44 protein-coding genes and 1 riboswitch (1 of these 45 running past the window's edge) are annotated in these 46,710 nt (G+C 68.6%); of the genes, 16 read left to right on the top strand and 28 right to left on the bottom strand.

Annotated elements, in window-relative coordinates; translation table 11 throughout:
• The 6 genes from C8D78_RS14570 to fabF form a co-directional block, all read left to right on the top strand.
• Nucleotides 1–1,506 (top strand): transketolase-like TK C-terminal-containing protein (locus tag C8D78_RS14570; RefSeq protein ID WP_425266708.1); only part of this gene is annotated, 1,506 nt, incomplete at its 5' end.
• Nucleotides 1,507–1,782: 276 nt separating this feature from the next.
• Nucleotides 1,783–3,027, top strand: a complete 1,245-nt coding sequence (locus C8D78_RS14565) for a PucR family transcriptional regulator (RefSeq protein WP_120954581.1) — start codon at nucleotides 1,783–1,785, stop codon at nucleotides 3,025–3,027.
• A gap of 87 nt (nucleotides 3,028–3,114) precedes the next feature.
• On the top strand, nucleotides 3,115–4,044 hold the full coding sequence (locus tag C8D78_RS14560; RefSeq protein ID WP_120954580.1) for an ACP S-malonyltransferase: 930 nt from the start codon (nucleotides 3,115–3,117) through the stop codon (nucleotides 4,042–4,044).
• A complete protein-coding gene (locus C8D78_RS14555) occupies nucleotides 4,041–5,102 on the top strand; it encodes a beta-ketoacyl-ACP synthase III (protein WP_120954579.1) in 1,062 nt (353 codons plus the stop codon). Before C8D78_RS14560 ends, C8D78_RS14555 begins: the two co-directional genes overlap by 4 nt.
• 193 nt (nucleotides 5,103–5,295) lie before the next feature.
• Nucleotides 5,296–5,541 carry an acyl carrier protein gene (locus tag C8D78_RS14550; RefSeq protein ID WP_120954578.1) on the top strand — a complete coding sequence of 82 codons (246 nt, stop codon included), beginning with the start codon at nucleotides 5,296–5,298 and terminating at the stop codon, nucleotides 5,539–5,541.
• 174 nt (nucleotides 5,542–5,715) lie between these two features.
• Nucleotides 5,716–6,951, top strand: coding sequence for a beta-ketoacyl-ACP synthase II (gene fabF, locus C8D78_RS14545; protein WP_120954577.1), 1,236 nt, complete (start codon nucleotides 5,716–5,718; stop codon nucleotides 6,949–6,951).
• A gap of 131 nt (nucleotides 6,952–7,082) precedes the next feature.
• Here the strand turns inward: fabF and C8D78_RS14540 are convergent, their stop codons facing one another.
• From C8D78_RS14540 to C8D78_RS14520, 5 genes are all read right to left on the bottom strand, one after another.
• On the bottom strand, nucleotides 7,083–7,586 hold the full coding sequence (locus C8D78_RS14540) for a DUF3145 domain-containing protein (RefSeq protein ID WP_026266435.1): 504 nt from the start codon (nucleotides 7,584–7,586) through the stop codon (nucleotides 7,083–7,085).
• A 289-nt stretch (nucleotides 7,587–7,875) separates the two neighbouring features.
• On the bottom strand, nucleotides 7,876–8,832 hold the full coding sequence (locus C8D78_RS14535; RefSeq protein WP_120954576.1) for a tyrosine recombinase XerC: 957 nt from the start codon (nucleotides 8,830–8,832) through the stop codon (nucleotides 7,876–7,878).
• Nucleotides 8,833–8,904: 72 nt separating this feature from the next.
• Nucleotides 8,905–10,092: a DNA-processing protein DprA gene (gene dprA / locus C8D78_RS14530; protein WP_120954575.1), complete on the bottom strand. Its 1,188-nt coding sequence runs from the start codon at nucleotides 10,090–10,092 to the stop codon at nucleotides 8,905–8,907.
• Between the two features lie 56 nt (nucleotides 10,093–10,148).
• Nucleotides 10,149–11,696 carry a YifB family Mg chelatase-like AAA ATPase gene (locus C8D78_RS14525; protein WP_120954574.1) on the bottom strand — a complete coding sequence of 516 codons (1,548 nt, stop codon included), beginning with the start codon at nucleotides 11,694–11,696 and terminating at the stop codon, nucleotides 10,149–10,151.
• Complete coding sequence (locus C8D78_RS14520) at nucleotides 11,697–12,053, bottom strand: YraN family protein (protein WP_120954573.1); 357 nt, start codon at nucleotides 12,051–12,053, stop codon at nucleotides 11,697–11,699. It lies immediately after the preceding gene.
• A gap of 141 nt (nucleotides 12,054–12,194) precedes the next feature.
• Between C8D78_RS14520 and C8D78_RS14515 the strand changes: the two genes are divergently transcribed.
• The gene (locus C8D78_RS14515) at nucleotides 12,195–12,617 is read left to right on the top strand and encodes an HAD domain-containing protein (RefSeq protein WP_120954572.1); all 423 of its coding nucleotides are present in this window, start codon (nucleotides 12,195–12,197) and stop codon (nucleotides 12,615–12,617) included.
• A 43-nt stretch (nucleotides 12,618–12,660) separates the two neighbouring features.
• Here the strand turns inward: C8D78_RS14515 and C8D78_RS14510 are convergent, their stop codons facing one another.
• From C8D78_RS14510 to C8D78_RS14455, 12 genes are all read right to left on the bottom strand, one after another.
• Complete coding sequence (locus tag C8D78_RS14510) at nucleotides 12,661–12,987, bottom strand: DUF2469 domain-containing protein (RefSeq protein ID WP_120954571.1); 327 nt, start codon at nucleotides 12,985–12,987, stop codon at nucleotides 12,661–12,663.
• A 135-nt stretch (nucleotides 12,988–13,122) separates the two neighbouring features.
• Nucleotides 13,123–13,788 carry a ribonuclease HII gene (locus C8D78_RS14505; protein ID WP_120954570.1) on the bottom strand — a complete coding sequence of 222 codons (666 nt, stop codon included), beginning with the start codon at nucleotides 13,786–13,788 and terminating at the stop codon, nucleotides 13,123–13,125.
• Between the two features lie 10 nt (nucleotides 13,789–13,798).
• Nucleotides 13,799–14,860 (bottom strand): signal peptidase I, encoded by a 1,062-nt coding sequence (lepB, locus tag C8D78_RS19980; RefSeq protein WP_244208415.1) that lies wholly within the window; start codon nucleotides 14,858–14,860, stop codon nucleotides 13,799–13,801.
• Complete coding sequence (gene lepB / locus C8D78_RS14495) at nucleotides 14,861–15,535, bottom strand: signal peptidase I (RefSeq protein WP_120954569.1); 675 nt, start codon at nucleotides 15,533–15,535, stop codon at nucleotides 14,861–14,863.
• A 129-nt stretch (nucleotides 15,536–15,664) separates the two neighbouring features.
• On the bottom strand, nucleotides 15,665–16,024 hold the full coding sequence (rplS, locus tag C8D78_RS14490; protein ID WP_120954568.1) for a 50S ribosomal protein L19: 360 nt from the start codon (nucleotides 16,022–16,024) through the stop codon (nucleotides 15,665–15,667).
• 236 nt (nucleotides 16,025–16,260) lie between these two features.
• Complete coding sequence (gene trmD / locus C8D78_RS14485) at nucleotides 16,261–17,055, bottom strand: tRNA (guanosine(37)-N1)-methyltransferase TrmD (protein ID WP_120954567.1); 795 nt, start codon at nucleotides 17,053–17,055, stop codon at nucleotides 16,261–16,263.
• Entirely contained in the window at nucleotides 17,056–17,634 is a 579-nt protein-coding gene (rimM, locus tag C8D78_RS14480) for a ribosome maturation factor RimM (protein WP_120954566.1), read from the bottom strand.
• 111 nt (nucleotides 17,635–17,745) lie between these two features.
• Nucleotides 17,746–17,988 (bottom strand): RNA-binding protein, encoded by a 243-nt coding sequence (locus C8D78_RS14475; protein WP_018773450.1) that lies wholly within the window; start codon nucleotides 17,986–17,988, stop codon nucleotides 17,746–17,748.
• A gap of 1 nt (nucleotide 17,989) precedes the next feature.
• Complete coding sequence (rpsP, locus tag C8D78_RS14470) at nucleotides 17,990–18,415, bottom strand: 30S ribosomal protein S16 (protein WP_026266438.1); 426 nt, start codon at nucleotides 18,413–18,415, stop codon at nucleotides 17,990–17,992.
• 218 nt (nucleotides 18,416–18,633) lie between these two features.
• Nucleotides 18,634–19,071 carry a hypothetical protein gene (locus C8D78_RS14465; RefSeq protein WP_120954565.1) on the bottom strand — a complete coding sequence of 146 codons (438 nt, stop codon included), beginning with the start codon at nucleotides 19,069–19,071 and terminating at the stop codon, nucleotides 18,634–18,636.
• A gap of 177 nt (nucleotides 19,072–19,248) precedes the next feature.
• Nucleotides 19,249–20,124, bottom strand: coding sequence for a VOC family protein (locus C8D78_RS14460; RefSeq protein WP_120954564.1), 876 nt, complete (start codon nucleotides 20,122–20,124; stop codon nucleotides 19,249–19,251).
• Nucleotides 20,125–20,204: 80 nt separating this feature from the next.
• The gene (locus tag C8D78_RS14455; protein ID WP_120954563.1) at nucleotides 20,205–21,287 is read right to left on the bottom strand and encodes an amidohydrolase family protein; all 1,083 of its coding nucleotides are present in this window, start codon (nucleotides 21,285–21,287) and stop codon (nucleotides 20,205–20,207) included.
• Between the two features lie 78 nt (nucleotides 21,288–21,365).
• Nucleotides 21,366–21,473, top strand: a riboswitch (TPP riboswitch).
• On the opposite strand from C8D78_RS14455, the gene thiC reads away from it, so the two are divergent.
• Nucleotides 21,469–23,319: a phosphomethylpyrimidine synthase ThiC gene (thiC, locus tag C8D78_RS14450; RefSeq protein ID WP_120954562.1), complete on the top strand. Its 1,851-nt coding sequence runs from the start codon at nucleotides 21,469–21,471 to the stop codon at nucleotides 23,317–23,319. (Overlaps the previous riboswitch by 5 nt.)
• 9 nt (nucleotides 23,320–23,328) lie before the next feature.
• On the opposite strand, the gene C8D78_RS14445 is transcribed toward thiC, so the two are convergent.
• Complete coding sequence (locus tag C8D78_RS14445) at nucleotides 23,329–24,063, bottom strand: alpha/beta fold hydrolase (protein ID WP_120954561.1); 735 nt, start codon at nucleotides 24,061–24,063, stop codon at nucleotides 23,329–23,331.
• A gap of 70 nt (nucleotides 24,064–24,133) precedes the next feature.
• On the bottom strand, nucleotides 24,134–25,717 hold the full coding sequence (gene ffh, locus C8D78_RS14440) for a signal recognition particle protein (RefSeq protein WP_120954560.1): 1,584 nt from the start codon (nucleotides 25,715–25,717) through the stop codon (nucleotides 24,134–24,136).
• Nucleotides 25,718–25,869: 152 nt separating this feature from the next.
• Between ffh and C8D78_RS14435 the strand changes: the two genes are divergently transcribed.
• On the top strand, nucleotides 25,870–27,258 hold the full coding sequence (locus tag C8D78_RS14435) for a glucose-6-phosphate dehydrogenase (protein WP_120954559.1): 1,389 nt from the start codon (nucleotides 25,870–25,872) through the stop codon (nucleotides 27,256–27,258).
• Nucleotides 27,259–27,468: 210 nt separating this feature from the next.
• Here the strand turns inward: C8D78_RS14435 and C8D78_RS14430 are convergent, their stop codons facing one another.
• Nucleotides 27,469–27,807, bottom strand: a complete 339-nt coding sequence (locus C8D78_RS14430) for a P-II family nitrogen regulator (RefSeq protein WP_028276847.1) — start codon at nucleotides 27,805–27,807, stop codon at nucleotides 27,469–27,471.
• A complete protein-coding gene (locus tag C8D78_RS14425) occupies nucleotides 27,804–29,171 on the bottom strand; it encodes an ammonium transporter (protein ID WP_120954558.1) in 1,368 nt (455 codons plus the stop codon). Before C8D78_RS14425 ends, C8D78_RS14430 begins: the two co-directional genes overlap by 4 nt.
• A 249-nt stretch (nucleotides 29,172–29,420) precedes the next feature.
• Between C8D78_RS14425 and C8D78_RS14420 the strand changes: the two genes are divergently transcribed.
• Both C8D78_RS14420 and C8D78_RS14415 read left to right on the top strand, forming a co-directional pair.
• Complete coding sequence (locus tag C8D78_RS14420; RefSeq protein ID WP_120954557.1) at nucleotides 29,421–30,662, top strand: MFS transporter; 1,242 nt, start codon at nucleotides 29,421–29,423, stop codon at nucleotides 30,660–30,662.
• Between the two features lie 150 nt (nucleotides 30,663–30,812).
• On the top strand, nucleotides 30,813–32,414 hold the full coding sequence (locus C8D78_RS14415) for a hypothetical protein (protein WP_120954556.1): 1,602 nt from the start codon (nucleotides 30,813–30,815) through the stop codon (nucleotides 32,412–32,414).
• 83 nt (nucleotides 32,415–32,497) lie between these two features.
• On the opposite strand, the gene ftsY is transcribed toward C8D78_RS14415, so the two are convergent.
• Entirely contained in the window at nucleotides 32,498–33,706 is a 1,209-nt protein-coding gene (gene ftsY / locus C8D78_RS14410) for a signal recognition particle-docking protein FtsY (RefSeq protein ID WP_120954555.1), read from the bottom strand.
• A 69-nt stretch (nucleotides 33,707–33,775) separates the two neighbouring features.
• Nucleotides 33,776–37,429, bottom strand: coding sequence for a chromosome segregation protein SMC (smc, locus tag C8D78_RS14405; RefSeq protein ID WP_208641964.1), 3,654 nt, complete (start codon nucleotides 37,427–37,429; stop codon nucleotides 33,776–33,778).
• A 273-nt stretch (nucleotides 37,430–37,702) separates the two neighbouring features.
• Between smc and C8D78_RS14400 the strand changes: the two genes are divergently transcribed.
• The 3 genes from C8D78_RS14400 to C8D78_RS14390 are packed head-to-tail and all read left to right on the top strand — an operon-like array spanning nucleotide 37,703 to nucleotide 42,392.
• Nucleotides 37,703–38,725, top strand: a complete 1,023-nt coding sequence (locus C8D78_RS14400; RefSeq protein ID WP_120954554.1) for a 3-oxoacyl-ACP synthase III — start codon at nucleotides 37,703–37,705, stop codon at nucleotides 38,723–38,725.
• Nucleotides 38,719–41,406 carry an alpha/beta fold hydrolase gene (locus C8D78_RS14395; RefSeq protein ID WP_120954553.1) on the top strand — a complete coding sequence of 896 codons (2,688 nt, stop codon included), beginning with the start codon at nucleotides 38,719–38,721 and terminating at the stop codon, nucleotides 41,404–41,406. The genes C8D78_RS14400 and C8D78_RS14395 overlap by 7 nt, the downstream gene beginning before the upstream one ends.
• Complete coding sequence (locus tag C8D78_RS14390) at nucleotides 41,403–42,392, top strand: NAD-dependent epimerase/dehydratase family protein (protein WP_120954596.1); 990 nt, start codon at nucleotides 41,403–41,405, stop codon at nucleotides 42,390–42,392. Before C8D78_RS14395 ends, C8D78_RS14390 begins: the two co-directional genes overlap by 4 nt.
• Before the next feature lie 23 nt (nucleotides 42,393–42,415).
• Here C8D78_RS14390 and mutM read toward each other — a convergent pair whose 3' ends face one another.
• From mutM to coaD, 5 genes are all read right to left on the bottom strand, one after another.
• On the bottom strand, nucleotides 42,416–43,369 hold the full coding sequence (mutM, locus tag C8D78_RS14385) for a bifunctional DNA-formamidopyrimidine glycosylase/DNA-(apurinic or apyrimidinic site) lyase (protein WP_120954552.1): 954 nt from the start codon (nucleotides 43,367–43,369) through the stop codon (nucleotides 42,416–42,418).
• Between the two features lie 9 nt (nucleotides 43,370–43,378).
• Nucleotides 43,379–44,119 carry a ribonuclease III gene (gene rnc, locus C8D78_RS14380; RefSeq protein ID WP_120954551.1) on the bottom strand — a complete coding sequence of 247 codons (741 nt, stop codon included), beginning with the start codon at nucleotides 44,117–44,119 and terminating at the stop codon, nucleotides 43,379–43,381.
• Nucleotides 44,120–44,140: 21 nt separating this feature from the next.
• Complete coding sequence (gene rpmF, locus C8D78_RS14375) at nucleotides 44,141–44,344, bottom strand: 50S ribosomal protein L32 (protein ID WP_120954550.1); 204 nt, start codon at nucleotides 44,342–44,344, stop codon at nucleotides 44,141–44,143.
• A 36-nt stretch (nucleotides 44,345–44,380) separates the two neighbouring features.
• Entirely contained in the window at nucleotides 44,381–44,905 is a 525-nt protein-coding gene (locus C8D78_RS14370) for a YceD family protein (protein WP_120954549.1), read from the bottom strand.
• Between the two features lie 176 nt (nucleotides 44,906–45,081).
• The gene (gene coaD / locus C8D78_RS14365; RefSeq protein ID WP_120954548.1) at nucleotides 45,082–45,582 is read right to left on the bottom strand and encodes a pantetheine-phosphate adenylyltransferase; all 501 of its coding nucleotides are present in this window, start codon (nucleotides 45,580–45,582) and stop codon (nucleotides 45,082–45,084) included.
• A 183-nt stretch (nucleotides 45,583–45,765) separates the two neighbouring features.
• Between coaD and C8D78_RS14360 the strand changes: the two genes are divergently transcribed.
• Complete coding sequence (locus tag C8D78_RS14360) at nucleotides 45,766–46,599, top strand: SDR family NAD(P)-dependent oxidoreductase (protein WP_244208418.1); 834 nt, start codon at nucleotides 45,766–45,768, stop codon at nucleotides 46,597–46,599.
• Nucleotides 46,596–46,710: the 5' end (the start) of an aminotransferase class I/II-fold pyridoxal phosphate-dependent enzyme gene (locus tag C8D78_RS14355; RefSeq protein WP_120954547.1), read on the top strand. Its footprint extends 1,106 nt past the window's final position; 115 of the gene's 1,221 nt are visible here — the first part of the coding sequence; the start codon lies at nucleotides 46,596–46,598; the stop codon falls past the right edge of the window. The genes C8D78_RS14360 and C8D78_RS14355 overlap by 4 nt, the downstream gene beginning before the upstream one ends.

The following is a 46,710-nucleotide window of genomic DNA, read 5'->3' as shown; positions in this document are numbered from 1 at the left end:
CGCAACGCCACGCACCAGATGAAGAAGCTCACCCTCGCGGACCTGAAAGCCTTCCGCGACCACCTGCGCATCCCCATCACGGACGAACAGCTCGAGGCGGACCTCTACCGGCCGCCGTACTACCACCCCGGCATGGACTCCCCGGAGATCCAGTACCTCATGGGCCGCCGCAAGGAACTCGGCGGATTCGTCCCCGAGCGGCGCTCCAAGCACACCGAGGTCACCCTCCCGGAGGACAAGGTCTACGAAGTCGCCAACCGCGGCTCCGGCAAGCAGCAGGCCGCCACCACCATGGCATTCGTCCGCCTGCTCAAGGACCTCATGCGGGACAAGGAGTTCGGCAAGCGGATCGTGCCGATCATTCCGGATGAGGCACGCACCTTCGGCATGGACGCGTTCTTCCCGACGGCGAAGATCTACAACCCGAACGGCCAGAACTACCTCTCCGTCGACCGCGAGCTGGTCCTGGCGTACAAGGAGTCCATCTCCGGCCAGATCGTGCACGCCGGCATCAACGAGGCCGGCTCCGTCGCCGCGTTCACGGCCGCGGGCACGTCCTACGCCACGCACGGCGAACCGCTTATCCCGGTCTACGTCTTCTACTCGATGTTCGGCTTCCAGCGCACGGGCGACTCCTTCTGGGCCGCAGCGGACCAGATGACCCGCGGGTTCATCATCGGCGCCACCGCCGGCCGCACCACCCTGACGGGCGAAGGCCTGCAGCACGCTGACGGGCACTCCCCGATGCTGGCGGCGACCAACCCGGCCGTCGTCACGTACGACCCGGCATACGGCTATGAGATCGGCGTCATCATGCGCGACGGCCTCAACCGGATGTACGGCCCGGGCCCTGCCGACAACGACCCGTCGCGGAACGTGATGTACTACATCACGGTCTACAACGAGCCGATCGTGCAGCCGCCGGCACCGGCGGAACTCGACGTCGAGGGCATCGTCAAGGGCATCTACCTGCTCGCGCCGGCCAAGATTGACGGCCCGCGCACGCAGATCCTGGCCTCCGGCGTGTCCGTCCCCTGGGCCCTCGAAGCCCAGCGGATCCTCGCCGAGGACTGGGGTGTCTCCGCCGATGTCTGGTCCGTGACGTCCTGGACCGAACTGCGCCGCGACGCCATGGCCGCCGAGGAAGACGCTTTCCTCAACCCCGGCCAGCCCGCACGCGTGCCGTTCGTCACCGAACAGCTCGCCGGCGCCACCGGCCCGATCGTCGCCGTCACCGACTACATGAAGGCAGTGCCGGACCAGATCCGCCAGTTCCTCCCGAACGAGTTCGCCTCGCTGGGTGCGGACGGCTTCGGCTTCTCCGACACCCGCGCCGCTGCCCGCCGCTTCTTCAAGAACGACATCCACTCCGTGGTTGTCCGTTCCCTGCAGATGCTGGCCCGCCGCGGCGAGGTGGACGCCCAGGCTCCGGCCCAGGCGATCGAGAAGTACCGCCTGCACAACGTGAACGCCGGCACCACGGGCAACGCCGGCGGCGACTCCTAACCGGACGCTCCGGGGCCGCAGGGCCAGATAACCGCCACGCACCGCGTCCGACGGCGGCTCCCTCCGAAAGGTGGGGGCCGCCGTCGGACGTTTAACCGCCCTCTTCCCCCGCCCGGTTCGCTCCCCCTTTCCCTTTCTCTCCCTCGCCTTCTCCCTCCCCCTCTCCCTCCCCTTCTCCCTCGCTTTCTCCCTTCGGGGGTCCTGTGACGCAGGACAACGGCAGTTGTAGCCTTCGCACAAATGGAGCTTGGGCGGCGCGCCCCGTATGCTCGATGCATGGCAGAGCCGATCACCACTCCCGAAAAACGCAAGCCGGCCTCGAGGGCGATGACTCCAGAGAAAGCGGAGACGCTCAAGAAGCTCCGGGCAAGCGTGGGCCAGCTGTCGACGACGACACTGCGGCAGCTGGAGAAGTCACTGCCGTGGTACAGCCGGCTGAACTCGGACGAACGCTCCGCCCTGGGCATGGTGGCCCAGAACGGCATCGCGGCGTTCGTCACCTGGTACGAACGGCCCAGCTCGCCGTCGTGGATCCTCTCGGACGTCTTCGGGACCGCCCCCACCGAGCTGACCCGCTCCATCAGCCTCCAGAAGGCGCTCCAGCTCATCCGGATCGTGGTGGAGGTGGTGGAGGACCAGGTCCCGATCATCGCCCCGGAAGCGGACCAGTCGGCCCTCCGGGAAGCCGTGCTGCGCTACTCGCGGGAGGTCGCCTTCGCCGCCGCCGATGTCTACGCCCGGGCCGCGGAATCCCGCGGCTCCTGGGACACGCGCCTGGAAGCCCTGATTGTCGATGCCATCCTCCGCGGCGAGAACACGGACGCGCTGCGGTCCAGGATCGCGGCCCTGGGCTGGAAAGCGCAGGAGCGCTTCACCGTGATGGTCGGAAATTCCCCGTCCGAACCAAGCGCCAGCTACGTCAGCGAACTGCGCCGCACCGCCGGACGCTTCGCCGAGGACGCCCTCGTGGGGATCCAGGGCGACCGCCTCATCCTCATCCTCGGCGGCGTCCAGGACCGGGAGACCGCATACCTGAAGCTCAGCGAGCTCTTCGCCCCGGGACCGGTGGTCTACGGTCCCGAGGCGGGCTCCCTCCTAGAGGCCAGCGGCTCCGCCCAGTCCGCGTTTGCCGGCCTCACCGCGGCCCGCGCCTGGCCCTCCGCGCCGCGGCCGGTGGCCGCCGACGACCTGCTTCCGGAGCGTGTGATCTCCGGCGACGACGCTGCCCGCCGCTCCCTGGTCAAGAACATCTACCGCCCCCTGCTGGCCGCCTCCAACGGGCTCGTGGAGACCCTGGGCACCTACCTGGAACTGGGGCATTCGCTCGAGGCGACAGCCCGCGAACTCTTCGTCCATGCCAATACGGTGCGCTACCGGCTCAAGCGCGTCTGTGACGTCACCGGCTGGGACCCGCTCCTGCCGCGGGAGGCGTTCGTGCTCCAGACCGCCCTCGTGGTGGGCCGTCTATCGGCGCCGCCGAAGGCCCCCACGGAGCGTCAGCCTCCCCGCAACGGCTCCTAATCCGTTGTAGACTTCCTACAAACTGACCCAGTGAGCTTGGTGCATGCAAACACGAATGTTCACGCGGTAATTTGGAAAGCTGGTTACGTGCTTGCAATCGTCTGCCCTGGACAGGGCTCCCAGACCCCTGGTTTTCTAGCCCCTTGGCTGGAACTGCCACCCGTCGCAGGCCTCCTGGCCTCCCTCAGCGAAATAGCAGGCATCGACCTCACCGCCCATGGAACCACTTCTGATGAGGAAACCATCAAGGACACTGCCGTCGCGCAGCCCTTGATCGTCGCCGCCGGCCTGGTGGCCGCGAAGTCACTCTTCGACGTCGAGCTCAGCACGCTGCCGGTGATCCTGGCCGGCCACTCCGTCGGCGAAATCACCGCGGCCTCGCTGGCCGGCGTCCTGACGGAAACCGAAGCCATGACGTTTGTCCGCGAACGCGCCAACAGCATGGCCGCCGCGGCCGCCGCCACCCCGACCGGCATGAGTGCCGTCGTCGGCGGCGACCCTGCGGAGGTCCTGGCAGCCATTGAGGCATCCGGCGCCACCGCCGCCAACGTCAACGGCGCGGGCCAGACGGTGGCCGCCGGCACCGTCGAACAGCTCAAGTCCCTGGCCGAGAACCCGCCGGCCAAGGCCCGGGTCATTCCGCTGAAGGTTGCCGGTGCGTTCCACACCACGCACATGGCGCCCGCCGCTGCGGCCCTCCAGGCCCTGCGCCCGTCGCTGCATCCCCGGAACCCGCAGGTTCCGCTGCTGTCCAACTTCGACGGCGCGGCAGTCGAGGACGGCGCCGCCGTCGTCGACAGCCTGATTGCCCAGGTCTCCCGCCCGGTCCGCTGGGACCGGTGCATGGAGACCATGGTGCAGCGCGGCGTGACCGGCGTGATCGAGCTGGCTCCCGCGGGGACGCTGGCCGGCCTCGCCAAGCGCGGCATGCCAGGCGTCAAGACCGTCACCGTCAAGACCCCGGACGACCTTTCCGCGGCCCTGGCCCTATTTGCAGAACTGGAGGGAGGGGCATGAGCGTTCCGACTCTGAAGCAGGCACCCGTGCAGGAAAATACCCGCATCATGGGTGTCGGAGCCTACCGGCCCAGCGTGATCGTGACCAATGACGATGTCTGCCAGTGGATCGATTCGTCCGATGAATGGATCCGCCAGCGCACGGGCATCGTGACCCGGCACCGCGCGCCCGCCGATGTCAGCGTGATCGACATGGCCGAAGGAGCCGCCCGCGAGGCGCTTCAGAAGGCCGGCATCGAGGCCTCTCAGCTCGGCGCCGTGATCGTTTCCACGGTCACCCACCCGTACGCCACGCCGTCCGCTGCGGCGAGCCTGGCCGACCGCCTCGGCGCGACGCCCGCTCCGGCCTTCGACATCTCCGCGGCCTGCGCCGGTTACTGCTACGGCATCGCCCAGGGCGACGCCCTGGTGCGCTCCGGTGCGGCCAAGTACGTTCTGGTGGTCGGGGCCGAAAAGCTCTCCGACGTCATCGACAACACGGAACGGACGATCTCCTTCCTGCTCGGCGACGGCGCGGGCGCCGTCGTCATCGGTCCCTCCGACACGCCGGGCATCGGCCCCTCGGTGTGGGGTTCGGACGGCAGCAAGTGGGACGCCATCGGCATGACCCACTCCATGCTGGACATCCGCGAACTTGCCCTGACCGGCAAGCGCGGCGGGGCTGTCAGCGACGAAGAAGCGGCAATGACCGACGCATCCCTGTGGCCGACCCTGCGCCAGGACGGCCAGACCGTCTTCCGCTGGGCCGTGTGGGAGATGGCCAAGGTGGCCCAGCAGGCGCTGGACGCCGCCGGCATCCAGGCTGAGGACCTCGCCGCCTTCATTCCGCACCAGGCCAACATGCGGATCATCGACGAGATGGCCAAGAAGCTTAAGCTTCCGGAGACCGTCAAGATTGCCCGTGACATCGCCGAAGCCGGCAATACGTCGGCGGCATCCATCCCCCTGGCCACCCACCGCCTGCTTGAGGAAAACCCCGAGCTCAGCGGCGGGCTGGCGCTGCAGATCGGCTTCGGAGCCGGTCTGGTCTTCGGCGCCCAGGTGATTGTGCTTCCTTAGGCAGCCACCCCGTTCACGAACTGAATACGTTCCGCCTGTTCGACCCTTGCACCGCATGTCCTGAGGTTCAGATCCTGCTGTGCAACACCACGCATTCCCGCACCAAGCCGAACCCTCGGTTTGAATCATTTCCGCCCACGACGGCCGGCATTCCACCGGCAGCCGAGGGCAACAACTAGAAAAGGAGCCATCAATGGCTAGCAACGAAGAAATCCTGGCCGGCCTGGCTGAAATCGTCAACGAGGAAACCGGCCTGGCCCCGGAGGCAGTCGAACTGGACAAGTCCTTCACCGAAGACCTGGACATCGACTCCATCTCCATGATGACCATCGTGGTCAACGCCGAAGAGAAGTTCGGCGTCCGCATCCCGGACGAAGAGGTCAAGAACCTCAAGACCGTCGGCGACGCCGTGGGCTTCATCGCCAACGCCCAGGCCTAGGTCTGATTTCCGCCGGCACCGGCGGACCCGCTGGCCGGTCCGGGCGCTGCAAAAGCGCCCGGACCGGAGCACCAGCACCATTAGCGCACCACCCCCGAGTTTTCCCCAACGCAGGCCCCGGTCATCCCGTTCGCGGTTCCGGACACGGCAGGCGCACCGACAGAGAGTGATCCCATGGCACGCAAAGTAGTCATTACCGGTCTGGGTGCCACCACACCCATCGGCGGCGATGTCCCCACGATGTGGAAGAACGCGCTCAAGGGCGTCTCCGGCGCGCACACGCTTGAGGACGACTGGGTGGCCAAGTACGAACTGCCTGTCCACTTCGCCGCACGCGCCATGACCCCGGCCCTCGAGGTCCTCAGCCGGGTCGAGGCCAAGCGCATGGACCCGTCCACCCAGTTCGCCGTGGTCGCCGCCCGCGAAGCGTGGGCCGACTCCGGCATCACCGAGATCGACCACGACCGTCTTGCCGTGGCCTTCGCCACCGGGATCGGCGGCGTCTGGACGCTCCTGGACGCGTGGGACACCCTGCGCGAAAAGGGCCCCCGCCGCGTTCTGCCGATGACCGTTCCCATGCTGATGCCCAACGGCCCGGCTGCGGCGGTAAGCCTTGACCTGGGCGCCCGCGCCGGCGCCCACACCCCCGTTTCCGCCTGCGCGTCCGGCACCGAGGCCGTTCACGTGGGCCTGGACCTGATCCGTGCCGGCAAGGCCGACGTCGTGGTCTGCGGCGGCGCCGAAGCCGCCATCCACCCGATGCCGATCGCCGCCTTCGCCTCCATGCAGGCGCTCTCGCGCCGCAACGACGATCCCGAGCACGCCTCACGCCCCTACGATCGTGACCGCGACGGCTTCGTCATGGGCGAAGGCGCCGGCGCCCTTGTCCTCGAAGCCGAGGAGCACGCCCTGGCCCGCGGCGCCCGGATCTACGCCGAGCTCGCCGGCACCTCGGTCACCGCCGACGCCTACCACATCACCGCCCCGGACCCCGAAGGCCTCGGCGCCACCCGCGCGCTGAAGGCTGCCATGTTCGACGGCCGCATCCAGCCCGAAGACATCGTCCACGTCAACGCGCACGCCACCTCCACCCCGGTCGGCGACAAGCCCGAGTACGCGGCCCTCAAGGCCGCCCTGGGCAAGCACGTGGACAGCGTCGCGGTCTCGGCCACCAAGTCCCAGATGGGGCACCTGCTGGGCGCCTCCGGTGCCGTCGAAGCCGTGCTGACTGTCATGGCCATCTACGACCGCAAGGCCCCGGTGACCATCAACCTGGAGAACCAGGATCCGGAAATCCCGCTGGACGTCGTCACGACGGCCCGCGACCTGCCCGCCGGCAGCATCGCCGCGCTGAGCAACTCGTTCGGCTTCGGCGGCCACAACGCCGTGATCGCGGTACGCAGCGTGTAGTTGCACCGCACCCGCACCAAAGAGCGATGGCGGCATGTGTTCCCTGGAACACATGCCGCCATCGCTCTTTTTCGTGCGTAGCTATGGAATTGCTGCTTGACCTGCTGGGGCGGGGTTGACCCGGCCGGGTCCTAGCCGACCTGGTGCAGCCAGCGCACGGGGGCGCCCTCGGCGGCGTGCCGGAACGGTTCGAGTTCCTCATCCCAGGCCTCACCCAAGGCAAGGGAGAGCTCGTGATAGACCGCCGAGGGGTCGCCCGCGCCGGACTCGTAGGCGTAACGGATGCGGTCCTCGGAGACCATGATGTTGCCGTGGACGTCGGTGGTGGCGTGGAAGATTCCAAGCTCCGGGGTGTGCGACCAGCGTCCGCCGTCGACCCCCTGGCTCGGCTCCTCGGTCACCTCATAGCGCAGGTGCGCCCAGCCGCGCAGGGCGGACGCCAATTGAGCCCCCGTGCCCGGGGTTCCGGTCCACGACAGCTCGGCCCGGAACATTCCGGGCGCGGCAGGCTGAGCAGTCCACTCCAAGTCTGTCCGCTTGTCCACGACAGACCCTATGGCCCACTCGACGTGGGGGCACAAGGCCGTCGGGGCAGAGTGAACAAACAACACACCGCGGGTCAGTGCAACAGACATTCCATCCTCCATAGCTGTAGGTACGTCTTCCCCAACGACCTGTGCCTGGATGTCTGTCTGTTGCGCGGATCCGAAATTGTGCCGGCGGTCCTGCCAATCTCCTAATTTACAACCGGTTTCCAAGCTGGACGTGAAGCATTCCAGCTTCAAGCTCAACTTGAAACTTCCCGGGCGTGAGTTTTATTCTGCCCTACGCCTCCTAATTACGCCAGTAGGATTCGGCGCGTCTTTCCCGGCGCGCCGCGCGGGTTTCCCGGGACCCTCCGGGAAGCGCCGGACGGGCCGATCCTCAGGCCCGAGGGTGCGCCTGCTGGTAGCTTTGCCGCAGCCGCTCCACGGACACGTGGGTGTAGAGCTGGGTGGTCGCGAGGCTGCTGTGGCCCAGGATCTCCTGCACGGCGCGCAGGTCCGCCCCGCCGTCGAGCAGATGCGTCGCCGCCGAGTGCCGCAGGGCGTGCGGCCCGGTGGCGGCGGTGTCCCCCAGCCGCTCCAGCATGTCCTTGACCACGCTGCGGACCTGGCGCTGGTCCACGCGCCCGCCGCGCGACCCCAGGAAGAGAGCCGGGCCGCTGGTCCCCGTGGCGAGGGCCGGGCGGCCCCGGCGGAGCCAGTCGTCGACGGCCAGGGCCGCCGGCAGTCCGTAGGGCACCGTGCGTTCCTTGTTGCCCTTGCCGAGCACGCGCAGGGTCCTGCGGTCCGGGTCGAGGTCGTCCACGTCCATGCCCGCCAGCTCGCCAACCCGGACACCGGTGGCATAGAGCAGCTCCACCATGGCCCGGTTTCGCAGGGCCAACGGTTCCCCCTCGGCTGAGGCAGTCTCCGCGTCCGCCACGAGCCGCCGGACCTGTTGCTGGTGCAGGACACCGGGCAGCGTCTTTTCCCGCTTCGGGGCCTTGAGCCGCAGGGCGGGATCGGCAGCGATCAGTTCCTCGCGGACGGCCCAGGCGGTGAAGGCCCGGGCGGTCGCGGCACGGCGTGCCAGGGTGGCCCGGGACTTCCCGGACTCGCTTTGGGCGCCAAGCCAGCGCCGCAGGGTTCCGAGCTCCAGCCCGGCAAGGTCCTGAACCCCCTCGGAGGCGGCGTGCGCCAGGAGGCTGCCGACGTCGGAGAGATAGGCCCGGACCGTGTGGGCGGACCGCCCGCGCTCGGCCTCCAGATAACGGCCGAAGCGTGCGGCTGCGTCCTCGAGCGACGCGGGGAGATTCTGGGTAGGCACCCTCCTACTCTGGCAGTATTCCGGCGGCATTCAAGGAGCCGGCCGGGCGAGCCGCCACTCACCGTTCGCCCGCGCCGCCCCGTCCCGGGGTCCGCGGTCACGTCAGTTCGACTTCCCGGAGCGTTTCCAGCCGCCGCCGCGGGTTTCGGCCAGCCCCAGCAGCCCCAGCCGGCCGAGCCCCGCGCGGACCGAATCCTGGCTCAGCCCGGCCACCGAGGCCAGTTTCTCGACGGAGCTGCCGGTCCGCAGCGGCAGGGCATCGAGCAGGATCAGGTCCTCGAGGGTGAGGCCGTCGTGCGCCTCCGTCCTGCCGGCCCTGTCCTCCGGCATCGACTCTCCGCTCGGGGAGGCGAGCTCGGCGATCTCCCCCGCATCCGTGACGCACACGGCCCCGCCTTCACGCAGTAGCCGGTGGCAGCCGGCGGAATTGGCGCTGTGGATTGATCCTGGCACGGCGCCCACGGCCCGGCCCAGGCTTTCGGCATGGTGGGCCGTGTTCAGGGCGCCGGAGCGCCACCTGGCCTCGACCACCACTGTGACCGACGCCAGTGCCGCGATAAGCCTGTTCCGCTGCAGGAACCGGTATCGCGTCGGCGCGGACCCGGGCGGGACCTCGGCCAGCACGGCTCCGTGGTCCGCCACCGCCCGCAGCAGGTCCTCATTGCCGGCCGGGTAGAAGCGGTCCACTCCCCCGGCCATGACGGCAATGGTGGGCACGCCGCCCGCACTTCCGGCCAGGGCCGCTCTGTGAGCGTGGGCGTCAATGCCGTAGGCGCCGCCGGAGACGATCGTGAAGCCGCGCTGGGCCAGCGAGTATGCGAGGTCACCCGTCACCGACGCCCCGTAGCTGGTGCTGTCCCGGGAACCCACCAAGGCGATCGCCCTGTCCGCCCGGGGCAGCTCCTGCTCTACGCCGCGCCACCACAGGCAAAGGGGTTCCTGCAGGCCGAGGTCCGCCAGCTGCCGCGGCCACAACTCATCCATGGGAATGATGATCCGTCCGCCGAGTCGCTGGATGGTGGCGAGATCCCGTTCCGGGGCCAAATCTGGAATGCGCGGGGCCCACCGCTTCAGCGCCTCGGCAAGCCCGGACCAGGCGCCGCCGGAGCCGCTGTCCGCCAGGATCCCGGTGATCTCCTGCTCCAGCTCCGGGCCGGCCCTGAGCCGGCCGCAGGCAACCCGCAGGGCATCCTGCGCTCCGACGGCCTGCACCAGGGCCAGGGCGGCCGCGTCCTGCGGCTCGAACAGCCGGGACAGGGCCGCCCGGGCAGTCCGTTCGTCATCGATCATGGTGGTTCCTTTCGTGGGGCTCGAGGTGCTGGCACGTGCCGGCGGGATCGATACGCTCACGGGGACGCCGCGGCGGCCTGGCGGAGGCCGAGGGCCTGCCCGACGTCGTCCGCGTCCGGCACGTCTCGCCCGGACAGGTCCGCCAGCGTCCACGACAAGCGCAGCACTCGGTCGTAGCCGCGGGCTGTCAGGACGCCGCGTTCCAGGGCGTAGTCCAGGATGCGGGTGGTGGCGGCATCCAGCCGCAGGACTCCGCGCAACAGCCGCCCCGGCACCTGTGCGTTCGTTTCCAGCCCGAACCCCAGCAGCCGGTCCAGCTGGCGGTTCCGGGCCGCACGGACCCGCTCAGCGATGCTGGCCGTTGCCTCCTCCGCAGCCGGCTGGCCGAAGCCGGCGAGCGAGACCCGCTCCACCTCCAGCTGGATGTCCACCCTGTCCAACAGGGGTCCGGACATCCGGGACTGGTACCGGCGGCGCATCGTGGGGGTGCAGACGCAGTCCACGCCCTTCCCGGTGGCCTTGCCGCAGGGACAGGGATTCGCCGCGAGGACCAGCTGGAACCGGGCCGGGTAGGCTGCGGACCCGGCCGAGCGGTGAATAACCAGCTCGCCGCTCTCCAGCGGCTGCCGCAGCGCGTCCAGGACGCCGCGGTCGTACTCCGGCGCCTCGTCCAGGAAGAGCACCCCGCGGTGGGCCCGGGACGCCGCCCCGGGCCGGGGAAGTCCGGACCCGCCGCCGATGATGGCCACTGCCGTCGCGGTGTGGTGCGGGTTCTCGTAGGGCGGCCGGCGCAGCAGCTGCACGGAGCCCGAGGGCAGCGCACACAGGGAGTGGATAGCGGTGACCTCCATGGCCTCGGTGTCGCCCAGGTCCGGTAGGAGGCCTGGCAGCCGCTCGGCCAGCATGGTCTTCCCCGCGCCCGGCGGGCCCGTGAGCAGGAGGTGGTGGGCACCGGCGGCCGCCACTTCCAAGGCCCGGCGCGCCGGGCCCTGGCCGGAGACATCGCACATGTCCGGCGCCAGCGCGGAGCCGGCGCCCGTCTCCGGGCAGCCGGCGTCGTCGGCCTCGGGTTCGAAGTCGAGGGCCAGGTCCTGCGGGTCCGCGCCGCAGTCGAAGGCGAGGCGGGCCAGCGTGGTGTAGCCCCGGACTCGTGCGCCCGGGACGAGTTGGGCCTCGGCCATGTTGGCCCGGGCCACGACGACCTCAGGATAGCCGGCCCGCACCGCGGCCATCACGGCCGGGAGGATTCCCCGCACGGGCCGCAGCCGGCCGTCCAGCCCGAGCTCGGCGATGAAGACGGTGCGGCCCGTGGACCGGATGTCATTGGCCGCCCGCAGGACCGCCATGGCGATGGCGAGGTCAAAGCCCGAGCCCCGCTTGGGCAGGGACGCCGGGATGAGGTTGGCCGTGATCTTGCGTCGGCTCAGCGGGATCCCCGAGTTCTGCGCCGCGGAGCGGATCCGTTCCTTGGCCTCGTTCAGCGCGGCATCCGGCAACCCCAGGATCACGAAGGCCGGCAGGGTCTGGCCGATGTCGGCCTCGACCTCCACGATGTAGCCGTTGAGACCCACCAGGGCCACGGAGTAGGTCCGGCCCAGGGCCATCTACCCCACCCCCTGGAGGTGCTCGACGGCGGGCTCACGGACGCCGTCGTCCAGCACGGCGATTACATCCACCCGGCGCCGGAGCATCCGCGGCTCATGGTCCCGGCACCACGCCGCCCCGAGGCGATGGAGCCGGGCCAGTTTCTCCACGCCCACGGCTTCAAAGGGATGCCCGTACGCCAGCGATCTCCGGGTCTTCACCTCGGCGATCACCAGGACGTCGCCGTCGAGCGCCACAATGTCGATCTCGCCCTCGGGGCAGCGCCAGTTGCGGTCCACCACGCGCATGCCGAGCGATTCAAGATACCCGGCGGCGAGTTCCTCCCCGCGCCGACCCAGCAGATCCTTGGCTCTCATGACTCCAGCGTGCAGCGCCGGCACGGACGGACACAGGGCACACTTTGGCTATGTGGATAACGGCAAGGGAAACCGCAGCGGGGCCAGCGCTCCTGATCGCATAATCAAGGCAGGACCAGACGAACTGCAGGAGGAAGAGGAATGAAAGTACTTTTCCTCGATATTGATGGAGTCGTCAACCGCGTAGGTACGAGACAGCGCTATCACGGCTTCATGGGCATCGATCCTGTCCTGGCATCCAGGGTCCGCAGGATCATCCTTGAAACTGACGCAGTCGTTGTTCTTACGTCCACATGGCGGTACTTCCAAGACGGCCGTGAGGAAGTCGACCGACACGTCTGCAAGACTTTTGACGTCACACCGACAGCGGACACAGGTTTTCGTGGCGAGGAGGTGAAGATGTGGCTGGACCAGCATCCGGAAGTTACGCGGTACGCCATTGTCGACGATGACACTGACTTCTATGCCGATCAGCCCTTGTTCACAACCAACTGGCAAACGGGAATCACCGACGAGGTTGCACTGCAGGTAAACGAATTTCTCAACAGAGGCGATTACCCATGAGTGAACATCTGCCAATCGCCCGGCGAGGGCCAGGCAATTAGGGTCAGGTGCCCAGGTCCTCAACCTTGGGCAGGGCGAGTTCCTCGCTGCGCGGCAGTTCCTCGACGTTGACGTCCTTGAACGTGATGACGCGGACGCTCTTGACGAACCGGGCGGAGCGGTAGACGTCCCACACCCAGGCGTCCTGCAGCGTCAGGTCGAAGTAGACCTCGCCGTCGGCGCTGCGGGCCTGGAGGTCAACGTGGTTGGCAAGGTAGAAACGCCGTTCGGTCTCGACCACATAGCTGAACAGCCCGACGACGTCGCGGTATTCGCGGTAGAGCTGTAGCTCCATGTCGGTTTCATAGTTTTCAAGGTCCTCGGCACTCATGGTTCCATCTTGCACCATCGGGCGCGGGCCGTGCGCCACAGCCCGCCGGCTCCGCGCGCCCCGGGAGCCGCCCGTGCAGGCCCGGCGGCCGGGATTGCCGGGCCCATCACCTGCAAGCGAGGGTTCACCTGCTGGCTAGAGCAGCTGCCAGCTGACCCGGTGGTACGGCGTGGGACCGGCAACCCGGAGCGCTTCCTTGTGTGCCGCGGTGCCGTAGCCCTTGTTCTCGTCCCAGCCGTAGGCCGGGTACTCAGTGTGCAGCCCGCTCATCATGGTGTCGCGTTCCACCTTGGCGATGATGCTGGCGGCGGCGACGCTGAGGCACTGCATGTCCGCTTTCACCAGCGTGTGCACCGGGGCGTCGCAGCCGGGTGCGGCGGGACCGTCGTCAAACAGGGAGGGCTGCAGATCCGGCGAGAGCCAGTTGTGGCTGCCGTCCAGCAGGACCACCTCGGGCGTGACGCCGGCGGCGAGGACCGCGAACCAGGCGCGGTTACCGGCAAGCCGCAGGGCGCCGATGATTCCGAGTTCATCGATCTCGTTCGCGGACGCGTGACCCACGGCGGAGGCGACGGCCCAGTCCCGCACCAGCGGCACCAACCGCTCCCGGTCCGCGACCTTGAGCAGCTTGCTGTCCCGGACGTCGGACAGGAGCTTTTGCCGCTGCAGGTCCACGACGGCGATTCCCACGCTGACGGGGCCGGCCAGGGCACCGCGGCCGACCTCGTCGATGCCCGCGAGCAGCCGCGCACCGGAGCCGCGGAAGCGGCGTTCGTAGTCCAGGGTGGGGGCTTCGGACATGGCGGTGCGCTTACTTTCCGGCCGGGGCGGGGACCGCGCGGAAGACGTCCGGATAGTTATCCAGTGCCGAAATCCTGTTCAGCGGCCACGCGATGACCGCGGCCCGGCCTTCGATATCGGACTCGTTGACGAAGCCGCCGTTGGTGTCCATGTGGGCGCGTGAGTCCGCGGAGTGGTTGCGGTTGTCGCCCATGACCCAGACCTTGCCCGCCGGCACGACGACGTCGAAGTCGTGGACCTGGGGAATCTCGGCGGGGTTGATGTACTTCTCGTTCAGCGGGGCGCCGTTGACGGTCAGTTGACCGCCCGCGTCGCAGCAGACCACGTGGTCTCCGGGCAGCCCGATGACGCGCTTGACCAGGTGCTGTTCCGAGTTGTCCGGCAGCAGACCGACGAACGTCAGCCCGTCCTGCACCCACGTGAACGGCCCCTTCTTTTTCTCCGCCGCCGGGGTGAGCCAGCCCTGGCTGTCCTTGAACACCACGACGTCCCCGCGTTCCAGTGCCATGGGCTTCGGCACGAGGAGGTTGACGAAGATGCGGTCGTTCACATCGAGGGTATTGACCATGGATTCGGACGGGATATAGAAGGCCCGGAACAGGAAGGTCTTGATCAGGAAGGAGAGCACCACGGCCACGACCACCACCGTGGCCACTTCCTTCAGCCACAGGAAGAACGGGCTGTGCCCTTCCCGCGCCTTGGCCTTGCGGGCACGCCGTGGGGAGCGGCCGGCGTGGGCGGGTCCGGCATGACGTTCCCCGCCGGCCCGATCGGCGCGGAGTGCTCCGGCGCCCTCGTCCCCCGAAGCCGCCGACGGCGCCGCCGCCGCAGCGCGCGCACGAGCGGTGCCGGTGCCCGTGCCCGCACCGGGCTCCGCACCGGAACCCGCCGCGCCGGCGCCCGCACCAGCCGTGCCGACCCCCGCGCCGGAGGCCCGGCCGTCCTCCACCCGGGCCTGCGGCAGCCGCGCGGTGGAAGGCTCGGCCTGAGGCTCGTCGGGAATCGCCGCGGAGGTTACCCGGGGCAGGTTCTGGCCCTGCGGATCCGGAGTGCGCGGTTCGGTCTCGGGCATCTACTGTCCGTTCGTCGTCGTCGTTGTCGCGGCCGGTTCGGACCGCGCTACTGCTGCAAATCTATCAAGCGGCCAGATGATCTGTACCGGCCTGCCGATGACGCGTTCCAACGGCACCATGCCGCCGCCGGGGGCGCCGAGGAGACTGCGGGAATCGGCCGACACGGAGCGGTGGTCCCCCATGAGCCACAGCCGGCCAGGCGGCACCTCGATGCTGAACTTGGTCGTGCTCGGCGCATCCCCCGGGTAGAGGTAGGGTTCCGCAACTGGCTGGCCGTTCACTGTGAGCCGGCCGGCCGCGTCGCAGCACACTACGCGGTCTCCGGGCAGCCCGATGACGCGTTTGACATACGTCGTGTCGCTGCCCGCGAGGCCAAGCCAGCGTCCGGCGTCGGCGAGGGCATCCGCCACGGGGCCGTTGCCGCTGTTCAGCGGGGCAAAGGAGCCACGGCCGTCGAAGACGACGACGTCGCCCCGGTTCAGGGGCTGGGAGCCGGTGCGGGCAACCAGGATCCGGTCCCCGGTGCGCAGGAGCGGTTCCATGGAAGCGGACGGGATGAAGTAGATATCCAGCCACAGCGAACGCACCACGGCGCTGATGGCCACCGCGAGGACCAGGGCAAGCAACGCAAAACGCCAGCCCGGTTTCCCGGGCTGGCGTTTTGGCTGTTCCATGTTCGGTATCCCCTGGCGCTGTCGTGAACTAAATTGCGCTGTTGCGGATAGCCCCGGCGCCGCACTGGCTGAGGCACCGGACACGGTCCAAGGACCCGCGGCGAAAGCCTGTCGTGACAGACGAAAGGCTTATTTGCCGGTCTGGAAGTCGCGCTTTTCCTTGATCTTCGCGGCCTTACCACGCAGGTTACGCATGTAGTAAAGCTTGGCGCGGCGCACGTCACCCTTGGAGACGAGCTCGATCTTGTCGATGATCGGGGAGTGCACCGGGAAGGTACGCTCCACGCCGACGCCGAAGGAGACCTTGCGGACGGTGAAGGTTTCGCGGACGCCATCGCCCTGGCGGCCCAGGACGAAGCCCTGGAAGACCTGGACGCGGGAGTTCTTGCCTTCGATGATGTTCACGTGAACCTTGATGGTGTCACCCGCGCGGAAGACGGGAACATCGGTGCGCAGCGAGGCTGCGTCTACGGAATCGAGGATATGCATTGATCCACTCCTGGTGAACGCCACAGGTCACTCACGTTGGGGTTACGGCGGACAAGCCCGAGGGCGAATGCCGCCCGGAAATCTCCGCCGAAATTTTGTCAATCCGGCCCTGTCTGGAATAGACGGAGCCGGGGTGCCGGGCTGTTGGTGGCGCTCCCCCTGTGGCAGGTTCGCAACCCAGCAGGCACAAGGACTAATTTTGCCACACGTGGTGCCGGTTAGCCCAATCCCGTCGGCTAGGCGTCCGGACGCTGCTTGAGCCGGCCGTCGACGACGTCGTACCCCAGATCGGCGAAGGCCGTGCGGTCCGCGCGGGGCAGTTTGCCGGCGTCGAATTCGGCGAGCAGATCAGGGCGGCGTTCGGCGGTGCGCCTGTACTGCTCGTGCCGGCGCCACTGGGCGATCTTGCCGTGGTTGCCGCTCAGCAGCACCGCCGGGACGTCCCGGTCCCGCCAGCTGGAGGGCTTCGTGTAGACGGGGTACTCCAGCAGCCCGTCCGAGTGGGACTCCTCCACGAGGGATTCGGGATTGCCGACGACGCCGGGCAGCAGGCGCCCGATTGCCTCAACCATGGCCAGCACGGCGACCTCGCCGCCGTTGAGGACATAGTCCCCCAGGCTCATCGGGCGCACCGTGAAGTGGTCCGCCGCCCATTCCAGGACCCGTTCATCGATGCCCTCGTACCGGCCGCAGGCGAAGACCAGCTGGTCCTCCTCCGCGAGCTGATGGGCGGTGGCCTGGGTGAACCGCTCCCCCGCCGGCGACGGGACAATCAGCACCGGCTTTCCGGCCTCCGCAGGGCGTTCGGCCGCGACCGCGGTGAGGGCCTGCGCCCAGGGTTCGGGCTTCATGACCATGCCGGCCCCGCCGCCGTAGGGGGTGTCATCGACCGTCCGGTGCCGGTCGGTGGTGAACTCCCGCAGATCGTGGACCCTCAGGTCCAGCAGGCCGTCCTGGCGGGCTTTGCCGATCAGGGACAATTCCAGCGGTGCCAGGTACTCCGGGAAGATGCTGACGACGTCGATCCTCATTTACGCGTCGCTCCCGGCGGCGTCGGCCTCGGCCGGCTTTTCAGCGGCAGGCGCTTCCGGGAACTCGTCGGTGTTGACCTCGAAGAGTCCGGCCGGCGGGGTGACAACGACGTACTTTTCGCCCACGTTGACCTCCGGCACGATCTGCTCCACGAACGGGATCAGGACCTCGGCGCCCTCGGTGGTGGTGACCACCAGGAGATCCTGGACCGGCAGGGTGTGCAGTGCGGACACCTTGCCCACCACGTTGCCGCCCACGCGGACGTCCAGGCCCACGAGTTCGTGCTCGTACCAGCCTTCGTCGTCGTCGTCGGCGCCGATGCCTTCGGTTTCGATGAACAGCTTGGCGCCGCGGAGGCCCTCGGCCTCGTTGCGGGTCTCGATCTCGTCGAAGCCCAACAGCAGGATGTCCTTGTTCCAGCGGGCGCTGATCACTGTCAGCGGCCCCGCCGACGCGGGCTCCACGATGAACTGGGTGCCGGGGACAAACCGGTCGCCGGGCGCATCGGTCAGCACCTGGACGGTCACTTCGCCGCGGATGCCGTGGGGTTTGCCGATTCGTGCCACCTGGAGCTGCATCTGTTCCTCTGTTCGGGGTTGGTCGTTATTGGGTTTGCGCGGAAAACAGTCCGGCCCCTCCACCATTATCTGGTGAAGGGGCCGGACTAAAGACAAGTAGTGCTGAACGCGTTAGCGGCGGCGGTCCGTGTCGACGACGTCGACCCTGACCGGCTCGCCATCCGCCAGCGCCGCGACCACAGTGCGCAATGCGCGTGCGGTCCGGCCCTGCCGGCCGATCACCCGTCCGAGGTCGTCCTGATGAACTCGCACCTCGAGGGTTTCCCCGCGGCGGTTGTTCTTCGCACTGACCTTGACGTCCTCGGGGCTGTCAACAATCCCGCGGACCAGGTGTTCGAGCGCTTCTGCCAGCAATTTACTCTGCCTCGGTGGTCTCTGCTTCGGCGGCGTCGGCGGGAGCCTCGGCAGCTTCGTCCTTCTTGGCCTTCTTGGTGATGGCTTCCGGGATGATCACGGAACCCTTTTCCGGGGTGACGAAGGCAGCCTTGGGAGCCTTGGTCTTCAAGGTTCCCTCCTGGCCGGGGAGACCCTTGAACTTCTGCCAGTCACCGGTGATCTTGAGGATCGCGGCGACCTGCTCGGACGGCTGTGCGCCGACGCCGAGCCAGTACTGGGCACGGTCCGTGTCGACCTCGATGTACGAGGGCTCTTCGGTCGGGTGGTACTTGCCGATCTCTTCGATGGCACGGCCATCACGCTTGGAGCGTGAGTCCATGACGACGATGCGGTAGTACGGTGCGCGCATCTTGCCAAAGCGCTTAAGGCGAATCTTTACGGCCACTTTTGTGGTCACTCCTGTTTCTGAAACGGGGTCGAGCCCGGCGTTCTGCACCCGTGGGGCGGGCCATACTAGGGGGTTCTGAAGGACAAGATCCGGACGCGGAGAGAGGGGCCACGCAGATCGAGTACCTGTTCATTGTGCCAGATCACCGGCAGGATTTCGACTTGACACGGGCCCGGTGTCCCGGCGCGCGGCCCGGACAGGGCAATCGGGGCGGGTCAGGACGTCCAGACGTAGAGTCCGGACCGCGTGGCGGGGTCCACCGCGGCGGCGAGTTCGGCGATCCGGCGGACGTAGGCCCGGGACTCGTCGGGACCGAAGGGCATGTCTTCCTCGGCGGCCCAGTTGGCGGCGACGTCCTCCAGGACGTCACCCTCCCCCTCGGTTTCGTAGCTGAGGAGTTCCGCGAGCGTCCGGACCATCGCGGCGGGGACGCCGAGCAGGGAGTCGCTGGCTACATCCACCATCGCCAGCTCATAGTCCGCGCCCGCGGCGTGCACTGCCACGCCGGCGAGATCGCCGAGGCGTTCCACCTCGAAGTCGCTGATATCGGGAATGCGGACGGCCCCGGAGGCCGCCGGGCCGCCGCTCTCGAGGGCGCTGGCGCGCTTGAGAGCGTCTTCGTGGGTGGACACAAAGATTTCGGTGAATCCCATGCAGCTAGTCCTTTAGGGTTCGGCGGCACGTGGACCGCTGTTTGTGGCGTCACTTCAGCCTAGCGCGACTTGGCCACCACGACTGGACATGCCCTCCGCCGGCCGCGAGCACTGGACATATAGGAGCCATGTCCATTGCTGGCCGACCGCGCCGGGCATGTCCCGGAAGGCCCGGCCTTAGCGAACGGCGACGCGGATCCGGTTGCGCCAGGGGTCCTCGAAGCGCAGCTCGGCGCCGGTGTGGTGCGCGGCGAGGCCGGCGACCTTGAGCCGGTCGGCCAGGGCCCCGACGTCGTCACCGGAGGGCACCTGGATGAGGACCTCGCCCAGGCCCAGGGTGTCGCGCCGGGGCCCGGCGCCGCGGCTGTTCCACACATTCATGGCCATGTGGTGGTGGTACCCGCCGGCTGAAACAAACAATGCCTGGCCGTGCCAGCCCGCGGTCTTCTCGAAGCCGAGAATGCCGACATAGAACTCGTGCGCGGAGTGGACGTCGCCCACCTGCAGGTGGACGTGCCCGACGCCGGCAGCCGCCTCGCGCTGGCCGGTCACCGACTCCTCGGTCAGGTATTCGTTCAGGTAGCGCTGCGGCGGCAGGGCGAGGCTGTCCATGACGACGTTCTTGCCCTCCCAGGACCACGCCTCCCGCGGCCGGTCCCAGTACAGCTCGATGCCGTTGCCTTCTGGATCGTTGAAGTAGAAGGCCTCGCTGACGAGGTGGTCCGCACTGCCGGTGAAGGACTGGGGCTCATACTGGGCCGCGCTGGCAACGGTAGCCGCCAGGGAGTGCTGGTCCTCGAAGAGAAGAGCGGTGTGGAAGAGTCCGGCCTCGCCGCGGGACGGAAGGCTCAGCCCGGGAGCGGGGGCCAGGTGGACCAGGGGCTTCTGCTGGCGGCCAAGGTAGAGCCCGCCGTCCTGTTCCGCGACGGTCTCCAGGCCGAGGGCTCGCTGGTAGTAGTCGGTCATGAGCTTCATGTCGCCGACCTTGAGCATCACAGTGCCCATGGTGAGTGCGGCGGGAAGGAGATCCTGGGTGCTGGCTTCTGCAGTCATCGAAACGCTCCGGGGTTCTGTGGCCACCGGCTCTCGGTGACCTTACATAGACTTAAATTACTTGAAGCTTCAATTTATTCCTAGCGGACGAGCCGGCCCCGCAGCACGAGGTGCTGCAGCTCCGACAGGGTGCCGAGGTGCACCCTGGGGTCCTCGGCGCAGAGCAGAACATCCGCACTTGCCCCTTCCGCGATCGACTCCGCGCCAAGCCAAGTCCGTGCGGACCAGCCCGCGGCGTCGAGGGCGGCCGCGGCGGGCAGGCCGGCGGCGTGCAGCGCCTGGATCTCGTCCACGATCCGGCCGTGCCCGATCACGCTGCCGGCGTCGGTCCCGGCGAAGATGGCCACCCCGGCCTCGTGGGCCTCGAGGATCCGTTCGGCCCGCCGCGCCCACAGCGAGCGCATGTGGGCCGCGTAGCGGGGGAACTTCGCCTCGGCCCGGGCGGCGATGTCTGGGAACGTGGCGATGTTGATCAGGGTGGGAACGATCGGGACGCCCTGCTCCACGAAACGCGGCAGGTGCCGCGGCAGCAGCCCGGTGCCGTGTTCGATGCAGTCGATGCCGGCGTCGAGCATGTCATCGAGGGTGCCTTCGGCGAAGCAGTGCGCGGTGACGCGGGCCCCCTCGTCATGGGCGGCGCGGATGGCATCCTTGAGTGCTCCGGCGGGGAAGCTGGCGGCGAGGTCGCCGGCGTCGCGGTCGATCCAGTCCCCCACGAGTTTGACCCAGCCGTCGCCCGCCCGGGCTTGCTTCCGGACGGCCTCGACCAGATCCTCCGGCTCCACCTCGACGGCGAAGCCGCGAAGGTACCGCCGGGTCCTGGCGATGTGCCGGCCGGCGCGGATGATCCGGGGAAGGTCAGCGCGCTGCTGGAGCCAGCGCGTGTCGTGGACGGCGCCGGCATCGCGGACCAGCAGCGTTCCGGCGTCGCGGTCCGCCAGGGCCTGGGCTTCCGCGGTGTCCTCGGGAACGTCCCCGCCCGGGCCGAGCCCGATATGGCAGTGCGCGTCGACCAGCCCCGGGATGACCCAGCCGTCCAGGACAAGGTCCGGCGCAGTCGCGGGCCGCCGGAAGGTCAGCTGCCCGTCCACCGCCCAGAGCCCGTGGCGCAGCTGGTCAGCCGCGGTGAGGACGGGGCCGCTGAACTCGATGATGCCGGTCATGGCGTCAAGCCTAGTCCCACGGCGGTCCGCCGTCCGCGTCACACAGGACCGCCCGATGGCGGCACGTGGTAGCTTCGTCTACGACCACACGGGTGCCCCTGCAGGGGCTGAGATCGGGCTGACGCGGCCTGCGACCGTTGAACCTGTCCGGGTAATGCCGGCGAAGGAAGTGAGCATTTCCGTGAACACCCCATTTACACAGCACAGCCCTGCCCAAAGTCAGACGGCCCGCAACGAGCCAACCCAAAGTCAGCCGGCGGCCACCACACAGTCACTGAAGTCCCATTCGCTGGCCTTCAGCACGGACCCGGAGCACGGCATCCGCGTTCCGGTGACCGAGATTGCCCTGGAGCCTTCACCGGGCGGCGCCCAGAACCCTCCGTTCCGGGTCTACCGCACGGCAGGACCGGGCAGTGATCCGGTCCGCGGGCTGGAGCCTTTCCGGACCGCCTGGATCGAGGCCAGGGCGGACACCGAACCGTACGCCGGGCGGGAACGGGAGCTGCTCGACGACGGCAAGTCGGCCGTGCGTCGGGGTGCGGCGTCGGCCGAGTGGCGGGGCGGGCGCCCGGTGCCCCGCCGCGCCGTCGACGGCAGGACCGTCACGCAGATGCGCTACGCGCGGGACGGCGTCATCACCCAGGAAATGCGGTTCGTCGCGCTGCGCGAGAACTGCGATGTGGAACTCGTGCGCAGCGAGGTGGCCGCGGGCCGGGCGATCATTCCCAACAACGTCAACCACCCGGAGTCAGAGCCGATGATCATCGGCAAGGCGTTCCTGGTCAAGATCAACGCCAATATCGGCAACTCGGCCGTGACCAGCTCCATCGCCGAGGAGGTCGACAAACTCCAGTGGGCCACCCAGTGGGGCGCGGACACGGTAATGGACCTCTCCACCGGTGACGACATCCACACCACGCGCGAATGGATCATCCGCAACTCCCCCGTCCCGATCGGCACGGTCCCGATTTACCAGGCGCTGGAGAAGGTCAACGGTGAGGCGAACGCCCTGACCTGGGAAATCTTCCGGGACACCGTAATCGAACAGTGCGAACAGGGCGTGGACTACATGACCATCCACGCCGGAGTGCTGCTGCGCTACGTGCCGCTGACGGCCAACCGGGTGACGGGCATCGTGTCCCGGGGAGGCTCGATCATGGCCGGCTGGTGCCTGGCGCACCATCAGGAGAACTTCCTCTACACCCACTTCGACGAGCTCTGCGAAATCTTCGCCAAGTACGACGTCGCGTTCTCCCTCGGTGACGGGCTGCGGCCCGGCGCGACGGCGGATGCCAACGACGCGGCGCAGTTTGCCGAGCTGGATACCCTGGCCGAGCTCACGCAGCGGGCGTGGGAGTTCGACGTCCAGGTCATGGTGGAGGGTCCCGGGCATGTGCCCTTCCACCTCGTGCGGGAAAACGTGGAGCGCCAGCAGGAACTCTGCAAGGGCGCCCCCTTCTATACGCTCGGGCCGCTGGTCACCGACATCGCTCCGGGGTATGACCACATCACCTCGGCGATCGGCGCCACGGAGATTGCCCGCTACGGCACCGCCATGCTCTGCTACGTCACGCCCAAGGAGCACCTCGGGCTGCCGAACAAGGACGACGTGAAGACGGGCGTGATCACCTACAAGATCGCGGCCCACGCCGCCGACCTCGCCAAGGGCCACCCCGGCGCCCACGAACGCGACGATGCCCTGTCCAAGGCGCGGTTTGAGTTCCGCTGGCGGGACCAGTTCGCGCTGTCCCTGGACCCAGTGACCGCCGAGGCCTTCCACGATGAGACGCTCCCCGCGGAGCCGGCCAAAACGGCGCACTTCTGCTCGATGTGCGGGCCGAAGTTCTGCTCGATGCGGATCAGCCAGGACATCCGGGAGGAATACGGCACCGGAAACTATGGTTCGGCGGATTCACAGGCGGCCCTGGCGCAGATGGCGGCCGGCATGCGGGAGAAGAGCAATGAGTTCCTGGCCTCCGGCGGCAAGGTCTACCTGCCGGAGCCGTCCGTCGGAGGCCCCGCGGCCTCCTAGCGGTACAGGCTAGGACGCGCGGGCGTGCTGGAGCCGGCTGACCTCGGCGATGAACGAGCGGATGGCCCGGTCCCCGTCGGTTGAGTCCTGGGGCCGGTGCCCTCCCGCCGCCGTGCGGTGCAGGGCACCGGTCTCGCGCAGGTAGCCGGCGATTTCCTCATACAGCGGCTCCCAGCCGCCCGTCAGGACCAGCGTCGGCACGCCCGGGACGATCTGCAGCGGGGCTTCCCACGGCGGGGCCTGCAGGCGGAGCCGGTGCGCGGCCCGGAGGGCCTCGGGGGTCGTGGCTCCCGGGGCATCGGCCGAGAAAGCGCGGCGGATGAATTCCCGTTGGAAGTCATCGTCGCTGAGGTTGTGCCGGACGTCGAAGAGCGGCTGCATGAGGGCCCGGTGCGCGGCGGTGGCCGGGAGCTCGGCGGTCAGGGACAGGCAGGCCGGCTCCACGAGGGTCAGCGACTGGACGAGGTCGGGACGCTCGACGGCGGCCATCATGGCGGCGATGGCGCCCTGCGAGTGGGCCACCACGTGGCCGCCGGCCTCGCCGCGGCCGTCGTCTGCCAGCGATGCGAGCACGATTGCGGCGTCGGCGGTGAAGTTTGTTTCCAGCGGTTCCGCGACGGCGTCGAACCCGTGCCGCCGCAGGAACAGCGCGTCGTATTCCAGCGCCATTCCGTGTTGCTTGGGCCACGCGGCGGCGCCAAAGCTGCCATCCCCGTGAACGAAGACTACGCGCTGCTTGAACATGGTCTAACCATATGGCACTTCAGCGCTGCTGCCGCCGGCGACACAGTCCCGGCGGCATCAGCAGCTGCGGCTACTTGCTGCCGCCGAGGAACTTGTCGAAGCCCTTGGGCAGGTTCAGCTGGGACGGATCGAAGTCGCCGCCCTGCTGGCCGAAGGACGCCCCGGTGGGCAGGGCCTTGGTGCCGGCCGCGCGCCGGGTCTCGGCGTCGCGCAGTTCCTGGGCAGCCTTGGCCGGGTTGCCGGAGCGGGCCTTCTTCTTGGGCGCGGTCTTGGCTCCCTTGCGGGCCCCGCCGCCCATGCCGGGCATCCCCGGCATGCCGGGCATGCCGCCGCCGGCGGCCATCTTCTTCATCATCTTCTGGGCCTGGGCAAACCGCTCCAGCAGGCCGTTGACCTCGGAGACGTGGACGCCGGAACCGCGGGCGATGCGGGCGCGGCGGGAGCCGTTGATGATCTTCGGCGCGACGCGCTCGTGCGGGGTCATGGACCGGACGATGGCCTCGACGCGGTCGATCTCGCGCTCGTCGAACTGCTCGAGCTGCTGGCGGATGTTCTGCGCGCCGGGCATCATCATGAGCATTTTCTTCATGGAGCCCATGTTGCGGATCTGCTGCATCTGGGCGAGGAAGTCGTCCAGGGTGAAGTCTTCCTGGTCGGCGAACTTCTGCGCCATCCGGGCGGCTTCATCCTTGTCCCAGGATTTCTCGGCCTGCTCGATCAGGGTGAGGACGTCACCCATGTCCAGGATGCGCGAGGCCATGCGGTCCGGGTGGAACAGCTCGAAGTCGTCCAGGCCTTCGCCGGTGGATGCGAACATGACGGGCTTGCCGGTCACCGAGGTGACGGAGAGCGCGGCGCCGCCGCGGGCGTCGCCGTCGAGCTTGGACAGCACGATGCCGGTGAAGTTGACGCCCTCGTCGAAGGCCATGGCCGTGTTGACGGCGTCCTGGCCGATCATGGCGTCGATCACGTACAGGACTTCGTTCGGGACGATCGCCCGGCGGATCTGGCGCGCCTGCTCCATCATCTCGGCGTCGATGCCGAGACGGCCGGCGGTGTCCACGATCACGACGTCGTGCAGGGTGCGCTTGGCTTCCTCGACGCCGGCACGGGCCACGGCGACCGGGTCACCGGCGGGGTGGTCGAGTTCGGTGGACGTGGCGCCCGGGTGCGGGGCGAACACGGGCACGCCGGCGCGCTGGCCGACCACCTGCAGCTGGGTGACGGCGTTCGGGCGCTGAAGGTCGCACGCCACCAGCATGGGGCTGTGGCCCTGGGCCTTGAGCCACTTGGACAGCTTGCCGGCCAGGGTGGTCTTACCGGCGCCCTGGAGGCCGGCCAGCATGATAATGGTGGGCCCGGTCTTGGCCAGGCGGATCCGGCGGGTCTCGCCACCGAGGATCTCCACGAGCTCTTCGTTGACGATCTTCACGATCTGCTGGCTCGGGTTCAGCGCGCCGGAGACCTCCGCGCCGAGGGCACGCTCGCGCACGCGGCCGGTGAACTCCCGGACCACGGGAACGGCGACGTCGGCGTCCAGAAGGGCACGCCGGATCTCGCGGACTGTGGCGTCAACGTCCGCCTCGGTCAGGCGGCCCTTGCCACGCAGATTCTTGAAGGTTGCTGTCAACCGGTCAGAGAGTGAATTGAACACGCGCCGTGCACTTCTTTCAGTGGATCTACAGGTGGCGGCCGGTCCGGCACGCCAGCGTCGCGGCTGGTGTTCGCCTGAACGAACCGCCTCGACAACGGGACTCGACTATCTAGGGTACCAAGATGCGCCTTCAAGATGGCATGCTGGCGTAGGTGACCAGCCAAACAACTGTAAAAACCTTACTCATCCTGGGCGCTTCGGGCGACCTGACCGGCAGGCTCCTGTTGCCGGGGCTGGCCCGCCTGGTGGCCCGGGGACGCGCCGACGGCCTCACCCTGGTAGGGGCGGGATCGGATCCCTGGACGCCGGAACAGTGGCTCGACCGCATCGAGGAGTCGTTCGCGGACGAGAACTCCCAGGCCGATGCCTACGGCAAGCGGGAGCTGAAACGGATCCGGCAGGACAGCACCTACCACCAGCTCGACGTCACGGCCGAGGGGCAGCTCGCTGGGCTGCTGGCCAAGCTTGAGGGCCCGGTGGCCGTCTACTTCGCGCTTCCGCCGCATGTCAGCCAGCTGGCCTGTGAGGCGCTGGCGCCGAAGGACCTGCCCGCCGGCACCCGGCTGGTGATGGAGAAGCCGTTCGGCTCGGACGTGGAGTCCGCGCGGCACCTGAACCGGACCCTCGCCGCGCTGGTCCCGGAGGACCACATCCATCGGGTGGACCACTTCCTGGGCAAGGCGACCGTCCTGAACATCCTGGGCCTGCGCTTTGCCAACGCCTTCCTCGAACCCGTCTGGAACCGCTCAACCATCGAGAAGGTGGAGATCATCTTCGATGAGGATCTCGCGCTGGAGGGCCGTGCCCGCTATTACGACGGCGCCGGCGCCCTCCGGGACATGATCCAGAGCCACTTGCTCCAGATCATGGCGCTCATGGCGATCGAGCCGCCGGCGTCCCTGGATGAGCGGGACCTCCGTGACGCCGTGGCGACCGTGCTGCGCGCCAGCAGCATCAAGGCGCCCTACGCAAAAAGCACGCGCCGCGCCCGGTACACCGCCGGCTCCATCGACGACCGCAAGATCCCCGACTACGTGAAGGAGAAAGGGGTAGATCCCGCCCGGGAGACGGAGACCCTGGCCGAGGTCGAAGTGCAGATCGACAACTGGCGCTGGGAGGGCGTGCCGTTCATCCTGCGCTCGGGCAAGGCGCTCGGCGGCATGCGCAAGGAAGCCGTGGTGACCTTCCGGCCGGTGCCCTATCTGCCGAAGGGGTTCACGGGCGTGGACTCCCCCAACCAGCTCAGGATCGGATTCGGACCGGATACTTTGCAGTTCGACGTCGATGTGAACGGCCCGGGCGATGTCCTGAGCCTGGACCGGGCCACGCTGCATGCGGAGCTGAGCGCCTCCGAGCTCCTCCCGTACGGCGAAGTCCTGGAAGGGGTCCTTACGGGCGATCCCCTGCTGTCCGTGCGTGCCGATACCGCCGAGGACTGCTGGCGCATCCTGGCGCCGGTACTCAAATCCTGGTCCGCCGGGAATGTCCCGCTGGAGGAATACCCCGCCGGAAGCCCCGGTCCGGCGGACTGGCCGGCGTAGCGGCAGACCCGCAGTGTGCTGAGCGGAGTCGCGCAATGCGCGCCCGCGGCACACGACCCACGGCACACGAAGACACACGACAAAGCGGGCCGGATGCCTTCTCAGGCATCCGGCCCGCTTTGTCAGTTTGGCCTTTTCAGTGCGGCAGTGTCAGTGCTGCAGTGTCAGTGCGGCGATGTCCGGCTCCCTTCCGGGGCGGACGCTGAGCAGCTAGATCGCTGCCGAGCCGCGCTCTCCGGTGCGGACCCTGACGGCCTCGAACACGTCCATCGTCCAGACCTTGCCGTCGCCGGCCCGGCCCGTGTTTGAACTGGCGATGATGACATCCAGGATGTCGTCGGCCTGTTCGTCGGTGGCCAGGACTTCTACCCGGATCTTGGGCAGGAGGTCCACGTTGTACTCGGCGCCGCGGTACACCTCGGTGTAGCCGCGCTGCCGGCCGTAGCCGCTTGCCGCGCTGACCGTGAGGCCCTGCACACCGTAGGCCTCCAGGCCCTCGCGAATAGCTTCCAGCTTTTCCGGACGAACGATTGCCGTGATCAGTTTCATGCCCCCACACTTTCCTTACCCGTTGCGTTCTTCTTGCCGTTGGACGCGACGTCCACCGGTGCTGCGGAGACTGAGCTGTCTTCCTGCGGTTTGCCGGTAATGAGCTCGTGCAGCGGCTGGAAGCTGCCGCCGTGGCCGCCGACGCCGAACTCGTAGGCCGTCTCGGCGTGCAGGCTCAGGTCCACGCCGACGACTTCCTGTTCCTGGGAGACCCGGAAGCCCATGAGCTTGTGGATCGGGAAGGCGATGATGAAGGTCATCACCGCGGTGAAGGCGATGGAGATCAGGGCCGCGAGGGTCTGGGCGACCAGCTGCGTGGTGCCGCCGCCGTAGAACAGGCCTGCGGGGCCCTGGGTCGGGGTGGCGAGGAAGCCGATCGCCACGGTGCCGATGACGCCGGAGACGAGGTGGACACCGACGACGTCGAGCGAGTCATCGTAGCCGAACTTGAACTTCAGGCCGACGGCGAGCGCGGAAGCCACACCGGCCGCGACGCCGAGGGCGATCGCGCCGAGCGGGGAGACGTTGGCGCAGGCCGGGGTGATGGCAACAAGGCCGGCCACGACGCCGGAGGCGGCACCGAGGGAAGTCGGGTGACCGTCGCGGAAGCGTTCCACGGCGAGCCAGCCCAGCATCGCGGCGGCCGGGGCGGCCAGGGTGTTGATCCAGATGAGGCCTGCCTGCTCTACGGTCGCGGCGGCGCCGGCGTTGAAGCCGAACCAGCCGAACCACAGGATGGCCGCGCCGAGCATGACGAACGGGATGTTGTGCGGGCGGTGGTTCGGGTCCTTGCCGAAGCCCTTCCGGTTGCCGATGATCAGGACCAGGATGAGGCCCGCGACGCCGGCGTTGATGTGGACCACCGTGCCGCCGGCGAAGTCGATGACGGGTGCGAACGTCTTGCCGAACCAGCCGTTAGCGGAGAAGAGGCCGCCGCCCCAGACCATGAAGGCCAGCGGCGCGTAGACCAGGGTGGCCCAGATGGGGGTGAAGACCACCCAGGCGGAGAACTTGGCGCGGTCGGCGACAGCACCGGAGATCAGGGCCACGGTGATGATCGCGAAGGTGGCTGCGTAGCCGACCTTGAGCAGATCAGCGGGCTCGGTGAAGCCGTGGAGGCCGAAGTGGCTGAACGGGTTCGCGAAGATCTGGTAGAAGTTGTCGTCGTTGCTCGTAGCCATCGAAGCGCCCCAGAGGACCCACATGATGCCAACGGTTCCGATGGCGACGAAGCTCATCATCATCATGTTCAAAGCCGACTTGGCGCGAGTCATGCCGCCGTAGAAGAATGCTAGGCCCGGGGTCATGAACAGCACTAAGGCTGCGGCGACCAGGAGCCAAACGAGACCTGCGGTGAGTTCCATGGTCTACGTCCTCTCTTGCTTTTAGGTGCGGAGTGGTCCGCCGGTCCCAACGCATTATTTGCGTTCTAGTAAAGATTTTCGCGGGGCTGTGTTTCGCTGGCGGAGGATTTGCATTGCCGGGAAGTTACAAGAACCTCCCGGACGTAAATGGTGCGTCTCATGCTTGTTACGGTTATGTTTCATCCGTTTAATTTCTCTCTTGGGGGCCGGCCGCCACGGGCCCCGCTTCCAGCCAAGGACGACAGCACTATGAGCAACCCCTCCCGCCCCGCCGGCGAAGCAGCCCCGCAGGTGCCCTCCGGGGCTCCGGGGCGTTCGCGCCTGCCCCGGGATATCAAGGTGATGCTGGTCGCGGCGTTCCTGATCGCCATCGGCTTTGGCCTCGTCGCACCGGTGCTGCCCCAGTTCGCGACCACGTTCGACGTCGGCGCGACGGCGGCTGCCGTGATCGTGAGCATCTTTGCGTTCATGCGGCTCGTGTTCGCCCCGGCTGGCGGCGCCCTGATCGTGAAGCTGGGCGAACGGCCCGTTTACGTCGCCGGACTGCTGATCGTGGCGGTGTCGACGGCGGCCTGCGCCTTCGCCCAGGACTACTGGCAGCTGCTGATCTTCCGCGGCCTGGGCGGCGCGGGCTCGGTGATGTTCACCGTGGCGTCCATGGCACTGGTGGTCCGGCTCGCGCCGCCGGAGAGCCGGGGCCGGGTTTCCGGTGCCTATGCCTCGGCCTTCCTGATTGGCAATGTCTGCGGACCGATCGTCGGCGGGCTGCTGGCCGGGTTCGGCCTGCGGGTGCCGTTCCTCGCCTATGCGGCGGCCCTGCTCCTGGCCGCCTTCGTGGTGCAGACCCAGCTCAGTCACGTGCCGGCCGCCTCGCGGGAGTCCGGCGCCGCAGCCCCGGCGATGGAGCTCCGCGACGCGCTGCGGGACAGCGCGTACCGTGCGGGCCTGTTTTCCAGCTTCGCCAACGGCTGGGCCACGTTCGGGGTGAGGATGGCCACGGTGCCGCTGTTCGCCGTCGTGGCGCTCGGCGCCGGGCCGCAGTCTGCCGGTTGGGCCCTGGCCGTGTTTGCGGGCGGAAACGCGGTGGCACTGACATTCTCCGGCCGGCTGGCGGACAGCCTGGGCCGCAAGCCGCTCCTACTGGCCGGGCTGTTGGTCACCGGCACGGCCACGGCGGCGATCGGGTTCACGCACGAGCTGCCCTGGTTCCTGCTCGCCTCCGCCTGCGCCGGGATCGGCTCCGGGCTGCTGGGACCGGCGCAACAGGCTGCCATTGCCGATGTGATCGGCAATGAACGCTCGGGCGGCCGGGTCCTGGCGGTCTTTCAAATGGCCTCCGACAGCGGCGCGATCGTCGGGCCCGTGGTGGCCGGGCTGCTGGCGGACCGGCTCGGCTATGGCTGGGCCTTCGGCGTCACTGGAGGCGTGCTGCTGGCCGCCGCGGCCGTGTGGCTGACGGCCCGCGAAACCTTCCAGCGTCCGTTCTCCTGAGTGTCAGCGCTCGCGCTTCCAGTAATTGACTAGGCTAAGGGCAAACCAACCAAGACTGCTGGAGAATCCGTCATGCCCGACACTGACCACCCGTTAACCGACCAGGAGCCTGACTCCATAAGAGCCCGGCCACCCCGCAGAGTCACCAGGATGCGTCGTATCGCGGTCATCGCGGCCATCGCCGTCGTTGCACTGGTGGCCGTGCTGCTCACGGTGTCGTTGAACGCCAACAAGGCCGGCACCGCTCAAGCTCCCGTCCAGGACACGCCGGTGAAGCCTGCCCCGACCGGGAAGGCTCCGGCCGTCACGTACTACAAGCAGATTCCGCCGCCCAGCGGTTCCCCGTTGGAGAACGTGGATCCGCTGGAACTGACGGTGAAGAACGAGCCCGTGGGAACCACCCTGAACAAGGGCACGGTCGGGATTTCGCTGGAAGCAACCGATCTGGCGGACCCCGCGCTGAGCGCCACCAACGCTTCTATGGTGAAGCTGCTCAAGGACTCCGAGGACACCGTGCTGCGATTCGGAGGAAACGCTGTCGATCGCCGGTTCTTCTGGACTTCCACGGGCGAGGCGCTGCCCGCCAGCTACACGGGAGACAAGACACGGCCGGCCAAGGTGGTCACGCCGGATGACTTCCAGCGGGTGGCCGCCCTCCTGGAGGCGACCAATGCCAAGATCAGCCTCACCGTGGACCTCGGACACTACAGCCCCGACCGCGCTGCGGACATGATCAAGTACGCGTCAAAGATCTTCGGCCCGCGTCTGCTGAGCTTCACCGTCGGTAACGAACCCAACGGGTTTGCCTATACAAAACTGCGGCCGGCCGACTACGGCATCGAAAAGTACGTCACGGAACTTAAGGCGTATGCCGACGCCATCTACGCTGCCGCCCCCAACGTGGTCATCTCCGGACCTGGAGTCTATGACCAAAAGTGGTGGAAGCCCTTTATGGATGCCGATCTGCCGCAGAAGAAGGTTCTGTCCTTCCATAACTACCCGCTCTACAGCTGCACTGACACGACGTCGGACGGCTTCCCGACAATCCCCAACCTGCTGGGACAGGCAATTCACCAGCGCGCCGCCAGCTACCAGCAGCATGCCCTTGACGCGGCAAAATCTGCCGGGATGGAGACATGGCTCGCGGAAACGGGAATGTCCGCATGCCCCGGCTCCAACCAGACAACCAAGACCCATGCGACAGCGCTGTGGGCCGCGGACTATTCCTTGAACGCCGCCCGGCTTGGCATCACCAGGCTTGGCTTCCACAGCTCAATGGCCACCTGCAAGGGCGGCCCGCCAATGTCAGTGATCTGCAGCGGCGGCGCCTACCTGGAGCCCAATGGCGAGATGGTCCCCCGTGCGAACTACTTCGGCATGGCGATGGTCGCCGACCTGGCGCCGGGGAAGTTCCTCAATCTGGACAGCAAGGGCGGCGGCTCGTCCAACACCTACGCGCTGCAGAACGCTGACGGCAGCACCACGGTGGTCATCGTCAACAAAAACGACCCCGCGAAGGCCGCCCAGACCGAGGTGTCGCTCACGCTGCCCGGCTATGCCCTTCGCGGAACCATGACCCAGCTCAGCGGCCCCCGTCTGGACGCCCAGGACAGCACTGTGATCGACGGAGCCAAGGCAGGTCCCGTTCCTGCCGCGAAACGGGCCACCGTGCCGGGATTCTCCTACGGTTCCCAGACGCAGAAGTTCAAGCTGACGGCCGGCACCGTGACGGTGCTCAACTTCAGCTACTGACCCGACGCCCCAGCCGGGGCTGCGGTTAACAAGAAGTGCCCCGGTCCTGTGGACCGGGGCACTTCTTGTTGCGGTGGTGCCTGTTAGTTCAGCAGCGCGTCCACAAACGCCTCGGCGTCGAACGGGGCGAGGTCGTCGGCTCCTTCGCCCAGCCCGATCAGCTTGACCGGCACGCCGAGGGACTTCTGGATGGCCACCACGATCCCGCCCTTGGCGGTGCCGTCCAGCTTGGTCAGGACGATCCCGGTGATGTTCACCACCTCGGCGAACACCCGGGCCTGGTTGAGCCCGTTCTGGCCCGTGGTGGCGTCCAGGACCAGCAGCACCTCGTCCACTTCGGCGAGCTTTTCGATGACCCGCTTGACCTTGCCGAGCTCGTCCATCAGGCCGACCTTGTTCTGCAGGCGCCCCGCAGTGTCGATCATGACGACGTCGACCTCCTGGTCGATGCCTGCCTTGACGGCCTCGTAGGCGACCGATGCCGGGTCCGCACCTTCAATGTCCGACTTCACGGTGGGCACGCCCACGCGCTGGCCCCACGTGGCCAGCTGCTCGGCGGCGGCGGCGCGGAAGGTGTCGGCGGCGCCCAGCAGCACGTCCTTGTCCTCGGCCACGAGCACGCGGGCGAGCTTGCCCACGGTGGTGGTCTTGCCGACGCCGTTGACGCCGACCACCATCATGACGGCGGGCTTGTCCGCGTGGCGCTGGACGTTCAGGCTGCGGTCCATAGTGGGATCCACCAGCTTGATGAGTTCCTCGCGGAGCAGCGCCTTGACGTGCTCGGGCGAACGGGTGCCAATCACCTTGACGCGTTCGCGGAGCGCGTCCACGAGCTGCATGGTCGGTTCCGTGCCGAGGTCGGCCAGCAGGAGGGTTTCCTCGACCTCGTCCCAGACGTTTTCGTCGATCTTGTCCGCGGAGAGCAGCGCCAGCAGTCCCTTGCCCAGGATGGTGTTGGACTTGACCAGCCGCTCGCGGAGGCGGGTCAGGCGACCGGCCACCGGCAGCGGGGTTTCCACCGGCACGGTTTCCAGGCCGGCGGCGTTGTCCGGCACCTCGACCGTTTCGGGACCTGCGAGCCCGACGCCGTCCGGTGCGGATCGTTCCGGAGCCGGCGCGGGACGGTCCTCCACCAAGGTTCCGGCTCCCCGCGCCTGCACGGGATCGTTTGCGTCACGCGTGCCGGGATAGTTCTTGACGTTCTTCCGGGTCTTCATGAGCACCGGAATCAGCGCGCCGAGGACCACCAGGACAGCGAGAATGGGCAGAATAATAGGGAGGATGTCGTTCACTCCCCTAGCTTCTCACAAACCCCAAATGGGCCGTGGCCAGCGTTTTCGTTGCGCCTGTGGGGGCTGACCCTATACGTCAGCACCGAGCCGTTGACTGATGACCGTGGAAACGCCGTCGCCGCGCATTGTGACGCCGTAGAGGGCGTCGGCAACCTCCATGGTGCGCTTCTGGTGGGTGATGACGATCAGCTGGCTGGATTCGCGCAGCTCTTCGAAGATGGTGATGAGCCGGCCCAGGTTGGTGTCATCGAGGGCCGCCTCCACCTCGTCCATGACGTAGAACGGCGAGGGCCTGGCCTTGAAGATGGCCACCAGCAGCGCTACCGCCGTCAGGGAACGCTCGCCGCCGGAGAGCAGCGAGAGCCGCTTGATCTTCTTGCCGGCCGGCCGGGCTTCCACTTCGATGCCGGTGGTGAGCATGTCCGAGGGGTCGGTCAGGACCAGCCGGCCCTCGCCGCCCGGGAACAGCCGGGCGAAGACGCGGACAAACTGCCGGGACGTGTCCTCGAAGGCTTCGGCAAAAACCTTCTGGACGCGCTCGTCGACTTCCTTGATGATGTCCAGCAGGTCCTTGCGGCTGGATTTGAGGTCTTCAAGCTGGGTGCTGAGGAACTGGTGGCGCTCCTCGAGCGCGGCGAACTCCTCGAGCGCCAGCGGGTTGACCTTGCCTAGGGCCGAGAGGTCGCGTTCGGCGCGTTTGAGCCGCTTTTCCTGTTCCTCCCGGACGAAGGGCGTGCCTTCGGCAATCTCGCGCCCCTCCTCGTCCACCGGGGCGCGCAGGGCGGCCCATTTGTCTGCGGCGCCGCCGGCGGGCACGGGAACCGGCCGGTCCGGCCCGTAGTCGGCCACGAGCTGCTCGGCGGTCAGCCCGAGCTCGTCCACGCTCTTGAGTTCCAGCGCCTCGATCCGCAGCCGCTGCTGCGTGCGGGCGAGCTCGTCGCGGTGGACGGAGTCAGTGAGTTCGGCCAGTTCCCGGGCCAGGGCGTCGTTACCGCTCCGGACGGCGGCCAGGTCGCGCTCCATTTCCTCCCGGCGTTCCTCGGCGCCGTCCCGTTCCCTGCGGGCCAGCTCCACGGACACGTCGATGAAACCGATCACTTGCTGCGCGGCGTCGGCGACAGCGGCCGCGCGCCCGGCCTGAACCCGCCGGCGGCGGGCCCGTTCCGCGGCTTCCTCCCGTGCACGGCGCTCGGTGGCCGCGGCCCGTTCCAGCGACGCGGCCCGGTTGCGGGTGGCCGTGAGCTGTTCCTCGGCGCTGCGCAGCGCCAGCCGGGCCTCCATCTCGGCCGTGCGGGCCAGCGAGGCGGCCAGGGCCAGCGCGTCGCGGTGCTCCGGGGAGGGTTCCTGCTCCGCGGGGGCCTCCTGGGCCGCGGCGAGCCGTGCGGTCACCGTTTCCAAGGCAAGTTGTTCGCTGACGATGTTGGCCTCCGCGCTGGCCAGGGACGCGGCCAGGCGTTCGCTTTCCCCGACGGCACTGCGCAGGACCGAGTTGAGGTGGCCCAGGCGTTCGGCGACGGCGGCGAGTTTCGCGTCGGAGTCGTGGAGCTTCGCGAGGGCCGCGTCCGCACGGTCCCGGGCCTCGGCACGCCGCGTCCGGGCGGTGGCGAGGGAGAAGCGGTTGCGTTCGAGCCCCGCCGTGACGGAGGCAAGCTTCGCGGCGGCGTCGTCGACGGCCGCCTGGACTTCCAGCAGCGACGGCGCGGTCGCGGAGCCGCCGGTGACGGTCAACGCCGTGAAGACGTCCCCTGCCCGGGTCACGGCGGTGAGTTCGGGGTGCGCGGCGGTCAGCTGTGCGGCGGCGTCCAGGCCATCGACGACGGCGATGCCCGCCAGCAGGGCGGCCAACGGCAGGCCGGCCGCGTCCGGCCCCGCGGAAACCAGTTCCGCGGCCCAGCGCGCGCCCGCCGGCAACGTGGTGCCGCCGCCCGCGGCGGGGACCGGCCGCAACGCGGACCCGCCCGGAGCATCGGACCCGCCTGGAGCGTCGGCCACGCCAGCGGAGGCCAGCAGCAGCGCGGCGCGGCCGGCGTCGTCCTCGCGGAGCAGTTTCACGGCGGCGGCGGCGGTCTCCCGGTCCCGGACCACCACGGCGTCAGAGGCGGCACCCAGTGCGGCAGCGATGGCGGGTTCGAATCCGGCCTCCACCGTGATCATGGACGCCAGGGATCCCAAGACGCCGGCGGCGAGGATCCCGGAATTTCCGGCCCCGAGCACGTGCTCGGAGCCGTCCTTGCGGTTCAGCCCGAGCTGCAGGGCTTCGCGGCGGGCCTTGAGGGCTCCGCGTTCCCGCTCGCCCTCCCGCTCTGCCGCTTCCAGTTCATCGATCTCGGCGAGGACGGCGTCCAGGGCCTCACTGGCGGCCTCGTACTCGGCGTCGAGCGATTCCTCGCCGTCTTCAACCCCTGCGACCTGCGTTTCGAGGGCCGTGAACTCACTGTGCGCCTGCCGGCGGCGCTCCTCCCCCGCTTTGAGCGATTCGCGCAGGCGGCCGAGCTCGGCCTGGGCAGACTCGACCCGGGACCGTGCCGCGCCCACCTGCCCCGCAAGTTTCGCCAGGCCTTCGCGCCGGTCCGCGGCAGCACGGAGCAGGGCCGCGAGCCGCTTGTCCTCGGCGGCGGCGGCACGTTCGGCGTCCTGTTTCGCGGCCGTCGCCGTGTCCAGCGCCGCCGTGCGTTCCAGGATCTGGCCTTCCAGCCCGGCTTGCTCGTCGCGGACGCGGGCGGCCTGCTGTTCCAGCTGGTCCGGGTCCCGGCCGGTGTCCGCAACCACGTCCGCGGCGCCGAGCAGGCGGCGGCGTTCCTCGGCGAGGGAACCGAGGGAACGGAGCCGTTCGCGCCCGGTGGAGAGGGAGTACCAGTTTTCCCGGGCGGCGTTCAGCGTAGGCGTGGCCTCGGCGGCGAGCTGTTCGAGGGCCGCCTGGCGCTGGCGGCCGGCGTCGAGGTCACGTTCGACGACGGCGCGGCGCGTCTTGAGCGCCGTTTCATCCGCGACTTCCTGCGCCAAGGCGGACTGCAGTTGCACGAGGTCGTCGGCCAGGAGGCGTGAGCGCGCGTCGCGGACCTCGAACTGGACGCTCTGGGCGCGCCGGGCAACTTCCGCCTGTTTTCCCAGCGGGGTCAGCTGCCGCCGGATTTCGCCGGTGAGGTCACTGAGCCGGGACAGGTTGGCCTGCATGGCTTCGAGCTTGCGGACGGTCTTTTCCTTGCGGCGGCGGTGCTTGAGGATGCCGGCGGCCTCTTCGATGAAACCGCGCCGGTCCTCCGGGGTGGCGTGCAGGACCTTATCCAGCTGGCCCTGGCCGACAATCACGTGCATCTCGCGGCCCAGGCCCGAGTCGGAGAGCAGTTCCTGGATATCCAGCAGCCGGCAGCCCGCTCCGTTGATGGCGTACTCCGAGCCGCCGGTCCGGAACAGGGTGCGCGAGATGGTGACCTCGCTGTATTCGATCGGCAGGGCGCCGTCGCTGTTGTCGATGGTCAGCGAGACGTGGGCCCGGCCGAGGGGCGGCCGGCCCGAGGTGCCCGCGAAGATCACGTCCTCCATCTTGCCGCCGCGGAGTGTCTTGGCCCCCTGCTCGCCCATGACCCACGCCAGGGCATCCACCACGTTCGACTTACCGGAACCGTTGGGGCCCACCACGGCGGTAACGCCGGGTTCGAATTCGAAGGTCGTCGCGGAGGCGAACGACTTGAATCCCCGGACGGTCAGGCTCTTCAGATGCAAGGTACTTCGGATCTCTCGCTCGGCGGGCTGGGCATGGTGGTGGGCGAATAGCATGGTTTTGGACGGACGCGGATGTTCGGGGACGCCCCGGGTACATACAATCTACTGCGGAGCCGCGGGAATTTTGCGCAGAACCCGTGCGAAGCCGCCGCAGATGCGGCAGCCGGCATGTGCAGGAACAGACCCGCACCGGGCATAGTTAAGCTCTTGGGCTTGTGCTTTAAGGTGCAGTCAACGGCCGGAGCGCAGGACAGACACGAACAGGGGCTTGATTTGGTAGGGAATGCAACATTCCGGCACGAGAACACCGCTTTGCTTTCGGTGAGCAGCGTCGAGGCTCCGACGATCGTCAGTTCCACGGATTTCGACCGCCTGCTGGCTTCAACCCTGCGGCGGCTGAAGTTCCCGCCGAGGCTGCTCGAACGGGTCGCGGGCATCACGCACCGGCGCTGGTGGGCCCCCGGGACATCATTCGACGACGCAGCAATCGAGGCGGGTGCGAAGGCCCTGGCCGAGTCCGGCATTAACGCGGCCGACATTGGCCTGCTGATCAACACCTCGGTCACGCGGCGCAACCTTGAACCGTCTGTCGCGGTGAAGATCCACCACGGACTGAACCTGCCGTCGTCAGCGATGAACTTCGATCTGGCCAACGCCTGCCTCGGATTCGTCAACGGGATGACCCTGGCGGCAAACATGATCGACTCCGGCCAGATCAAGTACGCGCTGATCGTCAACGGCGAGGACGCCCAGGCAACGCAGGAGGCCACCCTCGCGCGGCTGCAGCGGCCCGAGACGACCCGCGAGGACTTCAACCGCGAGTTCGCAACACTCACGCTGGGTTCCGGAGCCGCCGCAGCGGTCCTGGGCCCCGCGGACCAACACCCCGGGGCGCACCGGATCGTCGGCGGCGTGATGCGTGCCGGCACCGAACACCATGAACTGTGCGTGGGCGGCATCGACGGGATGGCCACCGATACCAAGGGCCTGCTCGACGGCGGCCTGCAGCTCGTCGTCGACGCCTGGCAGGAGGCGCAGCCGGAGTGGGACTGGACCTCGATGGAGCGCTATGTGACGCACCAGGTGAGCAAGGCCTACACCCAGGCGATCATCGACGCAATCGACCTGGACCCGGACAAGGTGCCGATCACGTTCCCGCACTGGGGCAACGTGGGCCCGGCATCCCTGCCAATGACCCTCGCGGCCGAGGCCGAGACCCTCGAGGCCGGGGACCGCGTGCTGTGCATGGGCGTCGGTTCCGGTTTGAACACCGCCATGGTGGAAATCGTTTGGTAACCGCCGCCTGGACCGGCGTCGACCCCGAGTGGTCGCGCGAAATCGATGTGCCGTCCACCTCCGGCGCCGATGCGCCCGGTACCGTGCGCCGCTGGCACCTGCTCGACAACGGCGCCCAGCTGGCCCGCCGCGGCCTCACTCCTGCCGGAACCCTGCTGTGCGTGCACGGCAACCCGACCTGGTCTTACCTGTGGCGGACCTTGTTGGCGGCCGGTTCCGATCCCGCCCATCCGTGGCGGGTTGTGGCCGTGGACCAGCTGGATATGGGCTTCTCCGAGCGCACCGGCACGTTCCGGCGCCTGGCGGACCGGATCAACGACCTGGGCGACCTCACCGCCGCGCTCGGCCTGGACGGGCCTGTGGTCACAGTCGGCCACGACTGGGGTGGCGTGATCAGCCTCGGCTGGGCCCTGGCACATCCGCGGCAGCTCGCCGGGGTGGGGCTGACCAACACCGCCGTCCACCAGCCCGCCGGTACGAACATCCCGCCTGCACTGCGGCTTGCCCTGCACCCCGCCGTGCACCGCTGGGGAACCACGACGTCGGACACCTTCCTTCGGGTGACGCATTCCCTGGCCCACCCGCCGCTGGCCGCGGATGTCCGCAGCGCCTTCATGGCCCCCTACCGGGGCACCGGCCGGCGCGCCGGCGTGGGGAACTTTGTCGCCGACATTCCCGCCGACCCGTCCCATCCCAGCTTCCCGGCGCTCAGCCGCGTCGCCGAAGGGCTGCGCGGACTGAAGGTTCCGGCCCTGATGCTTTGGGGCCCGCGGGACCCGATCTTTTCCGACCGGTACCTCAAGGACCTCATCGGCCGGCTGCCGGACGCGAAGGTGCACCGCTTCGAGGGTGCTGGCCATCTGGTTGCCGAAGACCGGAACATTGCCGCCCCCGTCTTCGAATGGCTCGCCGGGCACCGCCGGGACAAGGACAACGGTCCCGTGGACGGTCCGGCGCCGGAACCCCCGACGCCGGACCCCGGCACCGGGCTACCGCCCCTTTGGGCCCCGCTCACCGAGCTGGCGGCGGGACCTGCCGGCGGGGACACCGCCGTCGCGGAGATGGCCCCGGACGGCAGCGTCGCCCGCTCGCTCAGCTGGCAGGAGCTGGAACGGAGTATCGCCGCCCTCGCGGCAGGCCTGAAGGAAGCCGGTGTCGGGCCCGGCAGCCGGGTGAGCCTGATGGTCCCGCCGGGCGTGGACCTGACCGTGGTCCTTTACGCCTGCCTGCGGCTTGGCGCCGTGGTGGTGGTGGCCGACGCCGGCCTCGGCACCCGCGGGCTGAGCCGCGCCGTGAAGGGCGCGACCCCGGATTTCCTGATCGGCATCGACAGGGCGCTGGCGGCCGCCGCGGCACTCGGCTGGTCCGGAAGGCGCATCAGTGTGCGGGACCTGCCGGCCGGCCGCCGCCGCGTCCTCGCCGTGGAGACCTCCCTCGCCGCCCTCGCACGCCGCGGAGCCGGGCTCAGCCCGGAGCCGGCGTCGCGGGTGCCGGACGCTGACCCTGACGCGGACGCCCCCGCGGCCGTACTCTTCACCTCCGGCTCCACCGGTCCGGCCAAGGGCGTGCTGTACACGCACCGGCAGCTGGCCGCGATGCGGGATACCGTGGCCGCGACGCTGGGGATCCGCCCGGGCGCGCGCCTGGTGGCAGGCTTCGCTCCGTTCGCCCTGCTGGGACCGGCGCTTGGAGCCGTCTCGGTGACGCCCGCCATGGACGTCACCGTGCCCCGCACCCTGACGGCCCGCGCGCTGGGGGACGCCGCCGCGGCGATCGACGCCACGGTGATCTTCGCCTCGCCCGCTGCACTGCGCAATGTCTTGGTGACCCGGGGCGGCCTGAGCGGGGCCGGGCTAGAGGCTCTGGGGCGCGTGGAGCTGCTGCTTTCGGCCGGCGCGCCCGTCCCCGAATCCCTCCTCGCAGAGGTGCAGCGAATGGTGCCCCTGGCGTCACTGCACACCCCCTACGGGATGACCGAGGCCCTGCCGGTCACCGACATCAGTCTCGAACAGATCCGCTCCGCCGCGGCCGATGCCGCCGCCGGAACCGTGGCTGGGGCCGGCAACGGCGTGTGCGTGGGCCTGCCGGTCCACGGCGCCCGCGTGGCCGTCATCCCGCTCGCCTCGGATGGCTCCGCCCCCGGGGACCAGCCCGTCACGGCGGCCGGAGTCACCGGCGAGATCCTCGTCAGCGCCCCGCATGTGAAGGAAGCCTATGACAGGCTCTGGCTCACCCAGCGAGAGAGTGTCCGCACGGCCGGATGGCACCGCACCGGCGACGTCGGGCACTTCGACGCCGCCGGGCGGCTCTGGGTGGAAGGTCGCCTCGCGCACGTCGTGACCGCACCGGGTGCTGTGGTGACGCCCGTCGGCGCCGAGCAGGCCATCGAGCGCCTGGACGGCGTCGGGCTGGCCGCCGTCATCGGGGTCGGCCCCGCCGGGACCCAGGCCGTCGCCGCCGTCGTCGAAACCGTTCCGCCTGCGCGCCGGGCAGGCCCGGCCGCACCGCAGCTCGCCGGGCGCGTGCGCGCTGCAGCCCGCGAGGCCGGCGTCAGCGTGTCCGCCGTGCTCGTGGTCCCCTCCCAGCCGACCGATATCCGCCACAACGCCAAGATCGACAGGACCCGCCTGTCCCGGTGGGCGTCCGCGGTGCTGGCCGGCGGCCGTCCGGGCACGCCATGAGGGTCCTCGTCACCGGCGCGAGCGGCCTGCTCGGCCGCGAAGTGGCAGGGCTGCTGGTCCGTCAGGGCCACGCCGTCACCACCTTCCAGCGGCGTCCCTCGGGCGTCGACGGCGCCGCGGACCTCTGCGGGTCCGTCACTGACCCCGAGGCCGTCCGCCGCGCGGTGGCCGGCGCCCACGCCGTCATCCACCTGGCGGCAAAGGTCTCCTTCACGGGCCGCGCCGCCGATTTCGACGACGTGAATGTTGAAGGCACCCGCCGTCTGCTCCATGCGGCCCGCGACGCCGGCGTGCGGGACCTGGTGTTCGTCTCGTCCCCGTCCGTGGCCAACTCCGGGGCTGCCATCGCAGGGCTGGGCGCCGAGCCGGCGGACCCGGCCCGCGCGCACGGCGACTACTCCCGCACCAAGGCCGCGGCCGAGCTCCTGGCGCTGGCCGCGGACTCGCCGGAATTCCGGGTCGCGGCGGTCCGCCCGCACATCGTCTGGGGGCCGGGCGACACGCAACTGGTGGAACGGGTGCTGGAACGTGCAGGCCGCGGCCGGCTGCCGCTGCTCGACGCCGGTGCGGCCCTGATCGACACCACCTATGTGGACAACGCCGCCTCGGCCATCGTCGCCGCGCTGCACCGCATGGAGCACATCCACGGCCGGGCGCTGGTGGTCAGCAACGGCGAGCCCCGTCCGGTCGGCGAGCTACTGGCGGGTATCTGTGCCGCGGGCGGGGTCCCCGCGCCGTCGTGGAGCGTGCCGGGGAGGCTCGCGCGGACCGCCGGATCGGTCGTGGAGAAGGTCTGGGGCCGTTCCGGGCGGGCCGACGAGCCGCCGATGACCAGGTTCCTCGCCGAACAGCTCTCCACGGCCCACTGGTTCGACCAGCGCGAGACCCGCGAGCTCCTGGACTGGACCCCCGCCGTGTCCCTGGACGACGGCCTGGCGAGGCTGGCGGAGCACTACGGCCCGCGGGGGAAAGAAACCACGCCCTAGGGAGTCCGGGGAGCCCGGCTCTCCTACCAGCGGCCGTTGCGCGGCTTGGGCTGGCAGACGGGGCAGGTATAGGAGGAACGGTTCATGAACTGTTCGCGCTTCATGAGGCTGACCCGGCCGGCGGCGGCGCAGCGCTTGCATTCCAGGCCTTCGCGGCCGTAGGCGTTCAGGGAGCGGTCGAAGTACCCGGAGGCGCCGTTGACGTTGACGTAGAGCGAATCGAAGCTCGTGCCGCCGGCGGCCAGGGCGTCCAGCATGACCTCGCGGGCTGCGTCGAGCACCCGGAGCGCGTCGGCCCGGCGCAGGGTGTCGGTGGGCCGGGCGTAGTGCAGCCGGGCTTTCCAGAGGGCCTCATCCGCGTAGATGTTCCCGATCCCGGAGACCAGGCCCTGGTCCAGCAGCGCCCGTTTGAGCCCGGTTTTGCGGGCCCGCAGGCGCCGGTAGAAATCGTCGAAGGAAAAACAGGGATCGAGCGGGTCCCGGGCAATATGGGCGGCTTCCTCGGCGATGAGCGGCAGCGGCGTTTCGGCGAGGCCGCCCGGGCCGCCGTCGTCGGTGGGGATCAGCGAGGTGAGGAACAACCCGCCGAAGATGCGCTGGTCCACGAAGCGGAGCTGTTCGGGCATGCCGGCGGCAGGGCTGAGCCGCAGCCTGACTTTCAGGTGTTTTTCGTCCGGGACGCCGGGATCCTGCATGAGCAGCTGCCCGGACATGCCCAGGTGGGCCATGAGCGCGACGCCGGGTGCGGCGTCTGCGGAAACGGCGGGCGTGTCCGCCAGGGGCATCCACAGGAATTTGCCGCGGCGGACCACGTCCAGCACCCGGGCCCCTTCAAGGTTTCCGGCGAAGTCCTCCGGGCCCAGCGCATGCCGGCGCAGGGAGCGCGGATCCAGCACGTCGACGGAGGTGATGGTCCGGCCGCGCACCCAGCTCACCAGGCCGCGCCGGACCACCTCGACCTCGGGCAGTTCAGGCAACGCCGCTGCCTAGCTGCCCGTCTGGGTCTGCAGCTGCTGCGGCTCGGCTGCCGATGCCGCGGGCGGTGCCGACGGGGCGGTCAGCCGGCGCCAGGCGTCGGCGGCGGCTTCCTGTTCGGCTTCCTTCTTGGAATTGCCGCTGCCGGTGCCGTAGTCCGTGCCACCGATCCGCAGCACAGCCTCGAACGTCCGGGCGTGGTCCGGCCCCGAGCCCTCGACCGCGTAGTTGATGGTTCCGAGCTGCCGGCTGGCCGCCAGCTCCTGGATGGAAGTCTTCCAGTCAGTTCCCGCGCCCAGGGCTGCGGCATCCTTCAACAGCGGCCCGACCAGGCGCATGACCAGTTGCCGGGCCGTTTCGATGTCGTTGGAGAGGTAGGTGGCGCCGATCAGCGCCTCCATGGTGTCCGCGAGGATGGACGCCTTGTTCTTGCCCTGGGTGAGCTTTTCGCCCTGTCCGAGGTAGATGTACTCGCCCAGCCCGATGCTGCGGCCGATGCCGGCCAGCGCCCGGGTGCTGACGACGGCGGACCGGCGCTTGGCCAGGTCACCTTCGGGCAGCGTGGGGTTGTCCCGGTACAACGCGTCAGTAACGGAGAAGCCCAGGATGGAGTCACCCAGGAACTCGAGCCGTTCGTTGGTGGGAATGCCGCCGTTTTCGTAGGCGTAGGACCGGTGCGTGAGCGCAAGACGAAGCGTCCCGGCGTCAATAGTGACACCGAGACGCTTCAGAAGCTCTTCAGTTGAAGACATCTTTTTCAGCCTAGTGGCGGATTAGACGTCTGCGACCTTGCGGCCCTTGTATTCAAGGAACAGCGCAGTGCCAGCCGAGTCGGTAACGACCTTTGCCTGGTGCGGCAGGCTGTACGTGACCTGACCGTTCTCGACAGTCTTCACCAGGGCGGGGGCAGTTGCCTTCCACTGGGAGCGGCGGGCGCGGGTATTCGAGCGAGACATTTTCCGCTTCGGGACAGCCACGGCTAACTCATTTCTCTCTAGAAAAACACTTACAAATCAGTTTTGCCGGTCAGGCTTAGCCAAGTCAGCCAGGGCGGCCCAGCGAGGATCTACGACCTCGTGGTGATGCCCCGGCTCGTCTTCCAGGCGCACTCCACATTCGGAGCAAAGGCCCTGGCAGTCTTCCCGGCACACCGGCTGGAACGGCAGTATGGTTACAACTGCGTCCCGCAACACCGGCTCAAGATCGATTAGATCGTGCTCGACTCGACGTTGCTCTTCTTCGTCTTCTTCGTCGGAGAACACAGCGTCCTCGTAGAAGAAAAGTTCTTGCACATCGACCTCTTGGTCATACGCAAGGGGATCCAGGCATCGGCCGCATTCGCCAGTTACTTTGACGAGCGCGGTTCCTGATACCAAAATTCCTTCGTGTACGGCCTCGAGCCGCAGGTCCAGCTCAACATCCGAGCCTTCCTGCACGCCAATGAGTGCCACACCAAGATCACTTGGTGCGGGTACATGTTCCGTCAGCGTCCGCATGCTTCCCGGACTGCGTCCGAGGTCCTTGACGTCGAACGCCAGGGGCGAACTAGCATCTCGTTTAATGAGAACTCCTGTTGAACATATGACCGACGTACCATCTTAGCCTGAACTTCCGGACGGACTCAAACCGGGCGCTGGCCAGCGGCGGAACACCGCCGGACCGGTCCCGGAAGGGGCCGCGCAACCGGCAGCAGGCCGCCGAGTACCGGTCAAGCTTACACTTTGCGGGCGTGGTCCTGCACCGGCTCGCCGGGAACCAGGCGTTTCAGCACGGACCGGGGCACAAAGTCCGAGACCTCCCCGCCCAGGGAGAAGACCTCCTTGATGAGGGTGGAGGACAGGTGCAGGTAGTGGCTTTCCGCCGGGAGGAACACGGTTTCGACGCCGGTGAGCTGCCGGTTCATGGTGGCCATCGGCAGCTCGTAATCGAAGTCCGACGAGGACCGCAGGCCCTTGACGATCGCAGACACTCCCCGCTGCCGGCAGTACTCGGCCAGCAGCCCCTCCCCCACGGGTTCAACCACAATGCCGCTCAATGACGCGAACGTTTCCCGGGCCATGTCGATCCGCTCCTCGAGGCTGAAGCGGTACTTCTTGGCGTAGTTGGTGGACACGGCCACGATCACCTCGTCGAAGAGGCCCGCGGCGCGCGCAATAACTTCCAGGTGGCCATTGTGAATGGGGTCAAAGGAGCCAGGGCATACGGCGCGTCTCATGGTCCGAACCTACCGTATCCGCGCCACGGGCCGGGATAACATGACTGCATGTCAGCCTCGAGCAATCGCTTCGCCCTGCCTTTCAAGTCCCTGCCGTTCACTGCCCTGCGTTTCACCGCGCGGCCTTCCACTGTGCAGCCCTTCACCGTGGCCGGCGGCGTGGTCCTGGTCACCGGCGCGGCCATGGGCATGGGACGGCTGTACGCCCTCCGCGCCGCCAGCGAAGGCGCCGCGGTGGTGATCCTCTGGGACGTCGACGCCGAGGCCCTGGCCAGCACCGCCGCTGAAGTGACCGCCCTCGGCGCCCGCGCCGTCCCCCGGACAGTCAATCTGGCGGACCGCGCGGCGATCGCCGAGGCCGCGCTCGAGGCCCGCGCCGAGGGACCGCTCGCGCTCCTAGTGAACAACGCCGGAATTGTCCGCGGCGCGTACTTCTGGGACCACACCCCGGACCACGACATTGCCCTGACCATGGAGATCAACGCCCTGGCCCCCATGTATGTCACCCTCGAGTTCCTGCCGGCCATGATGGCCGACGCCGGCCGCCCCCGGCGGATCCTCAATGTCGCCTCCGCCGCCGGCACGGTCTCGAATCCGCGGATGAGTGTGTACGCCGCCTCCAAATGGGCGGTGATCGGCTGGAGCGATTCCCTCCGGCTTGAACTTGAGCAGCAAGGCTACGGCCACGTGAAAGTCACCACGTTCTGCCCCAGCTACATCTCCACGGGCATGTTCCAGGGAGCGCGCGGGCCGCTGCTGACCCCGCTCATGACGCCCGGGGATGCCGTGAACCGGGCCTGGCGGGCGACCGCCGCCGGGCAGCCGCTGCTGATCGCCCCGGCCATGGCCCGGCTGGGCAAGGTCCTCAAGGGCGTCCTGCCGGTGCGGGCGTGGGACTTCGTCGGCGGAAAGGTCTTTGGCATCTACTCCACCATGGACAAGTTCACCGGCCGGGGTGCGGGCACGCCGGCTGCCCCTGCCGCCACCGGCAGCTCCGACGCGGCAGGCGCCCGATGACCGGCCCCGCCCAGCCCCGGCCCGGCTTTCCGTGGCAGCGCGCCGCCACCGGCGCCAACCTGCTCTCCCCCGACGGTTCCCTCGGCGTCACGATCTTCGAGGAGATGACCA

Source organism: Arthrobacter oryzae, from assembly GCF_003634095.1.
GTDB lineage: Bacteria > Actinomycetota > Actinomycetes > Actinomycetales > Micrococcaceae > Arthrobacter > Arthrobacter oryzae.
The sequence above is the reverse complement of the archived record's forward strand: the minus strand, read 5'-3'. Positions and strand labels throughout refer to the sequence as shown.

Coding starts and splice junctions, on each gene's coding strand:
- rplS (WP_120954568.1), bottom strand. CDS start 16,024: ATGCATATCCTCGATTCCGTAGACGCAGCCTCGCTGCGCACCGATGTT.
- lepB (WP_120954569.1), bottom strand. CDS start 15,535: ATGGAACAGCCAAAACGCCAGCCCGGGAAACCGGGCTGGCGTTTTGCG.
- C8D78_RS14460 (WP_120954564.1), bottom strand. CDS start 20,124: ATGACTGCAGAAGCCAGCACCCAGGATCTCCTTCCCGCCGCACTCACC.
- C8D78_RS14360 (WP_244208418.1), top strand. CDS start 45,766: ATGGGCATGGGACGGCTGTACGCCCTCCGCGCCGCCAGCGAAGGCGCC.
- C8D78_RS14445 (WP_120954561.1), bottom strand. CDS start 24,063: ATGTTCAAGCAGCGCGTAGTCTTCGTTCACGGGGATGGCAGCTTTGGC.
- C8D78_RS14540 (WP_026266435.1), bottom strand. CDS start 7,586: ATGTCTGTTGCACTGACCCGCGGTGTGTTGTTTGTTCACTCTGCCCCG.
- C8D78_RS14515 (WP_120954572.1), top strand. CDS start 12,195: ATGAAAGTACTTTTCCTCGATATTGATGGAGTCGTCAACCGCGTAGGT.
- C8D78_RS14520 (WP_120954573.1), bottom strand. CDS start 12,053: ATGAGAGCCAAGGATCTGCTGGGTCGGCGCGGGGAGGAACTCGCCGCC.
- coaD (WP_120954548.1), bottom strand. CDS start 45,582: ATGAGACGCGCCGTATGCCCTGGCTCCTTTGACCCCATTCACAATGGC.
- C8D78_RS14535 (WP_120954576.1), bottom strand. CDS start 8,832: ATGCCGCCGGAATACTGCCAGAGTAGGAGGGTGCCTACCCAGAATCTC.
- C8D78_RS14550 (WP_120954578.1), top strand. CDS start 5,296: ATGGCTAGCAACGAAGAAATCCTGGCCGGCCTGGCTGAAATCGTCAAC.
- C8D78_RS14455 (WP_120954563.1), bottom strand. CDS start 21,287: ATGACCGGCATCATCGAGTTCAGCGGCCCCGTCCTCACCGCGGCTGAC.
- C8D78_RS14430 (WP_028276847.1), bottom strand. CDS start 27,807: ATGAAACTGATCACGGCAATCGTTCGTCCGGAAAAGCTGGAAGCTATT.
- C8D78_RS14390 (WP_120954596.1), top strand. CDS start 41,403: ATGAGGGTCCTCGTCACCGGCGCGAGCGGCCTGCTCGGCCGCGAAGTG.
- fabF (WP_120954577.1), top strand. CDS start 5,716: ATGGCACGCAAAGTAGTCATTACCGGTCTGGGTGCCACCACACCCATC.
- C8D78_RS14420 (WP_120954557.1), top strand. CDS start 29,421: ATGAGCAACCCCTCCCGCCCCGCCGGCGAAGCAGCCCCGCAGGTGCCC.
- C8D78_RS14415 (WP_120954556.1), top strand. CDS start 30,813: ATGCGTCGTATCGCGGTCATCGCGGCCATCGCCGTCGTTGCACTGGTG.
- rnc (WP_120954551.1), bottom strand. CDS start 44,119: ATGTCTTCAACTGAAGAGCTTCTGAAGCGTCTCGGTGTCACTATTGAC.
- C8D78_RS14505 (WP_120954570.1), bottom strand. CDS start 13,788: ATGTCCGAAGCCCCCACCCTGGACTACGAACGCCGCTTCCGCGGCTCC.
- rimM (WP_120954566.1), bottom strand. CDS start 17,634: ATGCAGCTCCAGGTGGCACGAATCGGCAAACCCCACGGCATCCGCGGC.
- trmD (WP_120954567.1), bottom strand. CDS start 17,055: ATGAGGATCGACGTCGTCAGCATCTTCCCGGAGTACCTGGCACCGCTG.
- C8D78_RS14555 (WP_120954579.1), top strand. CDS start 4,041: ATGAGCGTTCCGACTCTGAAGCAGGCACCCGTGCAGGAAAATACCCGC.
- dprA (WP_120954575.1), bottom strand. CDS start 10,092: ATGATCGATGACGAACGGACTGCCCGGGCGGCCCTGTCCCGGCTGTTC.
- lepB (WP_244208415.1), bottom strand. CDS start 14,860: ATGCCCGAGACCGAACCGCGCACTCCGGATCCGCAGGGCCAGAACCTG.
- C8D78_RS14525 (WP_120954574.1), bottom strand. CDS start 11,696: ATGGCCCTGGGCCGGACCTACTCCGTGGCCCTGGTGGGTCTCAACGGC.
- C8D78_RS14465 (WP_120954565.1), bottom strand. CDS start 19,071: ATGGGATTCACCGAAATCTTTGTGTCCACCCACGAAGACGCTCTCAAG.
- C8D78_RS14425 (WP_120954558.1), bottom strand. CDS start 29,171: ATGGAACTCACCGCAGGTCTCGTTTGGCTCCTGGTCGCCGCAGCCTTA.
- C8D78_RS14565 (WP_120954581.1), top strand. CDS start 1,783: ATGGCAGAGCCGATCACCACTCCCGAAAAACGCAAGCCGGCCTCGAGG.
- C8D78_RS14510 (WP_120954571.1), bottom strand. CDS start 12,987: ATGAGTGCCGAGGACCTTGAAAACTATGAAACCGACATGGAGCTACAG.